Below are 57,671 nucleotides of genomic sequence, written 5' to 3'. Positions count from 1 at the left end.
ATTCCCTTGCATGGGGCTTGAATAATTTTAATTCCGCATGAAAATCCCATATCCCGCTTGATTAATCCCATAAGTGGCATGATTCCTAAATTAACCGTAAGAAGGATCTGAATAAGTCCAAGCTCTATGGAAGAATTACCTTTCTTAATCTCCAAAAGTGATCACCTAAACAAAAAAACCTCTCCGAACCACCCGGAAAGGTCACTTTAATCGCTCAATATCTTCAATCAATTCCTCATAAGGCGGATTCGACACCCCTTCATACTGCTTCAACATTACGCCGTTCTCGCTCACCAGATAAAAAGAGGTCCCGTGCACAAACTGATTCGACCCCTCGACCTTTGCTGCAGGAGTTTTAAACGACACATTAGCGAAGTGTTCAATCTCATCCCGGGAGTATCCCGTCAGGAAGCTCCAGTTCCCGTCATCGAATTCATACCGGCTGCTGTATTCCTTCAGCACATCCGGCGTGTCATGCTCCGGGTCGACGCTGATTGAAACCAATTGGACTTCATTTTCAAGTCCTTCCTCCGCAATCTTCTTCTGAAGCTTCGCCATATTCGCCGTCATCGGCAGGCAGACCGTATCACAATTCGTGAAAATAAAATCGGCTACGAGGATCTTCTCTTTGTTGAGAGCGGCCAATGACGTCTTCTCCCCGTCCTGGTCAACCGCGGTCAAGTCCCCGACCTCGACCTTCATCGGAAACGACTCCTCCACATCCTGACCCTGACATCCACCTAGCAGTAGAAAACCTAGAGCGACAATAGATAACATAGACTTCACACCCACTGCGCTACCTCCTTCTATAATAGAGGTCCGTCCCTCTAGCGTGGAGGGACGGACCTTGCTCGTTAGTCGATGAATTGTTTGTCGATGAGATCGGTGAATTCCGGTTTTTCTTTCAGGAATTTGAGTTCGTAGGATGAGTCCGCGAATGCCTGGACTGCGTCTGAATCCACTTTGTAGGTGAATCCGATTCGTTCCCATGCCTGGTCGACAACTTCTTTACTCAGTTCCTGACCGGTGACTTCTTTTACGTCTTTGATCGTGATTTCTTTGGCTTCTTGAGGATTTTCTTCTATATATGAAGTCGCTTCTTTATGGGCATCAACGATCTTTTGGATGGTGTCCGGATTTTCTTTTACCGATTTTCCTGAGGCCACGAGTACGGAAGCAGGTAGTGTTTCCCCGAAGGAAATTTCATCATGATCGATGATGATGTTGGCGCCGGTTTCCTGCTGGATCACGGCTGCCCAAGGTTCAGGTGCGACGGCAATGTCGACTTTACCTGACTTTAGCATATTCGCATACTGAGCTGGGTTCCCGGTTACATGTTTCATCGTGCCCCCGATACGCTGGGACTCAATTCCGTGCTCGCCGAGGAACGTTTCCACCTGGACATCATGGGTACAACCGACTGCCGGAGTGATGAAGGACTTGCCAGCAAAATCCTCTACAGACTTCACTCTGCTTTCCTTACTTGCAAGAACCACGGTTCCGCCCGTCGATCCGCCGCCGATGATTTTCACGTCGGCACCAGTCATATAGTTATTCATAGCTGGACCAGGTCCCACAAGACCCGCATCGATGTCACCGGTTTTTAAGGCAGTCATGAACGAAGAACCATCCGGGAACGTTTTGTATTCCACCTTCGTGCCGTCTCCCAGTTCTTTTTCATAAAACCCTTTGTCTTTCGCCACCATGGCCGGTACGTGGTTAATATTTGGGAAATAGCCGATGACGACTTTTTTGCTGACGTCTCCCGAGCTCTTTTCAGTCCCGCAGCCGGCGAGAACCCCAAGGAATGTGAAGAAAATGGTGAGTAGTAAAAACGCTTTTTTCATTATTTATCCTCCTAAGTGCGGGTGAACCCGCAAATTTGTTTATGATTCCAATCCCCAGCGTTTGATGACGGATTTCTCGATGCGCTGGAAAAGCAATTGATCGACGATGGCCCCGATGACACCGATGATGATCATGACGGCGATCACAAGGCTCATGTCACCGAAATCCGATGCGTAGCGGAGCGTGTATCCAAGCCCCGGACCGGTACTGAGGAGTTCGCCTGCCATCAGTGCCCGCCAGGCAAATGCCCAGGCAAGGCGCGATCCGGTGACCACATAGGGGATCGACGCCGGGAAGATGACCCGGATGAATAAGTCCAATCCTCTTGAGCCCATCGTTTGTGCGGCTTTCAAAAAGAGCGGGGAGACGTTTTTGATCCCCATCCGGATGTTCAGGGCCATGACGAATGTTCCCCCGAGGATGACGACGAATATGACGGCTTTTTCATTGAGCCCGAACCACATGATGGCCAGTGGCAACCAGACGATGCTTGGTACACTTTGGAAAGCGAGAAGCAAAGATCCGAGCGTATCGTCGGCGGTTTTTGATTTTGCCAGAAGTACGCCGATGCTTGTGCCGATGACTAATGAAATCCCAAGACCGATGAAAAGCCGCTTGAAGCTCGCGATCAGATCAATGATCAGGGTCTGATCGGCAATGCCTGTGTAGAGTGCATGGAAAACGGATGTAGGCGATGGAAGGATGATTTCCGTCCAGAATCCCAATCGTGACCCGGATTCCCAAAGGCCGATGATGAGGGCAAAGAAGATGATGCGTTTAAGAGCTGTGTTCATAGGCCAATTCCTCACTTATCACTTTGTCGATTTCCTTCTTTAAATAGCTCATGATATGTTCTTCGATTTTTACCATTTCTTCCTTATGAGCATCCCGTGGACGAGGGAGATCCACTTGGATATCCGCTAAAATCGTTCCGGGACGGGTCCCCATGACGATGATCCGGTCTGATAGCTTGATAGACTCCGAGATACTGTGAGTGACGAAGAGGACGGTCTTCTTCGTTTCCATCCAGATTGTTTCGAGCTGATGGTGGAGACGGGAGCGGGTCTGTTCATCCAGGGCGCCGAATGGTTCATCCATGAGCAGGATCTCCGGATTCATGGAGAGGGCACGGGCGATGGCCACCCGCTGCTGCATCCCTCCGGACAGCTCATGAGGATAATGATCCTGATAGTTTCCGAGCTGGACCATATGTAAGTATTTGGCGGCCTGGGCCCTGGCTTCTTTCTTGGACATTTCTTTTTTCAGTGGGAAAGTGACGTTGTCCCGGACATTCAGCCACGGAAACAGGGCAGCCTGCTGAAAGACCATGCCCCGGTCTTTTCCGGGTTTCTTTATCGGATTTCCGTCGACAAGGACTTCTCCTGATGTAGAGTCGGTCAATCCCGCCACGATCGAAAGGAGGGTGGATTTCCCGCAACCCGATGGTCCCAGGATGGATACGAATTCGCCCTTATCAATCTCAAGGTTAATTTCTTTTAGCACTTCAGTGGGCTTCCCCGTTTTATCAAGATATTGTTTATTTAAATGGTTGATCTCGATGAACATCTCATCACCCCTTATCTTATAATTCTTATTAGTTTAGTCGGAATATAAATAATACAATTATAGTATATTGGGGGAGGTTGTCAAGGTTTCCTTTATTTTGGTAAAAGGAAAAAAGGAGGGCTTGTCAACCTAATCAAGATATTTGTAAATAAAATGAAAAAATATCCAAATAAATGAAATATCCATAGGGTCAGCATCGTCTAATGTATATAAAGGAAAAAACGGGGAGAATGGGATGATTCGATCTACACGTTTCTCGTACCATGCGTTAAAAAATGGCCATTTATGACAGGAGGAAAAAAATGAAAAATTCAAACAAAGAAAACCCTTCACGAACTTCAAAAAACAGGATCTGGAAAGGTGATAAACGGGGTAGTCTCATTGCAGCAGCACTTGGTATTTTCGTATTTTCATTGCTTACCATTTACATCATTTCAGGGACAGAGAAAGAATCGGAACATGAACGATACGTTCAGGCAGAAGAGGAAACCCAAGCAGTTTATGAAGAGGTGGATGGGAACCTGTATCAAACGGAAGAAGACCAAATGTTGAATTCTATAAAAGAGTACAAAGTGAAGTCGGCTCAGAATCTTAAAAAAATGGCAGTGGAACCAATGGTGGAGGCCGAGGAAGTTGATCAAAAGACAGAGAAGGTAACGGACCAGGTAAACCGTTTAGAAAACCAAAAAAAGTCTGTCATAGTGGAGGACGAAACCAATAAGCCGAAAGCAGAAGCTGAAGAGAATAAGCGTAAGGAAGAAGAGAGAGTGGCACAAAAGCGCAGAGAAGAGCAAGCTTCGAAACCGAAAGAAGTGAATTCAAGCGTTCCGGTGACGAAAGAAAAAGAAGAAAGCGTAGATGAGAGCAGTCCGGAAGATGAGCTGTACCCGATGGAATTTACGATGACAGATCCTAACGGCCATACATTTAAACTAAGTCGGGATTTCAGTATCTATAAAATCGGAAAAGGATATGACGACATTGCGAGAAGATATGGAGCGCGCTTTTATTATACTCCAAGCTCGGATATGTCGTATGTCATCATCGGAAGGAAAATCATCGCCACCGTTTCACTTGTATCAGCAACCAATGTGGAGTATAAGGACCTTTTTATCGACCTGATGACCTTTCAGTCTAAGCAGTACACAAGGGAAGAGTTCGCTGCATTGGTTGATACTGTCATCCAGAGCGGAGAACCTTATATTGTCGAGGAAGGGGACTCGGGGGAATTATTGAAAGTGGAAAATGGAACAATTGTTTATCATAGTTGGTAGATGGAAGGTACAAGAGACAAGAGACATCCTGATTTTCGGGGATGTCTCTTTATTGTTGTTCAGGGACAACGTGACCTGACAACAACCTCCACTCCGTTCCATATGTGACGTTTATCATGCTTGAATTTTCAAGCTGAATAAGAAATTAGTCGTTTTTAACCACCCCAAAGAGGGTAACCCTATACTAAATACCAGTATTTTCTTAAAAACAATAGGAGGGACCCGATTTGATCAGCCAAACAAGAGATATCGTTCAGAAATCATTGGATGCGTTACTAGAGGATCAGTCATTTTTACCGGAAGTGAAAGGTGAGAACAGAAAGAAAGCGTTTACGTCATTGACGTCGATCTTGTCGACGCCGAATCACGTACATAAATCGTATTTAAGGATTCCACTGGATGATGAGAAGGTCGTCCGGATCCCGGCGTTCCGGGTTCAGCATAATAATGCCCTCGGGCCTTATAAGGGAGGGATCCGTTTCCATGAGTCGGTGAATGAGGAAGAGGTTGTGAACCTGGCGTCGTTGATGACGTTGAAGAATGCCCTTCATGACGTACCGTTTGGAGGTGGGAAAGGCGGAATCATCCTGAATCCCCGCGAGTATTCCGAGAAGGAGCTTCATTTGATCGCGAGGAAATATGTGCAGTACTTCAGTGATATCCTCGGACCTGATAAGGATATCCCGGCTCCTGATATGGGATCTGGTGAACGGGAAATGGACTGGATGATGGCCGAATACAAGAGCATTCGGCCAGGGATGCCCTATAGAGGCAGCTTTACCGGGAAAAGCGTCGTGAATGGTGGGTCCCTTGGCCGACGGGAAGCGACGGGGAAAGGCGTATTCTTTACATTCCGTTATCTCGTTCATAATTTTGTGAAGGAGCAGAAGAGCCTGCTGACGAAGACGGATAATGTGTTTGCGAAAACGGCCCTTGATTACGAGGACAGACCCCTGACGATCGCCGTCCAGGGATTCGGGAACGTCGGATCGGTTGCAGCCCTTGAAGCCCATCAGTCCACCCATCTGCAAAATAAAGTAGTGGCGGTGAGTGACCGGAATGTGACATTGTTCAATGCAGATGGCCTTGATATTCCGGCGCTGGTCGAGTTCACGATGAAGAATAAGGGTGACCTGCCTACAGAGAATGGGCAGTTGAAGGAAATAGGCGTGAAGGCGGAAATTCAAGAGCGAGATGAGGTCCTTTATCTGGACGTTGACGTCCTGATGCTTGCTGCCCTTGAAGATCAGGTGCATAAGGATAATGTAGGGAAAGTGAAAGCTAGGATAATTGTCGAAGGAGCAAATGCCCCGATCACCACCGAAGCGGATTCAGTCTTAAGCGAGAAGGGCGTCATCATCATCCCGGACATCCTCGCCAATGCCGGAGGGGTGATCGTCTCCTACTTCGAATGGCTGCAGGGCAGGGAGACCCAGTTCTACACAGAGGAAGAAGTCTTCAACCTCCTCTACGACAAAATGAAATCCACCCTCGACACCGTCCTGCCACTCTTCTTCGGAGACCCATTCCCTCTCCGGCAGAACTGCTACATCCACTCCGTCATGAAACTCTCGACGGTCCTATATCGACAGGGAAAACTGTATTAACATTTGAGGGACGGACCTTTATTCCTAGGTGCTGGTGCTAGGAGTGGAGGTCCGTCCCTCTCATCTTTGAATCTATTCCGGGAAGATGTTATAGTGGGTTTTAGAATGGGTTTGAACGAAACACTGATTTGGTCAGGGGGTTTATGAAAAGGGATGTCTATTGATCGAAGAGAGTTGATTGTGGAAGCGGCGACGAAGTCTTTTTCGCTGTTCGGATATAAGGCGACAACGATGGATCAGGTAGCGAAGCTTGCGAATGTCGGGAAAGGGACGATTTACACGTTCTTTAAGAATAAGGATGAACTGTTCCAGGAAATCGTGTATAGCATGGTAAGGGAAATGAAATCGTCAGCAGATCTTGCCATCCAACCTGACAACAGCTTTTATGAAAATGTCCACGAGGCATTGATTACGCTTCTTGAGTACCGGACAGATCATCAGTTGATGCTGAAGCTGATCGAGGAAGAGAAACAGATCGGTACCCGTGCTGTAGAGGAAATGCTTCATCATATTGAAAATGAATTGATCGCCTATGTGAAGAGCAAGATTGATCGGGCTATGGAGAGTGGGCAGATCAAACCTTGTGATACGGAAATCATTTCATTTATTTTGTTGAAGGTATACATTTCCCTTGTGTCCGATTGGGAACGGAATCACCCGCCCCTATCGTCTGAAAAAATTGCCGCAATCATGGAGGATTATTTACTGAAAGGATTATCCACGTAAATGGTCCTTTCTTTTTTAGAGTCCTTTTGACCAAATGGTGAAGATAGTCATATATTCGAAAGGGTTGGTAAAATGAAAGGATTGCATTCACTGAAGGGTGAATTTCGTAACATCTTTACGAATAAGACCCTGTTGATTGCCGTCTTAGCCGTATTGTTTATTCCTGTGTTATACAGCGGGACATTCTTATGGGCATTCTGGGATCCGTACGGACAGGTGGATCAGCTCCCTGTTGCCGTCGTCAATAATGATAAGGGTGCCGAGTTTAACGGTGAAGAACTGACAATAGGAAAAGATTTTGTAGAAGACCTGAAAGAGAACGACACATTTGATTGGAGATTCGTAGATGAAGAGAAAGCAGATAAGGGCCTTGAGAACCGGGACTATTATTTAAAAATCGAAATCCCCGAGAATTTCTCTGAGCATGCGACGACCCTCGAGGACGTCCATCCCGAGAAACTGGAGTTGGTCTATACGGCCAATCAAGGCTCAAACTATCTTTCTTCTAAAATAGGAGACTCGGCGATCGAGAAGATCAAGGAAGAAGTATCGGGTGCGGTCACGAAAACCTACGCAGAATCGATGTTTGACCAAATCAAGGAGGTCGGGGACGGACTGACTGAAGCAAGTGACGGCGCCGGGGAACTAAGTGATAAGCTTGGCGATGCCACATCGGGTTCCGATGACCTTCATGACGGGATCGATTCGGCCCATGAAGGCGCCAATAAACTGTCGGACGGACTGGGAGATGCCGAATCGGGAGCAAATAAACTCGATGACGGGGTCGGATCCGTTGCGTCGGGTGCGAATAAACTTGAAAATGGCGTCAACTCAGCCCAAAGCGGGGCAGGTGCACTGAAAGAAAATATCGGCAAAGCACAAAGCGGCGCCAAAGACCTGAACGGCGGGATCAACAGCGTGAATAGCGGAGCTCAAACGTTAAATGAAAAGCTTCAGGAACTCGCAGGGAAGTCCACTGCTTTTTCAACAGGTGTCGATTCAGCTTATACGGGCTCTAAAAAAGTGTCGGACGGACTACAATCCTTTGATACAGCCCTTACACAAATGACAGAAGGGAATCAAGAACTTCTGACCGGGGCGAAGGATTCACAGAAAGGCGCACAGGATCTTGCAGGGGGCCTTCAGGAGTCACTGGCCGGCTTAAATAAAATGAATGGACACTTGCCCGCTTTGGCAGAAGGGTCAAAAAAGGTGGCAGATGGTGCAGAATTATTATCTGGCAAAGCCACTGATTTCAAAAACGGTGCCAGCGAGACAAAAGCAGGATCAGATCAGGTCAGTCAGGGGCTTCAGGAAGCAACGGCCAATGTCGACGCCCTGATTGAACAGGAACAGGATCCTGCTCAAAAACAAAGGCTGCAAGAACTTAAATCATCTCTTAGTCAATTGACGGGAGGCAGTGAGAAGGTAAGTGGAGGATTGCAGCAGCTGTCAGATAATGCCACTGTGCTGCAGTCCAAATCGGAAGACCTCTCATCGGGTGCTAAAGAGGTTTCTGATGGCCAATCAGGAATCTTGAACGGATTTAATCAAATTACAGATGGTCAGCAAAAGCTTGCAGATGGGGCAGGTCGACTGGCTGATGGTCAAAATCAACTCGTTGCCGGTCTTTCCACATTTGGAGAGAAGCTGGCAGATGCACAAAAAGGGGTTCAGCAACTCGTAAACGGAAGCACCGCCTTAACAACCGGCCTTGGGAAACTCGATGATGGAACCGATGCCCTCCAAGAAGGATCCGCGAAACTCGCCAAAGGATCATCTGATCTCGCAGATGGAACGAGCCAATTATCTTCAGGCTCCGATCAGCTCGTCAACGGTCTCGGCGGCTTATATGACGGATCCGGGAAACTGTATAACGGACTTGGAGAGCTCTCAAAAGGATCTAATGACCTGTCGGAAGGACTAGGGATGTTCTCAACTAAATTCAAGGACCTCATGAGCGGATTGGGAGAACTGAGGAACGGATCCACGGACTTATCATCCGGTCTCGGCGAACTTTCAAACGGTTCAACCGATCTGACAGACGGCCTGAATAAACTGACGGATGGATCATCCGAGCTAAAAAATGAGCTTGCGGACGGCGCAGATGATGTGAATGACGTCAACGCCAATGATGACATCTATGATATGTTTGCAAAACCTGTCACCTTGACTGACAAACCGATCCACGATGTACCGAACTATGGAACGGGCTTCACCCCGTACTTCCTGTCACTTAGCTTGTTTGTCGGAGCGCTCGTAATTTCGATCATCTTCCCGATGAGGGAACCGGCTGTCACACCGAGAAGCGGATTCGGATGGTTCATCGGAAAATTCGGCGTACTCATATTCGCCGGGGTGTTCCAGGCACTACTCGCAGATACGATCTTATTATGGGGACTCGGCCTTGAAGTGACCAGTATCCCGCTCTTTATCATGATGAGTATCCTTGCGAGTTGGACGTTCTTATCCATCGTCCAATTCCTGGTGACATCCCTTGATAATCCAGGGCGATTCATCGGGATTCTTATCCTGATTTTACAATTGACGAGCAGTGCAGGAACTTATCCAATCGAATTGGTACCTGAATTCCTGCAGCATTTTTCAAACTTCTTACCGATGACGTATACGATCAATGCGTTCAGGGCCATCATCTCCACAGGGGATTATGCGTTCATGTGGCATAATGTGATGTTCACCCTCATCTTCTTATTCGTTGCCATGGGAGGAACCATCCTTTATCTCACATTCAGATTTCGTATCCTTCGCAGGAAGCACTATCGGGAAATAGAAGCATAAAACATTTGAGGGACGGACCTTCATTCCTAGGAGCTGGTGCTAGGAGTGGAGGTCCGTCCCTCTGTTTTGGCGAGAGCGGATTGCTTGGGAAACCGGAGACATTGATCTCCGTTTTTTTGTCAAAGGGTATCCTATCATCTCCCCATTCCCTATATAAAGGGTGAAAGGAGGTGAGGCACATGGCAACAGCGGATCTGAAGTCGACGAGAATTCGTCTAGCTTACAATGATGGCCTGGATGAGAAAGGCAAGCCTAAGTTCGCGTACAAATCGTACAGCTACATCAATGCCCTGGCATCAGCCGATGAGATGAACAGTGCGGCATTATCCATCGCAAGTCTTTCATCCAAAGCGCTTTTCAACATTGAGAAGCTCCAGAGTTTTGACATTAATGAGTAAGAGAAAGTGAGTGATATCACATGGGGAGGAGGTATAAACAATGGCAAAAGTATTGGAACTGGAATTTAAAACGGAAACGGGCAAATCAGCGAAGTTATCCATCAATGACCCGGTCGATCCGATCGATACCGTGGCAGTGAAAGCCGCGATGGACAACCTGATTGCGACCAATGTGTTTGCAAGTGCGACGGGCGCATTTGTGAGTGTGGAAGGAGCCCGGGTGGTGGAACGTAATGTGACGGATTATGATGTGATGTAGTGAGTGGAAGTGTCCTCTTTTATGGGGGCGCTTTTTTCGTGAAAAAAGAGTAACCCATGGAGGGTCACTCTCACTATGATTTTTTATTTCTCCAATAATCCTTCTGCCTGCTCCAACACCTTCGCCCCATTCATCATTCCATAATGCATCCCATCGATGACATCGACTTTAATCCCATAGGGCTCAGCTTTTTCAATGATTTTAGAAGATAGATAGCGTACTTGAGGGCCGATCAGGATCACGTGCAGTTTATCTAGATGATTGCTTAAGTCCGCTTCGGATGTGGCATTGATCGTGACCTTAAGATCCTTTTCTTCAGCGGCTTTCCGCATTTTTTGTACGAGCATACTTGTCGACATTCCTGCTGAACAGACGAGCATGATATTCATATGAAGCACTCCTTACCTGTTTTGATGGATTTCAATGATTTCCTGGGCCAGCTCTTTGACGGTGATGGCGTTCATGAGATGATCCTGAGCGTGAATCAATAGAATCGTAGGATTCTCTCCGTCGCCACTCGCTTCTTTTTGTAGTAATTGAGTTTGATAGTGATGGGCCTTGTGAACTTCATCCGCTGCCTCGGCCATTTTTTCCTCTGCTATGTCAAATTGTTTTTTCTTGGCAGCCTGCAACGCTTCCATGGCGGAAGATCGGGCGTTGCCGGCATGCAAGATGATATGAAATGAGATTTCTTCCAGTGTTAAAGTCATGCGATTTTATCACTCGTTTCGGTTGTTTTCTTTAATTGAGAACGTTCAGATGCGAGAAGGAATGGGATGTACATAAGTGTAGCGATGGTAAGATTCACCAGTTGAAGTGCAATTCCCGTCCAGGATCCCCCTGTCACCAAATATCCACTGATGATTGGCGGTGTCGTCCACGGAACGATCGCCACGGTTTTTGGTACGATCCCCAGGCTTAAAGCCAGATAAGACGTAACCGTCAGGACAACAGGAGCCAGTAAAAATGGAATGAACATAAGTGGGTTCAATACGATTGGTAACCCAAAGATGACCGGTTCGTTGATATTGAAGATCCCGGGTGCGGCAGAAAGTTTTCCGACAGTACGGTAATGTTTCGTTTTTACCACAAGGAAGATGGCGATGATCAGGGCGATGGTCGTTCCTGAACCACCCATGTACACATACGCGTCAAAGAATGGCTTGGTGACGATGTACGGAACGTCGAATGCACTGGTGCCGGCTGCGAAAAGCTGCTGATTTTTTTCAATTAATGGTAGGTAGATCGGTTCGATGATCGGACCTAAAATATTTGTGCCGTGTAAGCCGAAGAACCATAAGAAATGATTTAGGAATGCGACGACGATGGCTGATGGCAGTGAGTTCGAAACAGCTTGTAACGGCTCTTGGATCAACGTAAAAACGATTTCAAATAAACTTTTTTCTGCAAAAGAAGTTAAGAGAGCTTGAATGAGACCAATAAGAATCAGGATGATCGTGGCCGGAATCAGGGCTTTGAATGATTTCATGACCCCTTCAGGGACCCCGTCCGGCATACTGATCGTAAACTTCGAACGAATCAACACTTTGAATAATTCTGTGACAAGGATAGACGTGATGACGGCGACGAAGATTCCTTGGGCGCCGGTCCATGCATAGGATATTCCCCAATCCTCTGTGACCGGTGTGAGGATGATGAGTGACGCAATCGACACCAATGCCGCGGACAGCCCGTCAATATCATAGGATTTCGCTAAGTGATAGCTGATGGAGGCGGCGACGAGCAGTCCGAGGATCGCGAAGGACCCATTCCACATGTTCCCACCGACGGATTTCCAGCTTTCCCCGAATACAGACACCATGAAGTTCTGAAAGGCGTCGATCGGCAGGTTATTCAATAACACGGCAAGGGATCCGACGATAATTAATGGCATGATCGAAACGAATCCATCACGGATGGCGACCAGGTGCCTTTGTGACCCGATCCGGCCTGCAACAGGCATAAATTTACTTTCCATAAACCCCATTACTTTACTCATTTTTCTTTCCCCCATTTGCTAGATTAATTGAATTGCGGCAGAAACTCTTTGTGAGCTTCCAATAATTCATCGACCAGCTGTCTTGCTACCCCTTCGTTCTGTACTAATGGATTCATCACCATGGCCTGATAGACATGAGTGTACTCACCGGATCTTGCAGCTCGGATGACGAGCTCTTCGAACGCTTTCATCTGCTGGATGATTCCTTTGACAGCTAGAGGAAGCGGTCCGACCGTCATCGGTTGAGGTCCGTCCCTCGTAATGACGGCGTTCACTTCGATGACGGCGTCGCTTGGAAGGTCCGGGATACATCCGTTGTTCATCGTGTTGACGGTTTGGATGTCGCCGGTGTTATTGTAGATGCTCTCCATCAGGCTGCAGGCAGCATCACTGTAATAGGCACCTCCCCGATTTTCCAGTTCTTTTGGCTTTTCGTTCAACTCTTCTTTCCTATATTGTATGAAAAGTTCTTTTTCAACTTTTCGAACAACCTCTGCCCGTGTACCATTTTCGCGATAGGCTTGAAGATCCTTCTCCAATACCTTTGCCCCTTGGAAGTAGTATTGGTGATAAGGATTGGGAAGCATACCGAGGGCTTGCAGAAATTCCTTTGACCACCCGAGTGAGACGATGTTGGCGGGAGAATAATCTCCTTCTTGATGGATCAGTTTTTGTAAAACCTGACCGGTGACCTCCTTGCCACTCATCCAAACCCTTTTTCCAAACACAAAATGATTCATCCCAACGAATTCGATTTGTATGTCATTAGCCGGGCAATTCATCATTTCAGCCACGCTGTTTTTCATGTTGAAGGGGATATTGCATACCCCGATGACCTTTTTATGAGGGCTGTATTTCAGTAATGCTTCCGTGACGATGCCTGCTGGATTGGTAAAATTAATGAGCCATGCGTTGGGACAAATCTTCTGGATGTCATGACAAATTTCCATCAGGACCGGTATGGTACGGAGGGCTTTGAAAATCCCGCCTGCTCCATTGGTTTCCTGACCGATGACTCCGTGGCTTAACGGAATCCGTTCATCCTTTTCTCTGGCAGAGAGGCCTCCCACCCTGATCTGTGTCGTCACAAAGTCAGCATCGATAAGGGCTTCCTGACGGTCGAGAGTCCACTCCAACTCAATGGGTGCACCTGACTTCCTGATCATTCGACGAGCAAATTGCCCAACGATTTCAAGCTTTTCTTTTCCGGCTTCAATATCCACCAGGGTGATCGCAGAGACTGGGAAATGCCGATGTCTCTTGATGAACCCTTCGATGATTTCGGGGGTATAGCTTGATCCGCCTCCGATAATGACTACCTTTAATGACATTCTGTCGAACTCCTTTCACCATGAAAGCGATTTCTATTTTTTATAATGTATCATACAAATTTTCGATCGTCTATATATTGTAGTAACAAATTTAAAAATTATGACTATTATTTCTTTATTTGTAATAACAAATTGATTTGTATGATAAAATGAATAGGAATAGAGAAATGAACGTGAATGTGTTATAACAAATGTAGGAAGAAAGTGGAAGGGAGAAACAGAATGAAAGAGACACAAGAACCGAAAGCCTTGCATTCACATGTGAAGGAAGAAATCATTGAAATGATTAAAAATAAAGAATACGAGCCGAATACAAAATTGCCGACAGAGGCAGAGTTTTGTGACAAGTTCAATGTCAGCCGGACGACAATCCGGACTGCTCTCCAGCAGCTGACCCTTGAAGGCTACGTGTATCGGGAACAGGGGAGGGGAACCTTTGTCGCTGAACAAAAAGTCAGTCAAATTCTTTCCTCGACGATCGACAACTATACTGAACAATTGCGATTACAGGGGAAAAGGCCGAAGATCAAAGTCGTCAGTTTGAATGTGATTCCGGCTGAATCCACCGTGGAAAAGGCACTGGAGCTGAAAAATGGAGACCCGGTCAATCGATTGGAAAGAATCCGTTATTCCGACGGACTTCCCCTGCAATATGAGGTTGCGTACCTTCCTTGGTACAAAACACCGGGACTTGATAAAGAAGAGTGTGAGAAATCCCTCTACAAATTACTCGAAACACAGTTTGAGTTGACCATAAAAAAAACAGTCGAAACGATTGAGTTGTTTTTAGCGGATGAACGAGTGGCTGAGAAGCTTGAATTACCAGAAGGGACACCGTGCTTTATGATTGAAACGACAGCTTATGTTGAAGACGGGTCCGTCATTGAATTTTCCAAAGCAGTCTTTAGAGGAGATAAAGCGAGTTTTCTTGTCGAAAGAACCTATTAGAGAAAAAGGGGATGGGGGCTTATGAGAAACGTAATCATCAATGCCGATGATTTTGGATTATGTCGAGGGGTGAACTATGGGATACTTGATAGTCACCGATTTGGAATCGTCAACTCTACGACGATGCTTGTGAATATGCCTGGGACGGGGCATGCCGTGGAATTGGCGCGGCTTTATCCGAAATTACGTGTGGGCATCCATTTGACGTTGACCTGTGGGAGGCCGGTTTCTAGTGGTATTTCGTCTTTAATAGATGAGAAAGGATACTTCCGTTACACGAGTCGGATTTTTGAAGAAAGTGAAATCGATGTGGAAGAGGTAGAACTGGAATGGACGTCGCAGATTGATCGGTTTTTATCATTCGGCCTGCCCCTTTCCCATATCGATAGTCATCACCATGTACATAGCTTCCAACCTTTGATTCCCTTGGTGAAGAGGTTGTCGGAGGGGTACGGGGTGCCGGTCAGGAATGCATTTGGAAGTGACGTTAAAGAAATGAATCTGTTGACTGATCGATTTTCCATGGATTTTTATGGAGAAGGGGTGTCGGTGGAAGGATTGAAGCGGATCTTGGACAGCCGGAATCATGGGGAGACTCTTGAGATTATGTGTCATCCGGCATATGTTGATTCATTTTTGAAAGAGAATTCCTCTTATTGTGAGCAGCGGTTGAGGGAGTTGGATGCGTTGACAAGTGACGATTTGTTATAACAAATAAGAAGAGCGAGGGGAGAATCCCCTCGCTCTATTAGTGACTAGATGAATAGCTCAATGATATTGGATTCCTTATGAAGCCATTTTTTAAGCTCCTGCTTTTCCAATTTAACCCCGCCTTGACGATAACGGTTGGTCACTGGTTCAAAAGGAACTTCCTCTCCGTTTACCACAATCCGTTTTGTATCAGATTTCCCAAGGTGATAAACAAACGTAACAGGGTTGTTCATAATCTCGAAGTCCATTCTCAATCCAACTAGATGGTCTGGCAGCACGGGATCGATGATCAAATCTTCCCCTTCCTGACGAACACCCAAACAATTTGAAATCAGCTGGTTCATATAGATTCCCGGTCCGCTGGAGTAGATTCTCCATCCGCCTTTCACGGGTACGCTTCCGTCACGGAGTTCGTTGAAACGTTCCTGTGCTTCATAACGGGTATCGAATTTACCGTCCGAGCTGCTGAAGTATGCATTGCTTTGTCTTCTTTCCGCGTTCGGGACGATGTCTTTCAGACCGATCGGGTTGATGATTTGTAATCCTTGCCACACTTCATCGGTTTTCCCGAGCTTCGCCATGGCTTCTACATACCTGATATGAGCGTGGACGTATTGAAGTCCGATTTCACGGCCGAAATTGGAAGCCTGTTCGGCACGTTTAAAGTGTGTACTTACTCCACCTTCATACTTGGCGGGACGATTCATCAAGCGCACGCCGTCGGGACAGTACAGATGCTCTTTGACCAACTGATAATGAGAGTCTGCCTGCTCAGGTGTGAATAATTCTGAAATGATGCTCCGGTTCATGGGCAGCAGGCGGTAATGAATACCGGTCTTTGTATCTGTTGGGTGGACCATGAACTCTGGGCTACCCGGCTCTTCCATATAAACAAACCCAGGGATGACCTCATCCTTTAGAATGTAGGTGTTGAAATCCTTCTGTATCCCACGTGCCAATGCACCGATTTCCTGTGCTTCCTCCTCGAATGTACCTTCAAGGACCGTTTCCAATTTCACAAGTACCTGATACGTAAGGGCCACGGTCCAGCTGCTTGCCATGTATTTCTTCAATTGAGCGTTGGCAGGCTGCAAGGTATCGTCCCAATCTCCATCACCATAGGAAGATAAGAAGGTGTCGTGGAGGAAATTCTCCTTGATGTAGGAGATTTCTTTTTGAATATGGTGAAGCAGTGTTTCTTTTTCCTCAGTAAAACCAAATCCGTTCCGTTCTGTATATGGGATTCTTTCGTTCAGAATGCTGTAATCGTTCGTAGCTGCAATGTAGTCGCCGACGACTTTCAGCGGCCAGACGATGATATCCCCGTGGCTGTCGTCCTGCTGGAATTTGTAGTACCGGTCAAACATGAACCACTGCGGCCAGTTTCCGTCATCTTCATACTGATGGGAGTAGACGGTTTGAATGATTTCTTTGACCGATTGATAATTTTGAGTCGCCATGAAGTATTCCGTCGGCCCCTGGCATACGTCGCGGGTTCCCCAAGCTGCTCCGCCGTATTGTTCCAGTCCGTGGGGGACGGAATAATGCACGAGCATATTATGGGTGTACCACCATGCGAGTGCATTCACTTTTTCCAATTCCGCGGGTACTTGCTCCCCTAATGAGAGTTTGAATCCGTTCATGACCTGATGATAATAGGCGCGATACGTTTCGATTTCGCCTTGCATATCCCGTTTTGTAAACGATCGTTCTTCCCCGTGGATCAACCCTTGGATCGTCATCTTCCACACGGCTGTTTCACTTACATCCATCACGATCAGTGATGCGGAATTTTGTTCGACATTCTGTGCGATTCTTTCTTCATTTCCGACCTCGATGAAGGCACCATCGACTTTCATTCGATAGCTTAATCCCGGGAAAATCCCGCTGCTCTCAGATTGACGGTCTGCCGTTATTTTCAACCCATTTTCCTCTTCTTCCACATGAAACCCGACTTCATATTCGTGGTTGTTCATCGTTACCTGGTTCGTGACAAGGTAGCGGTAGTGACGGTTGTTTTTTGATTCCACATGAAGCGTGATTTCCGGTGAATCGACGACGGTGTAGTTAGTGACGATGATCGTATCATCAGCCGTTTTATAGTACCAGCGGGCATAGTTGAATCCAAGCTCAAACATGGACGGCATGGCAAGTAATCGATACGATCCGCCCGACTCGATGTAAATTCGCTGACCGGACGTTTTCATCACGTTCAGATGATTTCGTTGATTCGTCATCATCTTGTTGAAGGACGTGTTGCCGACAACGAGCTGTGAATTGAATAATCCATACATGAATGAAGTGGTGGTGATGGTATCTTCTTTCAGTTGATGGTTCTGGCCTGACATCAGAATATGCCCATGGGGTCTTTCCGTCATCAATTCTTTTTCTTTCAATACGACATGTTCATGGGTTTCTGTGAAGAAGGAGAGGAGTGAATCTCCTTCGCGCTCTTCATTATGTCTGGCAGGGAAATAGGCGCCGACTTCTTCCTCGGTCATGGATAGAGAAGGAAGTGGATCACCGAATTCCGGGTTCAAACGTACTTGCTCTTTTAATGGAGCGAATTCAGAATGAACCTGTTCCGCTTCTTGCCAAGCGGCTTCTATTTCTTCCTGAAACTCCAGTGAAGAAATGGCGGTTTCATGATTTTCTTTGAAGGCGCCGTAGAAAACAATGTGCGTCGACCCGTTCAGTGGTATTTTTTCTGATTGTAGCGCTGAATAAGCAAACTCATATTGATAGACTTCATTTGCAAGGGTTGCACTTTTTAACGCTTCAGGTTCGTTCGTCTCTTTATATGTCAGTCCATAAAATTGAAATCCGTCAGTGGAGTAGCCGATTGTCCTTCCGAGGGATCCCTGTTGAACATATGGGAATCCGCTTGATTGGGGCTGGTTTTGCCGGGAGCAAAGGACGTAGCCTTTCTTTTCATCCTGGAACACTTTATGGTCGATGTACTGTGACATATAGGCTTCGTTGGAACGAACGGCCCCAATGTCTGCAAGACCGAGGTCCTGTCCGTAAATGACGTCCACGTCAGCATCCGTCCCATCCAGCCTCACATCCCAGAACCATATGCCTTTACCTGTTAAGGTGAATGTGACTTCATAGGAAATCGTTTCATATGATCCCGTCCATTTGACCTGTGATTCAGCGAACTGAACGTTGCTTGATGACTTCACCCCGATCAGAGGGGTGGAGTGGATTCCTGCAGCCTCATGAATACGCAGATAGAGATTATTGAGTGAGCCGTCGATCGGGTTTGTCATTAACTGATTGATCATATTTTGTTTATGTGTGACGGTGAAAAGGTCACCGGTTTTTAAAAATTCAAATTGAAGATCCCCTGATGTTACTTGAACATGTGAATGCATCGTTTTCGCCTCGATTCTTCTATTTTGTCAGTGTGAATGTTTTCTCCGTGACGTCTTTGCTGTTTCTTCCGATAAAAGCGGTAAACGTACCTGGGTCGCTCGTATATTGAAGGTCAGAATGATGATATCTTAATTGCTCTTCCGAAATCGTAAACGTGACGATTGTCGTTTCTCCCGGCTTCAGGCTGATTTTTTTGAAAGCTTTCAATTCCTTTACTGGGCGAATCACTTCTCCGCTGTGATCGCGGATATAGAGCTGTACGACTTCTTCCCCTGCAACGGACCCATCATTTGTGACCTGAATGGAAACATCCACGGACTGTGTATCACTCATCGTTTCACGGGATAACGTCATGCCGGAATAGGTGAAAGTGGTGTAGCTTAAGCCGAACCCGAATGGCAGCATCGGGTCGTTCGGGATGTCGAGGTATTGCGAGACATACCGTTCCTGTGCATCGGGTGCCCCTTGAGGTCTGCCTGTATTGAAATGGTTATAATAAACAGGCACCTGTCCCACATGATAAGGGAAGGACATGGTTAAACGTCCTGAAGGATTCACGTCTCCATATAACAAATCGGCTATGGCATTTCCTCCTTCCGTACCTGGATACCAGGCTTCCAACACTGCGTCGGTTTCATCCAAAACGCCGTGTAAGTCAAGGGGGCGTCCGTTGAACAGAACGGCCACCATCGGCTTATCCAATGATTTCAGAAGCCCGATAAGTTGTAACTGAGCAGAAGGGAGCTGGATGTTCGCTCTGCATCCGGCTTCACCGCTCATTTCCGAATCTTCTCCTAATGCCAATACGATCACATCCGCGTCACTGGCGGCTTTCATCGCTTCTTCCACTTGCAGGTCAGTGATACTTTCGATATCACAGCCTTTGGAGACGGTCACGGAGCTCGTTTTCGAAAGGAATCCTTCCTTTACCGTGACGGCTTCATCTCTGGATCCGAGCCACGACCATGGCCCCAATATGTCCCCGCTCTCTGCAAACGGTCCGATGAGGGTCACTTTTTGTTCCTTATGAAGGGGGAGGATCTGTTCATTTTTCAATAAGACGGAGGATTTGGCTGCGAGTTCCCGAGCGGCGTTTCGGTGTTCTACGCTCATGACGACTTCCGCTTCACGCTCCACGTTTGCTCCGCGATACGGATTTTCAAACAAGCCCAGTTTTTGTTTCAGTTGTAAGATTCGGAGAACGGCTTCATCAATAAGTGATTCTTCCACCATTTTTTCCTCTACAAGCTCTTTTAAGTGGCTCACATAAGCGGTGGTCATCATTTCAATGTCCACCCCTGCCGTGATCGCCTTATAAGCTGCTTCCTTTTCGTTCTCTGCGACACCGTGGGGGATCATTTCCTTTACGGCTCCCCAATCGGAAATAAGCACGCCGTCAAATCCCATCTCTTTCCGGAGAAGATCCCGCATCAACCGTTTGTTTCCGGTTGCCGGGATACCGAAGACGGTGTTAAAGGCTGTCATCACGATTTCGCAGCCTTCTTCCAGGGCAGCCTGGTAGGCAGGCAGATAATTCTCGCGAAGCTCTCTTTCAGACATATCGACGGTATTATAATCACGTCCGCCTTCAGGTGCGCCGTAAGCAGCAAAGTGCTTCACGCACGCCGCCACCCGTTCGACATCAGTAGTCAATTCCTGTCCTTGGAAACCGCGGACGAAGGCCCGTGCGAATTCACTATTAAGGAATGGATCTTCTCCCGTTGATTCCATCACTCTTCCCCAACGAGGATCGCGGACAAGATCGACCATTGGGGCAAACGTGACATGAACACCTGAAACGGAAGCTTCCTTTGCTGCAATCTTCGCGCTCTTCTCGGTTAATTCCAGATCCCAGGAACAGCCGATGGCGAGTGGGACAGGGAAAATCGTTTTAAAACCATGGACGATATCGGACATGAATAATAAAGGGATCCCCAGCCGGTTTTCTTCCAAGTGCGTGCGCTGGATGTTGATGATTTCCTTCGCTCCCGATGCCCCGAGGACGGAACCGCTGTTTTGAACGACTTCTCCGGTCACACCCATTTCAGCCATCGGTCCTGTGATTTGCCCTTGTTCTTTCGCTCCTTTGAAAAAAGGGGTGGCCAACTGCATAAGCTGGGCGATTTTTTCATCCAATGTCATTTGCTTCAATAGTGAAAGCAGCTTGTTTTCCCTCATTGACAGACCCTCCGTATGACGATTCATTCGTTTATTTTTTTACCTTTAGTGAAACGTTTCGATTAACAATTGAGTTGAATTATAAGCGGGTTTCAGTGGATAGTCAACCCGTTTATTCTTATCCATAAACTCCCTTTTATTGCTACATACCATTGTTTTACTGGTGTTATAGCTACCTTTGTCAGCCTGAAGATATGTTGAATCAAGTAATTTCTAAAAAAGTGTTGAAAGCGTATTCACGTTTGATTATAATATAGTCATCGAAACGTTTCAATGACTTGAATGATTTTTCACAACAGATGAATTCATTCAATGCGCTTTACCATTTTTAAAGGTGTCAAAACAAATGGAAATGGAGATGGGGAAATGAAAAAGAAGATGTGGTCCTTACTACTAATCGGTATTCTGGCTTTATCCACGATTCTTACAGCCTGCGGAGGCAATGGTGAGTCGAAGGATGGTAAGAAAGAAATCACCGTGTGGGCGATGGGGGAAGAAGGTAAGAAGCTGAAGGAAATGGCTTCGAAGTTTGAAGAGGAAAACAAAGATATTTCTGTCAAGATCCAAGCGATCCCTTGGGGGAATGCTCATGATAAGCTGCTTACGGCAGTCGCTTCAGGAAATGGCCCGGACGTCCTTCAATTAGGGACAACTTGGGTACCGGAATTCGCAGATGCAGGTGCACTGCTTGACCTGACTCCATACTTGGATGATTACCCGGAATTCAAACCTGAAAATTACTTCGAAGGGTCCGTTACTTCTATGAAGTATGACGACAAAGTCATCGGTGTTCCTTGGTATATCGATACACGCGTACTGTACTACCGCACAGATCTATTGAAAGAAGTCGGATACGACAAAGCTCCTGCTACTTGGGATGAACTGAAGGATGCGGCCGGTAAGCTGAACGACCGGGGCGACGATGTGTATGGATTGGATATCGACCGCAATGACCAGATTACACCATTCATCTTTGCATGGCAGAATGGGTACGAATTTGAAGGCAAAGATAAGATGAACTTTGATTCTCCTGAATTCAAGGAAGCAATGGAGTATTACACAGACTTCTTTAAAGAGGGCATCAGTCCTACGACAGAAGGAATCGATATCGTACAGGCATTCAAAGATGGAGTGAAACCAATGTTCTTCAGCGGCCCGTGGATGATCAACATCATCAACGATCAGGCACCTGACTTGAAGGATAAATGGGCTGTAGCCGTGATGCCGAAGAAAGAAACAAACACATCAAGCATGGGTGGATCCAATCTTTCTGTCTTCCATAATTCTGAGAATGTGGACGAATCACTGAAATTCATCTCTTATATGAATAAAGTGGACACGCAAATGGAATGGCTGGATGTATCCAATACCCTTCCTTCACGCGTCGATGCATGGGAAGAGCCTAAGTTAAAAGAAGATCCAATGCTGTCTGTCTTCGGTAAACAACTGGAAGATACAAAAGCATCACCGCAAATCAAGGAATTTGAAGTGATTGCCCAGGAGTTCCTTTCTACTATTGAAAAAGTCACGGTAGGCGGAGCGGATGTAGACAAAGAGCTTGAGAAATTCAACAAAAAAGCAAATGAAATCGTTGAGAAGTAAGAGAGACTAAATAAAACTGACGCTGGCATAAGAATAAAATGGAGTTACAGGTGTACAGCCTGAACTCCATTTTTAACATCATTTTGCGTACGTTTAGATAGGTGGGATATCATGAGCAATGGATGGAGAAACAGTATGAGCAAAAATAAGCATCCCTATGTGTTTATCGCTCCTGCAGTGATCATTTTAACTGTTTTCAGTATTGTTCCTATTATTGTAGCTTTTTTGATCAGTTTCACAGACCTTGATTTAAAAGGGCTGGCTGACTGGTCGAATGTCAGCTTTATCGGCCTGGACAATTACTCGGCGTTAGTGTCGGATGAGTTGTTTCACAAGGCGATATTCAACACATTGTTCTATGTGATTATCGGTGTTCCTCTTGTGATCATCTTCTCATTGGGGATTGCCTTGCTGTTGAATTATGGGACAAGCAAGCTGTTTACCGTATTCCGCGGAGTATACTACATGCCTTCCATCACCAATATCATTGCCGTTGCCGTGATATGGGGGTTCTTATACAATACCGAATACGGATTATTTAACTACGTACTATCATTACTGGATGTCGAGAAGATTCCTTGGTTAGGAGAGCCAACGATCGCCAAGCTATCGTTGATTGTGTTAGCCGTATGGAAAGGGGTCGGGATCAATATGATCATATTCCTTGCTGCCCTCCAGGGAATTCCAAAATCCTATTATGAAGCAGCGGAAATGGATGGCGCCAACAGATGGCAGGTACTGAGGAATGTGACGATCCCGTTACTGCGCTACGCCACTTTCTTCGTCACGGTCACGACACTGATCGGGTGGCTGCAATTCTTCGAGGAACCATTCGTCATGACGAACGGAGGTCCCCTTGATGGAACGATTTCCATGGCGTTATTTATCTATCAACGAGGATTCCAGTTCAGTGAATTCGGATATGCAGCAGCGGGCTCATTCATCCTGTTCATCATCATCATTATCATCACGCTTCTTCAATTTAAATTGAGAAAATCTGATACAGAATATTAAGAATGAAACTATACAGTATCGGGGCTGAATAATATGAAAACCAAAACAACGAAATCGAAGGCAGAGAAGCTCTTTATCATCCTTTTGCTTGCTTTAGGTGGAATCATTGTATCCGTGCCTTTTATTTGGATGATTTCAAGCTCGTTCAAGCCTGAAAGTGAAGTGCTTCAAATACCTCCAAGCTTGATACCAGAAAATCCGACGCTTGAAAACTACGTGAATTTATTTGAAAGCATGAATTTTGGAGTGTATCTACGGAACACGCTCATCATTGTACTATTTTCCTTTGTCGGTCTATTCTTTAATGCCATGGCCGGTTATGGATTTGCCAAATATCAATTTAAAGGCAGGGAGAAAATCTTCTATATCGTGCTTGCCACGATGATGATTCCTGCACAGGTTACGATGATCCCTGTCTATTTGATCCTGAATGAAATGGGACTGACGAATACAATGACGGGGATTGTGCTGCCGGGACTGGCCGCTGCCTTCAGTATTTTCTTATTCAGGCAGTTCATGACGACGATCCCGACTGACCTGATTGAAGCAGCCAGACTTGACGGAGCAGGGGAATTCTATATTTTCTTCCGATTGATCGTACCGATTGCGAAGCCGATCTTCGCCGTACAGGGAATCCTCACCTTCATCGGAGCCTGGAACAGCTTCCTGTGGCCGTTGATCATCGCCAACGATGAAAGTCTTTACACCTTATCGGTCGGACTTTCATTGCTGCAGGGTCAATATGCCAATAACTTTGGTCTGCAGATGGCCGGAGCAGCCTTCATGGTCGTGCCGATCATCATCATCTTCTCCTTCTTCCAGAAATACATCGTCGAAGGATTTACGATGTCAGGCATCAAGTAATCAATGTGTACCAGGTACAGGGCTTCATACATGTACCTGGTACATTTCTTTAAATGAATAGAATCATGAATGAGGTGTAACGATGGAAAAAGCATGGTGGCACAAATCCACTATTTATCAAATATACCCCCGAAGCTTCAATGATTCCAACGGGGACGGAATCGGGGACATTCCCGGCATCATCGAAAAGCTTGATTATCTCGAACTTCTCGGCATCGATATCATTTGGCTGAGCCCGGTCTATCAATCCCCGAATGACGATAACGGCTACGACATCAGCAATTATTATGAGATCATGCCTGATTTCGGTACCATGGAAGATATGGAAAAACTCATAGAAGAAGCAAAGAAACGGGACATCCACATCATGATGGACCTCGTCATCAACCATACATCTGATGAGCACGCATGGTTTGAGGAATCGAGGAAATCGAAGGATAATCCTTATCGGGATTACTATATTTGGCGGGAGAGCGGGGACGGACCTCCAAGTGATATTCAATCCGTCTTCAGTGGACCCGCATGGGAATGGGATGAACAGACTGGTGAGTATTACTTTCATCTCTTCAGTAAAAAACAGCCTGACCTCAACCTTCATAACCCGGAAGTACGGGAACATTTATACAAAATGATGAATTACTGGCTCGATAAAGGGGTCAGCGGTTTCCGTATGGATGTGATCGATCTGATCGGAAAAGAGATCGATGAAAAAGTACTGACCGATGGACCAAGGCTCCATGAGTATTTACAGGAAATGAATGAAAAGGTTCTTTCTCATTATCCGACTGTGACGGTCGGTGAGACCCCATCTGCCACACCTGAGACGGCTAAGCTTTATACAGGGAAAGGGCGGAATGAATTGGACATGGTGTTCACCTTCCAGCATATGTCCCTGGACGAGCGGGCAGGGGAAGGGAAATGGGCTTTAAAGGATCTGGATTTCCCAGAATTGAAAAGAGTGCTGAGCGAGTGGCAGACCTCCCTGTTTCAGAAGGGCTGGAACAGTTTATACTGGAATAATCACGATCAGCCCCGTATCGTATCCAGGTGGGGGAACGATCAGGAGTACCGGATCGTTTCCGCCAAGATGCTCGCAACCGTTCTTCACATGATGCAGGGGACGCCTTTCGTCTATCAAGGAGAAGAAATCGGGATGACGAATAGTAATTGGGACGATATCACCCAATACCGTGACATTGAAACGATTAACTACTTTCATGCAAAGAAAACAGAAGGCGTCGCAGAGGGTGAGATTATGAAATCGATCCGGACGAAGGGCAGGGACAATGCCAGGACACCGTTTCAATGGAATGACGATACTTATGGCGGTTTTACCGAAGGGAATCCGTGGATTGAAGTAAATTCAAATTACAAAAAAATCAACGCAAAACAGGCAATAAAGGATCAGGACTCGATCTTCCATCATTATCAAAAGCTCATTGCACTGAGGAAGCGATTGGATATCCTGGTTTATGGGGAGTATGAGTTACTATTGGGGGATCATCCAGAAATCATGGCGTACACACGGAAATGGGAAGACCAAACCTTGTTGGTCGTGGCGAACTTCTACGGAGGCAATCCTGAATTCCATTTGCCTGAAGCAGCGGATGATTCTCATGCCAAAAAGCTCATCAGCAACTATTCCGATACCAGTGAAAGACCATCAGACATCAACAGCCTTCGTCCCTACGAAGCGATCGTATACTTATTAGGAAAATAACCCAATACTTGAAGCGCTTTCATGTATAATGAACAGAAGAAATCAGTCAAGAAGGACGCCTTCATTTATTTAGCAATTAGGATGTGAACTTATGGCAACCATCAAAGATGTGGCTAAACTGTCCGGAGTCGCCGTTTCGACCGCTTCTTATGCATTAAACAACAGTAAGAAAGTCAGTGAAGAAACACGACAGAAAGTTTTAGCGGCAGCCAAACAATTGAATTACCAAAAAAACGGGCTTGCCTCCGATTTGAAGCGGACAAGCACGAATACCATCGCCTTGATTCTGAGCGATCTATCAGGGCCTTACTATTCCGAACTGATCAAGGGCGTACAAGATGTGACCTCCACGAACGGATATGATTTGATCGCCTGCAGTTCCATCGGTGGGGCACAGTCCACCGCCGTGAAATTTTTAAAAGAGAAAAGGGTCGACGGCGTCATCATCCTTGCCCATAATATCGATGATGGGACCATCCTGGAATCGGCAAGGGAAGGCTTTCCGATCGTGGTCCTCGACCGGAGCATCAAAAGCGATTACGTCACCCAGATCGAAGTCGATAATGTTCACGGAGCGTTCGTGGCCACTGAACACTTGATTGAGAGGGGGAGCCATGACATAGCGTTTATCAGCGGACCTTACAACTCCCATGACAACGAGCTTCGTTTCCAGGGTTTCCGGGAAGCATTGGACAAACACGGGATCGACTATAAGTCGAAGTGGAAAGTATCCGGGGGCTTCACTCGAGAAGGGGGCTATCAGGCGACCAAAATGCTGATCGCCCAACGGGATGTCCCACAGGCCATTTTCTATGCAAACGATGAAATGGCCATCGGCGGCCTGCAGGCACTGAACGAAAAAAACATTTCCGTACCGAGGGATATCTCCATCATCGGTTTCGATGATATCCAACTGTCGGAATACGTGTCCCCGCCATTGACGACCATGCGTCAGCCGAAATATGAAGCGGGTGCATTGGCCGTTCATCTCATCTTTCAAATGCTTATGAAAGAAGAGGTCGATTCGTATTACAAACTGACAACGGAGCTGATAGAGAGAGATTCGGTGAAAAGTCGTTGACTGAGTGGAAGAGCCTGACCTTTCCTGCATGGGAGAGGTCGTTTTTTTATATATACAAAAATCTTTCGTTGCCAGGACAACGAAGATAACGCTTACATGAAATCCTCCCCGAAATCCCCTATTGACTTCCCATCCCATAACCAGTATTATCCTCTATAAGATAAATTTTTGAAAATTACATACATTCAATTATCCAGAGTGACCGAGGGATCAGGCCCTATGACGTCCGGCAACCTCCAGTAATGGAACGGTGCTAATTCCTGCAGAATGATTTCATTCTGAGAGATAAGTCGAGATAAACAGGCGATGCTTCTTTCAGTTGAAAGAGGCATTTTTTATTGGAGAAAAAGGGGTGTGCACATTGATCGAGATTCGGAATCTAGTAAAAACGTACAAAACGAAAAAGCAAACGGTGGTCGGTGTCGACAACGTCTCTGTCACCATTAAAAAAGGTGAGATCTTCGGGATCGTCGGGTACAGCGGAGCAGGGAAGAGCTCGCTCATTCGCTGCCTGAATCTATTAGAGACCCCGACAGCTGGGGAAATCATCATCGATGGACAGGATTTCACGAAGCTCACATCCAAGGAGTTAAGACTTGCCCGGCAAAAAACGAGCATGATCTTCCAGCACTTTCATCTCATCAAATCGAAGACGGTGTTTGATAATCTCGCCTTTGCCTTGAAAGCGGCACATGTACCGAAAGCGAAAATCAAACCAAGGGTCGTCGAGCTCCTGGAGATGGTCGGTCTTTCAGACAAATCCGATGCCTACCCGGCCCAGCTCAGCGGGGGACAGAAGCAGAGAGTCGGTATCGCAAGGGCACTTGCCAACAATCCATCGGTATTACTTTGCGATGAAGCGACATCCGCCCTCGATCCGAATACGACGAAATCGATCTTAAAGCTGTTGAAAAAGATCAACAAGGAACTGGGCTTGACGATTGTGCTCATCACTCACGAAATGGAAGTGGTGAAGGAAATCTGCGACCGGATGGCTGTGATGCAGGACGGGAAGATCGTGGAGGAAGGTCCTGTGTATGACCTGTTTGCCGAACCGAAGCAACCTTTGACGAAGCAGTTCATCGAAACGATTCTCCAATTCGACCTGCCACAGCACCTGGTGGAATCGAGAAAAGGAAAACTCATTAAGATCCAGTTCAAAGGGTCGATCGCCGAGGAAAGCGTCGTATCAGAGGTGTTTCAGCGCTATAAAGTTCGTGGGAATATCCTTCATGGGAAAATCGAATATATCCAAGACGTCCCACTGGGGATTTTCATTATGGAGCTGATTGGCTCCCCTGATGAAATAGAATCCGCGATCCGATATATCACGGCGAAGACACAGAGCCTGGAGGTGCTTGAGGATGCTGCCTGATTCATTGACTTCTATTTTGCCTGAGTTGAATAAAGCGTTTTTTGAAACGGTGTATATGGTGGGGATTTCGCTGGCGGTCGCGATCGTAGTGGGATTACCATTGGGGATTCTCCTTTTCGTCACAGACAAGGGATTGTTCCTGCAAAATAGTTTCATCAAAAAAGTGGTTGGATTCGTCGTGAATATGGTCCGTTCGGTGCCGTTCATTATATTATTAGTAGCACTCTTACCATTAACCAAACTATTAACCGGGACGACAATCGGACCGACGGCGGCATCGGTATCACTCTCGGTTGCGGGTATTCCGTTTTTTGCGAGAATGGTAGAAACGTCTTTAAGGGAAATTGATAAGGGAGTCATTGAAGCATCGGTTTCAGTGGGGGCAAGTCCATGGATGATCATCAAGGACGTGCTGTTACCGGAAGCACGGCCTGCCGTCATTCAGGCGATCACGATTACAACGATCAGTTTAGTCGCCTATTCCGCCATGGCCGGCATCGTCGGCGGAGGCGGAGTCGGGGACCTGGCGATTCGCTTCGGGTACTACCGTTATGACAATACCGTGATGATCACGACCGTGGTCATTCTAATTTGTCTGGTTCAACTCATCCAATATACGGGTGATGTATTTGCACGATTAGTCGATAAACGATAACTACTATAGGGGGAACAACAAGTGAAAAAGTGGATATTATTTGTAGCATTAGCGGTAACAGTGAGCTTACTGGCTGCCTGTGGCGGAGAAGAGGCAAGTTCGGAAAATAAAAAAGAAGTGACCATCGGGGCCACATCCGGTCCTTACAGTGATATGGTGACAAAAGCGATCAAGCCGGGTCTCGAGGAAAAAGGATACACGGTGGAAGTGAAGGAATTCAGTGACTACATACAGCCAAACAACGCACTGGCCCAAGGAGACCTGGATGCGAACCTTTTCCAGCATAAGATCTATATGGAAACCTTCGCGAAACAGCATAATATGGACCTTTCCGAAGTGATTGTCGTACCGACGGCGCCGATGGGAATTTACTCACAGAAGTACGATTCCATCAAGGACATCAAAGAAGGCAGTGCCATCGCGATCCCGAATGATCCGACAAACGCGGCACGTGCATTTCAAATCCTCGAAGATGCCAAGTTGATCACGTTGAAGCCTGACACGGATCCATTGACCGTATCCGAAAAAGACATTGATGAAAACGTGAAAAACCTGCAGTTCAAACCGATCGAAGCGGCACAGCTTCCAAGGGCGGTAGACAGTGTCGATTTATCAGCAGTGCCTGGGAACTATGCACTGGCAGCAGACATGGACCTTCTCGATGCCCTGCAACTGGAGGATATGCCTGACCAATACCGAAACCGCGTAGTCATGAACACAAAAGACGTTGACTCACAACTCGCCAAAGACATCAAAGCCGTCGTCGAAGCCGACCAATTCGAAAAAACCATCGACCAAAAATTCAAAGGCTTCGGCAAACCAGAGTGGATGGAGTAGAGGGACGGACCTCAATTTTCACCATAATTCAATAGTGAAACGTGATAGGGACGGGCTTCCGCGTGAAAATGCGGAGGTCCGTCCCTCATCTATTATAGGCAGCACTTCTTATATTTCTTCCCGCTTCCGCACGGGCAGGGGTCGTTGCGTCCGATCTTGTCGCCTGTTTGGACCGGTTGAGTAGCGAGGAGTGGTTGTTCATCCAATGAATGCTTTTCCACTTCTTCGATGAGACTCTTCCATTGTGTAAGTTTCGGATGGTCCATTCCGTTCATGACGCAGTTCACGTACAGGGACTCTTCCGGACAAAGCATATTTTCATCATAGCCTTCTTCGATGAGTGCTTCGATTTTGGGAATCGAGTCAGCTGATAACTGCTGACATAAATAATCTGCTATCAGTGTTTTAGCGGTAAGGTCATCTGTTTGATCAAACAATCGTAACAGTGCTTGTTCCGCCTCCGCGCTCTTTATTCTGCCTAATACATCCAGTGTATAGAAATAGGTGTTGCCATAGAGAGCTACTTTTTCAACCTCACGCGCTACCTGATCTGTTCCTATCTTCACCAGGGCATTGGCCACTTCCTCCAACAGCAAATCTTCTGCTTCCTCGTTTTTGAAAAGGTTCACCAATTGCGGGATCACGCTCTCTTCGCGGATTTCCCCGGCCATATATACTGTGTATACCTGATTGAAGCCGACCAGCCCGTCTTCCTCAATCTGTACCTCCCAGCTTTTCATTTCCCCTTTCTTGACAAACTCTTGAACAATCCTTTTCCCATGGTCAAAATACACCTGGTCATACTCATTCGTATCCAAGTAATGCATAACACCAGCAAGCTCCATAAACAATTCCTCATCTTTTAAAGCAGGAAGCTTGGCAATTTTATTCAGTTGCCCTTCATCTAGAAAAGGTTTTACTTCATCTCTGTATGAAATCAGTAAATCTGTATCGGCATTCGCTATTAATTGAATGTAGAAGAGTACGTCTACATCCTTTTTACTAAGGCTATTCAACCGCTTGACTACCTCCCTCAGCCCTTCCTCATTCAACGGCATGTACATCAAATAAGGAAGTATAGGGGAAGAGTATTCGGAAACCTGTCCACGGTCATGGGCCTTTAACCCGGTTAAAAATGTATCACCATCAACCAAATAAGAACCTTCCAACATTTCAATTGCATACCTCTGCACAAACGGATCCTCACTCAAAAAATAAGGCTCGACCCTCTCAACAAAACGGTTCATCCAACCATCCTTTATCATCTTATTTCCTTCAGTGTAATGGGTGGGAGAGGAAAAGGGAAGAGGGACGGACCTCGACATACAAGCAGCTTGGATTCTAATGCAACCAATACATGAAGAGGCTGACCGAGAGAGAACGTTACCGCTCACTTTTATACGAGTTCCCTAATGGAAATAATGGTAACGAAGGAGAGGATCACTGATGAAAATAGCGGTTGTTGCAACATACATGGGGATACTATTTTGTTTAACCTGTACCGAAAGTTTCCACGATTTACTCAACTATCACGACTTGAAATTTCAATGGATAAATCAACCTGATCTTAAACCATTTTTTAACCTTACAGACTATCCGTTTAGCAGTCCGGGATATTTACAACAAAAAGCAGGTCATGCTTTTTGTTTCTTTGTGCTGGCTGTATCTTTTTATTGGCTTTTCAAAAGGCTGAATAGAGTATTTTTATTTTCTATTGCGTACGCGACTTTTACTGAAATTGCACAATTATATTTTTCCAGGACCGGTTGTTTATTAGACGTGTGTTATGACAGTGCAGGAATACTTTTGTTTATTTTTATAAGAAGAAGTCTTACATATATAGACAGGTCAACATTCAAATCTCATACGAATTCCACTTCTGATTGAAGGTGCCTCTTTAGTAATCCTAGAGGGGCAGGTGGATTTCTTTTTCGACTTTATTTTTAATATAATATGAATCTATTGTCCCATTTTTGTAAATTTTTATATAATTCAATAATCCTCGACAAAAAAATGATATATTTAAAGAGTACTTGGTTTACATTATTCAACAAAATAGGAACTAAGTGAAATAAACATGCGGAGGTGTTTCGAAATAGGTAGATTGTAATCAATATCATTCTTAATCTACGTATTTTTTGGCATGGATCGATGCTTTCCGGGGGAAACGAATGTACTATAAAGAAAGCGCTTACAAAACCTTAGAAGGTATTTATGCCATAGACAAAGGAACCGGGGGATATAGCTTGAATTTGTAGATGAACAGATACATAGGCTTATCTCACTATTCGAAAACATTTTGAGGAGGAACCAGATTGAAGATTTTGAAGAAACAGTTGTTCATCGTAACAACGATCCTGGCCATGCTGGTAAGCTATATTGTGCCAATCGGTTCGATTGCTTCTGCAGCAGACTATTTAACGGTCCAGGAAGCGATTGAAAACAACAGCGGTACAGGAACCGTTACGGGTTATATAGTAGCTCACACTACAGCTACTAATAGTTATAATTTTGAAGCTCCTTTTGGAAATGATTACAATTTAGCCATTGCAGATAGTGCAGATGAGAAGGACGCTTCCAAGATGCTTCCGGTCCAGCTGCCAACTGCTTTCAGAGCGGACTTTGGATTGAAAACAAACCCTGACATCATAGGGAAAAAAGTCATCATTACAGGAAACCTCGAAGCTTACTTTAACGTACCGGGATTAAGATCTCCTACGGCTCTCTCCTTTGAAGGTGAAAATCCGGACGAGCCTACACCGTACGATGGTATCGAAGGTTTAAGAATCCACGATATACAAGGTGAAACACATTCTTCACCATATAATTCAGAAAAAGTTAAAGGCGTTGAAGGGATTGTCACTCACGTAGTGGATGCCAGCAACTTCTATATGCAGGATGACCAGACAGATGATAATGCCAAAACATCTGAAGCTGTACTTGTCTACAAGCCGGCACATGGAGTGAAGGTTGGAGACAAAGTGGCGGTCGATGGTCAGGTGAAAGAATGGGTGCTTGACGGTTATTCCGATAAATTGCAAACCGATCTTGCCATGACGGAGCTGAACGCACAATACGGAAATGTGATTGTTGGTTCTAGTTCTAATGAACTTCCTGAAGCTTTGGTAATGGGAGAAGATGTAATCCCTCCTACAGAAGTGGTTGATAACGATCAATTCGGTGAATTCGACCCTGAACAGGATGGGATCGATTTTTACGAAAGTCTGGAAGGTATGCGTGTTTCCCTTGATCACCCAACGGTGACAGGTCCACAGAAGTACGGAGAAGTCCCTGTCATCACTGAGAAAGTAGAAGACAAAGCGTATACCAAAGAAGGCTCACCACTATTAACAAAAGAAAACCAAAACCCTGAAAGGATGCTCCTTTTACTTGATAACCGTGATTTCGTTACGAAAACAGGTGACCAATTTGATGGAACGGTTACAGGGGTTGTCAGTTACAGCTTCAGTAACTTTAAACTACTCGTAAAAGAAGAGAGTCTGCCGGAATTAACAGAGCGTGACTACACTCCGGAAGTGACAACAATCGAAAAAGCAGATGATAAATTAACGGTTGCAGGCTACAACATTGAAAACTTTGCAGCATCTGATACAGCGAAGCGGGATAAGCTTGCAAAATCAATGGTTGAAAATCTGAAATCTCCTGACATCATCGGTTTAGTGGAAGTATTGGATGAAAGTGGGACGACGGATGATGGTGTCGTAAAGGCGGATGCAAACTACAAAGCATTAAGTGACGCCATTGCAGGTTTCGGCGGACCTACCTATTCATGGACAGAAATCGCTCCTCAAGATAAAGAAGATGGCGGAGTGCCTGGAGGGAATATCCGAGTAGGATTCCTCTATAATCCAGATCGTGTGTCATTGGCTGAAGGCACAAAAGGGGATGCTACAACAGCTGTTGCATATGAAAACGGCTCCTTGACATTGAATCCGGGAAGAATCGATCCGACGAACCCAGCATTCGATGACAGCCGCAAGCCGTTGGCTGCACAGTTCAACTTTAAAGGCGAAGACGTTATCGTCGTGAACAATCACTTTAACTCTAAAGGTGGAGATCAACCCATCTTCGGTAAAAATCAGCCACCTGTACTGAAAAGTGAAGAGCAACGTCTACAAATCGCTGAAATTGTGAATTCATTCGTATCTGATATTGAGGAAAAGAATGAAGACGCTAACGTGGTCGTAATGGGAGACTTAAACGACTTTGAATTCTCCGCTCCTTTACAAAAGCTTAAAGGAGAAGAATTGACAAACCTTGTTGAAACCCTTCCTGCAAGCGAGCGATACACGTATACGTACCAAGGAAATGCACAGGTATTGGATCATATGCTGGTTTCCAATCGCCTTGCTGCAGGTGCAGAATATGATATCGTCAATATCAACTCACCATATATGGAAGAACATGGACGGGCGAGCGATCATGATGCCTATATCGGGCAATTTGACTTATCAACTGACAGTCAAGACGGGTTTAACCTTTCCATTATGCATACGAACGATACGCACGCACACGTGGAGGGTTATCCTAAACTCTTTACAGCGGTGAACGAAGTCCGCTCTGAAAAGGAAAACGCTCTATTATTAGACGCGGGTGATGTCTTCTCCGGAACACTTTACTTCCGTCAATATAAGGGTCTTGCAGATCTGTGGTTCATGAACGAGCTTGGCTATGATGCCATGACCTTTGGTAATCACGAATTTGACAAAGACTCCAAGACGCTTGCAGACTTCATTAAAGAAATGAACTTCCCAATGGTATCTTCCAATGTATCGGTTGGTGGCGATACAGATTTAGAGCCACTTGTGAAGGATGAAATCGGTACTCCGGGTGAAGGTGGAAACATCTACCCTGCCATGATCAAAGAAGTAGACGGTGAAAAAGTAGGAATTTTTGGATTGACCACTCCTGATACAGCATTCATCTCAAATCCAGGAGAGCATATTTCTTTTGAAAATCCTGCTGATAAAGCAGCATCAACAATTGATATGCTGAAGAATGAAGGAGTCAATAAGATCATTGCCCTGTCTCATCTGGGCTATGCTCAAGATTTGGAACTGGCTGAAGCGGTCAATGGTATTGACGTAATTGTCGGAGGACATTCCCATACCGTATTAGAAGAGCCGGTTGTCATCGATAAAGAAGAGCCGACTGTAATCGTACAGGCTGGGGAATACTTGAACTTGCTTGGTTTATTGGATGTCACATTCAATGATGACGGTGTTGTCACGAATCAGTCAGGTGAAGTGCTTGACCTTGGAAATTATGAAGCAGATGCGGATGCTCTTGCAAAAGTGGAAGAATTCAAAGCTCCTCTGGAAGAATTAAAGAGTGAAGTAGTCGGCCGCTCAGAAGTAGCTCTGAATGGCGAACGTGCCGATGTCCGCAGAAAAGAAACGAACCTGGGTAATTTAATTGCTGATGGAATGGTTGCAAGAGCCAATGAGTCAGTAGCAACGTATATTGGACTTCAAAATGGCGGCGGAATCCGTGCCTCGATCGATGCAGGGGACATCACGCTTGGAGAAGTATTAACAACAATGCCTTTCGGAAATCAACTTGTGACCCTTGATTTGACTGGTCAAGAAATTAAAGATGCACTTGAACACAGTGTATCAAGAGTGGAAGGCCAGGATGCACCTGGTGAATTCCTACAAGTATCAGGAATCAAATACAAGTATGACGTCAACAAGCCTGCCGGGGAACGGGTATGGTATCTGGAAGTGAAAACAAGCAATGGGTATGAAAAAATCGACCCTGAAAAAATGTACTCTGTTGCCACTAACGCATTCACTGCAAATGGTGGAGACGGATATACGATGTTCAAAGAAGCGAAAGAAGAAGGCCGCCAAACGGAATTGTTTGTAGCTGACTTTGAAGTATTCACTTCATATCTTGAAAAGAATAATCCGGTTTCACCTGAAGTGGAAGGGCGTATCGTTCAAGAAGCAGCTCCTGAAGAAAATACAGATTTCAATTTATCCATCATGCACACGAACGATACCCATGCCCACGTGGAAGGTTATCCGCGCTTATTCACAGCAGTTAAGGAAGTTCGTGCAGAGAAAGAAAATTCTCTTTTATTGGACGCAGGGGATGTGTTCTCTGGAACACTTTACTTCCGTCAATACTCTGGTCTGGCAGATTTATGGTTCATGAATCAGTTGGGTTATGATGCTATGACTCTAGGGAACCATGAATTTGATAAAGACTCTAAGACATTGGCAAATTTCATTAAAGAAATGAACTTCCCGATGGTTTCTTCAAATGTTCAGATGACAGGTGACTCTGACCTGGAGCCGTTGAAGAAAGAGGAGGTGGGGACGCCAGGTGAAGGCGGAAACATCTATCCAGCCATCATTAAAGAAGTGGACGGAGAAAAAGTAGGGATCTTCGGATTGACAACTCCTGAAACTGAGTTTCTCTCAAGTCCTGGAGAAAATATCGAATTTGGAGATGCTGCAGAAAAATCAGCTGCTACAATCGACATGCTTAAAGGGGAGGGTGTAAACAAGATCATCGTCCTTTCTCATCTTGGTTACTCACATGACCTGGAACTTGCCGAAGCGGTTGATGGCATTGACGTCATTGTCGGAGGTCATTCCCATACTGTATTGGATGAGCCTGTAGTCATTGATAAAGAAGAACCTACTATCATCGTTCAAGCCGGTGAGTATTTAAACCTTCTTGGTTTGTTGGACGTCACTTTTGATGCTGAAGGTGTTGTAACCAGCCATGACGGTAAGGTACTTGATCTTGAGCAATATGATGAAGACGCTGAAGCGCTTGCGAAAGTAAATGAATTCAAGGCACCTTTGGAAGAAATTAAAAACGAAGTCGTAGGTAAGACGAAGGTAGCCCTTAACGGTGAACGTGCAGACGTTCGTACGAAAGAAACGAATTTAGGGAATCTGATCGCAGACGCCATGGTAGAAAAGGCGAATGAATCGGTTAAGACCCATATCGGACTCCAAAACGGCGGCGGTATCCGTGCTTCCATCGATAAAGGGAAAATTACGTTAGGTGAAGTGTTAACGACGATGCCGTTCGGTAATAATCTCGTGACACTGGACTTAACTGGACAAGAACTTCTGGATGCTCTCGAGCACAGTGTAAGTGGCGTTGAAACCGGTGAAGGACGTTTCCTTCAAGTATCTGGAATCAACTTCAAGTACGACATCAACAAACCGGTTGGAGAGCGTGTATGGTCTGTTGAAGTGAAAACGGATAAAGGGTTCAAAGAAATTGACCCTGAAAAGATGTACACAGTTGCCACCAATGCCTTTACAGCAGATGGCGGAGACGGTTACAGCATGTTTAAAACGGCTAAAGACGAAGGTCGGATGACAGAGTTATTCCAAGTGGATTATGAAGTATTCACTGACTATTTAGCTAAACATAAAAATGTCTCTCCAAAAGTTGAAGGCAGAATCATTCAAGAGGAACAACAAGATGAACCGGGTGATGGTGACTGGCAAGATGATTTCTTCGACTTTATCAAGAAATTGAAAAACTGGTTATGTACATTATTCGGATTATGCGGTAGACCGTAATTAGGTAAAAAGACAAAAAAGCACTGGCTGAGTCCTCAGCCAGTGCTTTTTCACTATTTAGATTGTTGCCGTTTCCTTCTCACGCTCAATCACTGCCAAACGCTCTGCCACTTCTTCCTCCGTCAAACCATGTTCCATGACATAGCGGTTCTCAGGGCTCGTGCGGCACTCATGTGAGCAGCTTCTCATATATTTATGCTCATTTTCTTCAGAGCAAAGGATCTTTCGGTTACAAGGTGGGTGGGCACAGTTTACGTAGCGCTCACAAGGTTCGCCAGTGTAGAAATCTTTCCCTACGACAACGTGCTCGGTCTGGTTGACAGGAACACCGATGCGCTCATCGAATACGTAAAGCTGACCGTCCCAAAGTTGACCTTTTACTTCAGGGTCTTTACCGTAGGTTGCAATTCCACCGTGCAGCTGTGCCACATTCTCAAAGCCTTCTTTCACTAACCAGCCTGAGAATTTTTCGCAGCGGATCCCACCTGTACAATATGTGATGATCTTTTTGCCTTCCAATTTATCTTTATTATCGCGGACCCAGTTCGGAAGATCGCGGAAGTTTTTGATATCCGGCTTCACAGCTCCTCTGAAGTGTCCAAGCTCATATTCATAGTCATTACGTGCATCAAGAAGGATCGTATCTTCCTGCTGAATTTGTTCAAAGAAGTCCTTTGGATCAAGGTATTCACCTGTAAGCTCATTTGGATTCACGTCATCTTCAAGACGAAGTGTCACAAGCTCTGGACGGTGCTTCACTTTTAATTTCTTGAACGCATGCTCGTCTGCTTCGTCGATCTTGAATACAGTATCTTTAAAGTGAGGATCCTGTCTCATCGCTTCCATATACGCATCCGTCTGCTCGATCGTACCGGAACATGTTCCGTTGATTCCTTCAGACGAAATCAGGATGCGCCCCATAAGGCCGATGTCCGCACATAGTTGTTTATGCTGGGCAGTGACTTCCTCGGGGTTCTCAATGTCTACATAGTTGTAATACAGTAGTACTCGGTAATCTTTCATGTTTATTTCCACCTATCGATATATATTTGCAAGATATAATCTTAGGATTCAGTTCCTTATTACTCTTACGATGTACTATTATAACAAATTTTTACGAAATTGCACCATGTGTGGGGAAGAAATGCTGGGGATTGTGAGGAAAAGGTGGTGAAAATTGGGTTTAGAATATAAAATATAAATACATTAAATTTGTAAATATGGATACGATTTGAAACAATGAATATAAGAATAAATAAGGGGTTGTCACTACATATGATCAAAAAAATCATGCTGCTTTGTACCTTCGTCGCGCTCAGTCTCATGTTCGCAGGTTGTCAGGAAAAGGCCCAGCCGGATGATCGCCTGCAGGAATACGTGGATCTATGGAATAAAGGGAAGTTTGATAGTATGTTCTCAGACTACGCAAACACTTCAACCAAAGATACATACAAAAAAGAAGATTTCGTTACAAGATATAAAGACATCTATAAAGATCTGGAAGTGAAGGATGTAAAAGTATCCTTCAAAAAGCCTGATAAAGAGGTGGACTGGGATAAAGAAACAAAAGCCAAATTCCCCATGACCATTTCGTTTAAAACTCTCGCCGGTGAGGTTTCGTATAAAAAAGATGTCACGCTGACAAAAGAAAAAAAGGACGACGAGGAGAACTGGTTCGTGAAATGGGACCCTTCGTTCATCCTGCCGGAAATGGAAAAGGACGACAAGGTTGGAGTGGAAAGCATTTCTGCCAAACGCGGAGAGATCCTCGACCGGAATCAACAGCCCCTTGCTGTCAACGGGGAAGCATTTGAACTCGGGATTGTCCCGAAAGAATTCAATGAGAATGACTTGAGCAAGCTGTCATCCTTACTGGATATAACACCAGAGCAAATAAAGGGTAAGTTGGAGGCAAGCTGGGTGAAGCCCGACTATTTTGTCCCCATTAAAAAAATTGCCTTAACTGAGCGTCCTCTCGCACTGGACGTCATTGAACTGGACGGGCTTTACTCCAAGCGGGTACCTGCAAGGGAATACCCGTACGGAGAAGCCACTGCCCATCTCACCGGTTATATCGGAAAGTTGACAGCAGAAAAATTGGAAAAGATGAAGGACAAAGGCTATACTGCTCAATCCTTGATGGGTTTAAGCGGAGCAGAGGAAGTCTATGAGGATCAGCTGCGGGGCAAAGACGGACAGCGTATCTATCTGAAGCAACCAGATTCAGAAGACACCTTCACCGTAGCCGAGCAACCGGTTGAAGACGGGAAGAACATCACCTTAACCATTGATGCCGAGATGCAAAAGAAGATATACGCACAAATGAAGGATGAGGCGGGAACGGCAGCCGCCATCAATCCACAAACGGGAGAAGCGCTCGCCCTTGTGAGCACCCCTGCCTATGATCCGAATGAATTCGTATTGGGAATGTCTTCAGAGAAATATAAGAAGCTTGCGGATAATCCGAAAAAACCGCTCCGGAACCGATTCCCGCTTACTTATTCACCGGGATCCACAATGAAGGGCATCACAGCATCCGTCGGTCTGAAATCCGGTAAGCTGGATCCTTCAAAAATCTATGATATCCCGGGGAAGAAGTGGCAAAAGGATGAGTCATGGGGGAATTATAAAGTGGTCCGTGTTTTCGACAATGAGAGCAAAGTGGATCTCGAAAGCGCCCTTAAATTCTCGGATAATATCTATTTTGCACGGGTCGGGCTAGATATGGGTGCCGAGACGTTTATTGCAGGTTTGAAGGATTTCGGCTTTGGCGAAGAGATTCCTATGTCTTACCCGATCTATCAATCACAGGTTTCAAACGACGGAAAAATCTCCAAAGAAGTCCAGCTGGCCGATTCTGCTTTCGGTCAAGGGGAAGTGCTGATGAGTATCGTTCACATCGCAAGTGCATATGGCGGGATCATCAACGATGGCACGATGATGGAACCAAAACTCCTGAAGGATGAAGAACCAAAAGTGTGGAAGAAAGATCTGCTTTCGAAAGAACAGGCAGATATGATGAAAACGAATTTTCGAAAAGTGGTCACAGAAGGCATCGCCGGAAAAGCGAGTGTAGAAGGTAAAGCGATCGCCGGTAAGACCGGAACGGCAGAAATCAAAGCGGAGCAGGGAACGAAAGGCAAGGAAAATGGAGTGTTCGTTTCCTATGATCAGAATGATCCGTCCATGGTCCTCGCCATGCTCCTTGAAGATGTTCAGGATGCCGGGGGAAGTACCCATACCGTCCAAGTGGCAAAGAAGTTTTATGATAGTTGGAAATAGTGAAAGAGGGGCGGATGCCCCTCTTTTTTTTGTCATCATGTTCCATCTTTCATCCCACTGCGATTCCGCTTTCAATCTGTGCTATGATAAACGGAATGACCAACGAGGTTGAAAATCAACAGGGGTGATCAATGTGAACGTGTTTTTAACAGGATCGACAGGATTTCTTGGTGGGAAACTGATCAAGAACCTTTTACAAGATAAACAAAATGAAGTCTATATTTTAGTGAGAAATGTAGAAAAAGCTGAGAGGTTGCGAGATTCTTTGCCAGCCGCTGACCAAGGGAGGATTCATGTTTTTCAGGGAGATATCACTTTCCCACATGCCGGTTTGAGTGGGGAAGACCTGGAGTGGTTGACAGGTAAAATAGATGCTGTCTACCATCTTGCAGCCCTTGTGAAGTTTGATCTGGATCTGCGAGATGAGCTGTTTGCCGCAAACTACGATGGCACAAAGCATATCCTTGAACTGGTTGAATACCTTGGGGTGAAGAAGTTTTACTACGTGAGTACGGCTTACACAGTTGGAAAGATGACGAAAGGTGTAGAGAAGCTTTACCCGACAGACGGAGAGTTTCATAACCCATATGAAGAAAGTAAAGTGAAGTCTGAACATCTTGTGTATTCGTACCGTGACAAAATGGACGTATCCATCTTCCGGCCGGCCATCATTGTGGGCGACTCCAAGACGGGTGAAGCGGATTCGCAGTTTACACTGTATGGGTTCATGCGTGCTCTCGCAGTATTTAAGCGTAAGACAGAGAGACGAAATGGAGGTCGTACCTACAGACTGGTTGCTGCTAAGAACGGAACATCGAATCTGGTTCCCGTCGATTACGTAGCGGATATTCTAAGTCTTGCTCCACTCAAAGCACGACCGGACAAAATCTATCATATTACCAATCCCAATCCACCGGAAAATAATGAACTGCTCAGGAAGCTAAAAGAAGCCCTTCAATTTGAAAACTTATCGGTAGTGGAAAACGCAGATCAATATGAATTGGATGAAGAAGAGATGAAGTTAAACAGCTTGATTGACGTGTTCAAGGTGTACCTGGCAGGGGCATTGACGTTTGAGGACCACAATACTCAAGAGCTGATTGCAGGGACGGATATCGCACACCTGGAAATGTCGGACGAGACGATCGAGATGATCATCCGTGCTGGATCTGGGGAGAATAGTGGGAAACTCATCGTATAAATGAAGAAGAGGCTGGGACAAATGTGTTTTGTCCCAGCCTCTTCTTACTATAATGCAGTGACCATTCCACCATCCACGACCAATGATTGTCCGGTTAAATAGGTATTGGCATCTGAAACGAGGAAGGCGATCACTTTGGCAAATTCATCCGGTTCACCATAGCGTCCTATAGGAATCGCTTTCTCACTCATACTTCTCAGCTCGTCCACGGTCATATTCCGTTTCTCAGCGTTGAGTTGATCCAGCTCCGCCACCCGGTCCGTTGCAATTCTTCCGGGACCGACCGTATTGATGAGGATGTGATCCTGGGCGAGTTCCCTTGATAAGCTTTTGGATAACCCGACCATTCCGGTCCTGAATGTGTTGGAAAGAATCAGGCCGTCGATCGCTTGCTTCGTGGAAGAAGAGGCGATATTCACGATCCGCCCACCATTGTTGCTTTTCATATGGGGGATAACCTCCCTGATCGTACGAATATAGCTGAGGAGGTTCAGTTCAAAGGCATACTGCCAATCGTCATCCTCGAACTTCTGAAATCCTCCCGCCGGTGGGCCGCCCGTATTATTGACGAGAATATCCACTCCACCCAGTTTCGATATCGCTGTTTCAACGAGGGACCGGATATCTTCTGACTTCGTCATATCACATGTCGTGTAATGAATGTGCTGATTCCCGGTTAAGTCAATGATCTCATCTGCGGTCTTTTGAAGCTCTTCTTCATTTCTGCTGGAAATAAGCACTCGGGCTCCTTCTTTTGCCAGTTCCAGTGCCGTGGCTTTTCCTAAACCTTTACTTGATGCGGTCACGATGACTGCTTTATCTTTTAATCCGAAATCCATTTTCATCCACCTCATTTAATTGGGAATATTGATCTCCTTGTTCATCGGTTTACCCTTTCCCTGGTAATTCCAAAACAGAACAAAGACGAATACGACTAAGCCGATGATGTCTGTCACCCAGCCTGGATAAATCAGGAGAAAGGCTGCAACGGCACTGATAAGCCGCAAATTGATAGGGAATTTCTTTTTGAAATAACCTTCAATGGCCACGGATAACAGGAATACGCCGATCACAGATGTAAGGGTGAGCGTGATAATGCTTGTAACCGTAGCGTCCACCATGAGCATTTCATGGGAGAACACAAACATAAATGGAACGATGAATCCGGCTATGGCGAGCCTCATCGCCTGGAATCCGGTCTTCGTCGGGTCACCGCCGCTGATTCCCGCTCCGGCAAAGGCAGCCAGTGCGACAGGAGGCGTGATGTTCGCGAAGATCCCAAAGTAGAACACAAACATATGGGCGACAAACACGGCCGTTTCCGTCGAACCGGCCAATTCACGGAACAGGGGCAGTTGTAAAAGAATCGGTGCTGCCATCGTACTCGTGATGATATAGGTCGGGATACTCGGCAGTCCCATTCCTAATACGATGGACGTCACCATGGTCAATAATAATGTGATGACGAGTTGTAGAAGGGGGCTGTCAATCATTTCACCGATTCCTACGATACTGTTGGCGAGTTCCAGGGCCACTCCTGTCAGTGAAGCCACTCCTACGACAATCCCTACGGCACCGCAGGCAACGGCGACAGGGATTGTTGTTTTCGCTCCTTCTTCCAATGCTTGAACGCAATCCTTCAATCCGATTTCTTCAGCTTCAAGCTTTTTGGTTTTTCTATACAGGTTGATCAGTAAAGGAATCACCACAACCAACAGGAGTTCCCACCATCCGTTTTTCAAAGGAGGCATCCCTTCACCGGATAGGAGACCGCTTACTTGTGGCTGGAACACAAAGAATATCCCGAGCAGAGTCGATAAGGTGAGAACCTGCTTTGATCCCGATATGATGATCGTGGCTAAAATGGACCAGAAGGCGGCGTAGAATGGCGTTTTTCCTGAGAATAATAAGTACAGGAGAATCACCATCGGGATGATTAAGTGTCCGCGCTCTGCCAAAACGGCTTTCACGGATGGAAGTTCCGATTTCGGAACTCCATTCAGCCCGCGCTTGGATGCTCTGAAGTGCACTTGAAGCAGGATCCCGATGTAGAATAAGAGGGCAGGGATGATACCTGCCAGAATCACCTTCGTATAAGGGATATTAAGATTCTCAGCCATTATGAAGGCAGCGGCACCCATGATCGGCGGGAGGATCTGTCCACCCACACTGGCTGCTGATTCGACGGCTCCTGCAAATTCTTTCTTGTAGCCGATCTTTTTCATCAAGGGAATCGTAAAGGCACCTGTCGTCACGACATTGGCAACGGCTGATCCGTTAATGGAACCGAGAAACCCGCTGGCAATGACGGCAACTTTAGCGGGACCGCCTTTCGTATGACCGGCAACGGCCAAGGCCAGATCGTTAAATAATTTTCCCATTCCGGACCGGCTTAAAAATGCGCCGAACAGGATAAAGAGAATGATGTAACTGGCAGATACACCAATCGCCGTACCGAGGATCCCTTCCGTAATATAGACAAGCTGTGAAATCATCTTTTTGGTAACGGTCAGCGTGATCTGCGAATTCAATTCAGGATAGATCGACAGTTTTACGTAGAGGCCGTAAAGCAAGAACCCGAGAGCCAGGAGGGTCAATCCCCAGCCGGTCACACGTCTTGTCAATTCCAGAAGCAGGACGATGACAAGGATCCCGACGTAGAAATCCATATCGTTGATCTGCCCGCCTGTACGGATGATACGTTCTGCACTGAATAACATATAAATGCCGACAATCAATGATAAGCCACTTAAGATATAATCATAAAACGGAACCGATTGATCTTTCTTTTTACTCACAAAGGGGTATAGGATGAAGCCGATCGCCATCAGTCCATATAAGTGAATGCTTCGCTGTTTCACATCGACCAGTGCCCCGGCGTAGGACGTGTAAAGATGGAAGAGGGCAATCCCGGCGGCCAATACTAATAGGAATAGACCGATCACCTTTGGGTACTTGCTCCTCGTATTGCCTTCCCGGTCCAACTCTTCCACAGATGTATTCTTCTCGTTTTTCATCATGAGTCACCTCGCTTAATCTTTAACAATCATATAAATCAATTTATACAGAGGGACGGACCTCACCGATAATTGGTAGGACACTTGGGGATCAAGGGAAATGGTCCGTCCGTTCAATTGAATCCGGTGATTCGTCCCCTTGCCTGTTTGAAAACGCAATGAGCTCCCGATCGATTGATGGATGCCGGTCATATACACCCAGCCATCTTTGATATACGTATCGTCTCCTGCGTGATCAGGGACGCCTGCTCCGAACGTTTTGAAACGGGTCGAAGTCAGCAGGATGGTTTCCTTTTGAATATGAAAGAATTCTTCCCAATCTTCTTTTTCAACCGAATGGGTCCAGCGTATGGATACATCTTTCTCTTCTAAAAATGGCTGGACGATTATGTTTTGATTTTCATAGGATAAGAGCAATGTGTTCATCGGGACGAAGGTGGAAAGGGTGAGAAGGAAAAGAATAACGATAACCAGTATTCTTTTTTTCATAGATTGAAAGAAAAGGGCACCAGGATTGATGCCCTTTGTCCATTATTCCAGTAATCCTTTTTCTTCATAAAACTTTTTCGCCCCTGGGTGAAGGGGAGCTATGAGGCCCTTCGCCATCTCGTCCCGGTCGACTTCCTTAAGGGGAGCGACTGCCACTGCATCCGTCCCTAAGTAATCATAGTAGCGCTTTGTCAGATCGTATACGGTGTCTTCGCTTAAATCTTTTGATACGATCAGCATATTTTGAATCCCGACGGTTTCCACTTTAGAATCCAGGTTGTATTTCGCTTCGTCACCTGAATCAATGGTGAAGGTTTTGTAGAAAGGATATTTCTCCATCAGCTTATCAGCAAGATCACCTTTGATTTCAACAAACGATACATCATTTTGCTGCATCAGGTCTGTAATATTACTGTTTGGTACTCCCGAGGTGAAGAAGGCAGCATCCAGCGTGCCGTTCTTCATTTCCTGCACCGAATCCGCATAGCCGGTGTGAGTCACTTTTTCAAGGTCGTCATACGTAAGGCCGGCAGCTTCCAATACCTTCTTTGCGCTCTGTTCCACACCCGAACCTACCTGTCCGACACCGACTTTCTTACCCTTTAAATCTTCAATACTCTTAATTCCGCTATCAGACATCGCGACTACCTGCACCACGTTCTGGTACATGCCTGCCATTGCTTGAACGTCTACTTTATTGCCTTCGAACTGTCCTTTTCCTTCAACGGCATCATAGGCCACGTCACTCATCACGATGGCCATTTGATTTAAGCCGTCCGTGATGTTCTGGATGTTGGCAACAGATGCGCCAGTCGATTCTACCGTTACATTTCCGATAGAATCACTTTCTTCAAAAATAGGTTTTAATGATCCACCGATGGCATAATAAGCACCGGACGTCCCACCTGTCCCAAATACCACCGATTGGCTGGAAGAATCTCCGCCACTTGAATCGTCTCCACTTGCCCCGTCACTGCCGCATGCAGCCAGTAGAATGGAGACGACGGCTATCAATGAAATCCATTTTAATTTTTTCATCGTTACGTCCTCCTTTTAGTTACCTATTTAGTATGGTAACGCTTACATAGTAAAATTTGAATATTTAGAACTTAAAGGACGTTTTGGTCTTTTTGGTCTTTTTATTTGAACATAAAAACGGATAAGGTGGGCCTTATCCGTTTTTCCACTGATATCGATTGACCGGTCTTCCAATCCCGCCATATTCGATCAAGATCTGAACCTGGTCTGATTTCAGGAGGTAATCTAAGTATCTACGGGCTGTCACCCTCGCAATCCCAATTCCTTCCGCCGTCTCTTCAGCGGAAAGGGGGCTTGATTGACCGGAAAGATATTGAACGATTTGCTGAAGGGTTTGCGCGTTCAGCCCTTTCGGCAGATCCACATGATGGTTGTCAGCCGCAGAAGGAGAAGGTCCTCCTTGGAGCTGATCGATCTCATGCTGTCCAATCACTCCTTCCCCTGATATCTGTTGTTTAAATGCACGGTATTTTTCGAGAGCCTGCTTCAACCGCTCGAACTTGAAAGGTTTGATGATGTAATCAACGACTCCCAACCTCATCATGTCCCGGATGGTTTCTTTATCCTGTGCGGCAGATATGACAATGACATCCACGTCCGTGCCCTGCTGGCGAAAAGCCTGTAAGGTTTGGATCCCGGTTTGTCGTGGCATGAAATTATCAAGTAGAACAAGGTCGGGTTGGTAGGAAGAGACCTTTTCTGCGCCTTCCTGTCCGTTTCCGGCAATGGCGCACACGGTAAATCCCGGCACCCGTTCAATGAACATCCGATTCACCTCTTGAACCATCGGGTCATCTTCAATGAGCAGGACGTTAATTGGTTTCGTCATACGTGTTCCCTCCATTCATGGGAAAGGTAAGCTGAAATAGCGTCCCTTCCCCAGGGGTTGATGTTACGTGTATATGGCCGTTCGATTTTTCTATGATTCTGTGAATCAAGTAGAGCCCGATCCCTGATCCGTCTTTTCCTTTGGTTGTGTAACCCTGATGAAATAACTGCGGCATCTGGTCTTCTGATATCCCGATTCCATTGTCTTCTATCTCAATATGGAACGTATCCGGATCTTCTTTCAAATAAATATGCACGGACTTCGATTCTTCCGATGTGTCCTTTAACGCGTATAAACTATTTTCGATCAGATTTCCCAATAGTATGACAAAATCATGTTCATCCAGTAGGGAAGGGAGGGAGGTCAGATAACTATCGGGATCGAGCTGGACCTCAATTCCGAGTTCCCGTCCACGCCTGATTTTACCCAACAGCAGCCCGTTCAACCGATCAAGCTTGATTCGCTCGGTTAAGAAGGCGGAGAGATCCTCCTCTTCCCTGGAAGAGTGGAAGATATAATCGAGGGCTTTCTCATTTTCTTCAAGTTGAATCAGTCCGGCGACGGTATGTAATGCATTCAGATGTTCATGGTTTTGTACCCGCAATGCCTCGACGAATTCCTTGACTCCCGTCAGCTCTTCTGCAAGCCTGGTTATCTCTGTTCGATCCTGGAACACGGCAACCGCCCCTGCAATCTTTCCATCTATTAAAATCGGAACCCTTGAATGAAGGATGATCCTGTTGTTTAATGTCATCTCTTCATGATAGACAGGTTCCCTGGTTCTCAGAACGTCCGGCAGCTTAAAAGAAGGGAGGACCTCATGAATGGACTTTCCGGTCGGATTCCCCTTAATGAATACTATTTCTTTCGCCTTTTCATTAAAAACGGTTAGTCTCTGTTGGTTATCAATGGCGATGATTCCTTCATTCATGGCCTGGAATGTTGCCGTACGTTCCACCAGGAGCCTGCCGATTTCATGGGGCTCAAGCTGAAAGGTGTCTTTCTTGATTTGTACCGCTAACAACCAGGAACCCATCATGCCGAATAAAAGGGTGATGGCCCCGATGATGATCAATTCATTCTTTAGATTGCTCATAATATCAAAGGTGGAAGGGAGAAGGATGCCTACAACGACTACACCGATTTGTTGATGTTCAGGGTTCATGACTGGCACGAATCCCCTCACTGCCACCCCAAGCTCTCCTTTTGCCGTCGAGACATAACTATGTTCCGCAAAGGCCGGGCCTTCATCCTTCCCTGCGGATATGGTGCCGAGCTGCTCTTCTGATGGATGGGAATAGCGGATGCGATTCATATTGAGTACGACAATATAGTCCGAACCATTCACGGTACGGATGTTTTCGACGACCGGCTGAATGTCCTTCCATCCGAGGGAGTCTTCCAGGTGATTTTGTACGGTTGGGAGGTTGGCTACGGTCCTCGCCGTAATAAGGGCCTGATTCCCTAATTCCTCTTTCTTCATCTCGATTGCTTTTCCGACAAAAATAATAAAACCGATGATCAGGGCGAATAAGACAACCCCGAAGGATAATATCGTCATTTTCCAGCGAATGGGCATTTGTTTTCGGTTCATTCTGAATATTCCTTCCTCTTTGTTCAAAGTTATTGTACCATTTTTAATAGAATCTGAAAGAGGAGGGTTCCGCTGATGAGAACCTTTTTGTTCATTGGCCTCTTTATCCTGACAGGGATGGTGACCGCCTATGTGGTTGGATTTCAAACACGGGATGAATTTTCTGCAGAATATGATGATGATCAGGAAAAGATGAGGGATCAAATCGTGATCAAGGTGAGTCATGTCGTGTCGGAAAACACCCCTAAAGGAAAGGCAGTCAGGCGATTTCAAGCGCTTGTAGAAGAAACTACAAAGGGAAAGGTGAAGGTGGAAATCTACCCGAACGGCTCACTGTATTCAGATATCAGTGAGTGGGAGGCCCTTAAGAATAATAATGTTCAGATGATCATTCCGGCCACATCGAAAGTAACTCAGTATGTTCCTGAGTTCGGCCTATTTGATTTACCTTTTGCCTTCGATAGCTACAGCCAGGTTCAGCAAGCTTTTGAAGGAAGGATTGGAGAGATACTACTGGAAAAAGCAGAAAAGCGTGAACATGTAAAAGGTGTCACCTTTTGGTATAACGGGTTTAAACAAATAACAAATAATAAGCGTCCGTTACTGACCCCCGCTGATTTTAATCGATTGCATTTTCGAACAATGCCAAGTGAAGTCATAAAGAAACAATATCAAATGATGGGGGCGGCTGTGAGTGAACTACCCTTTAATAAAACCTATGAAAATCTGGAGGTCGGCTTCATCGATGGGCAGGAAAATACGATCTCCAATATATACTCCAAGAAGCTCTATGATCATCAATCCTACCTCACTGTCAGCAATCATTCGTACCTGGGATATGCTGTATTGATGAATGAAGAGTTTTGGAATGAGTTACCCGAAGAGTACCAGATGAAAATCAATGAGGCCATGATCCAAACCACAGACTGGATCCGACGGCATTCCATTGAAATGAACGATGAGCAAATGCGGGAGTTGAAGAGAAACACCGATTTGGATATTCATATTCTGCTGAATTCAGAGAAAGAAGAGTGGAGAGAGAAACTGGCTCCTTTGTATGAGGAATATGAAGATGTTTTTGGAAAGGAATTGATGGGGGAGATTGGTGAAATAAACGGGAGACGTCGGTGAACACAGAATCTGGGAATATTACCTTCACAATCACTGGAAAAAATCTTATCCGGACATACGGTTTTGCTTTTATATATGGTAATATAAGAAAATGTAAAGAGAGATAACAAACGAATCACATTACATAGAGTTAGGAGAATGATCAATGAGTAAAACACTAATTTTCGGACACAAAAACCCGGACACAGATACGATCACATCAGCACTGGTTTATGCTGACTTGAAATCAAAAATCGGGATGGACGTGGAGCCTGTTCGTCTAGGTGAAGTCAACGGTGAAACGCAATATGCCCTTGATTACTTTAAAGTCGAAGCACCACGTTTGGTAGAAAAGGTTGCCGCTGAGACGGATACAGTCATCCTGGTTGACCATAACGAACGCCAGCAAAGTGCCGAGGACATCGAAGAAGTACGCGTTCTTGAAGTCATCGACCACCACCGCATCGCGAACTTTGAAACGGCAGATCCCCTGTACTACCGTGCGGAGCCGGTTGGATGTACGGCAACGATCTTAAACAAGATCTACAAGGAAAAAGGAGTAGAGGTCACGAAGGAAATGGCTGGACTGATGCTTTCAGCGATCATCTCTGATTCCCTATTATTCAAATCTCCTACATGCACGGAAGAAGATGTAGCGGCAGCAAATGAACTCGCTGAAATCGCTGACGTTGATCCGCAAGTGTACGGTTTGGAAATGCTGAAGGCAGGCGCCAACATGAGCACGAAATCAGTCGCTGAACTTGTGACCCTTGATGCGAAAGAATTCTCCATGGGTAACGCGAAAGTGGAAGTCGCTCAAATCAACGTTGTCGATACGAATGACGTATTCGGACGCCAAGCAGAAGTCGAAGCGGCCATGGAAACGATGATCAAGGAAAAAGGATTGGATCTATTCCTCCTTGTCGTGACAGACATCCTGGAAAACGACTCGACGGCTCTTGCCCTTGGAAGCAAAGCGGCTGAAGTGGAAAAGGCGTTCAACGTCACACTTCAAAACAACACGGCCCTATTAAAAGGCGTCGTATCCCGCAAGAAGCAAATCGTACCTGTGTTGACGGATGCGATGAAATAAGGAAAAATTGGAAGGGGCAGTCTTTTGGCTGCTTCTTTTTTTATACCAACAAAGGGAGAGGTCCAACATGAAATTCAAAAAAATCCACCACATCGCCATCATCTGCTCAGATTACACCACATCGAAAGACTTTTACGTCAATAAACTGGGTTTGGATATAAAGCAGGAGATATACAGGGAAGAAAGGGATTCATTCAAGCTCGACCTCGCGTTGAATGGTGAATATATCATCGAACTGTTCTCCTTCCCTGAAGCCCCGGCGCGGCCGAGTTATCCGGAAGCTCAAGGTTTGCGCCATTTAGCCTTTGAAGTAGAGGATATAGAGGGTGAGGTAGAGGCACTGAATCAAAAAGGTATTAAAACAGAGGAAATAAGAATAGATCCTTATACGGATAAAAAATTCGCGTTTTTCGAAGATCCGGATGGACTGCCGTTGGAGCTCTATGAAATCTGATGGAGGTATGTCCCTCAAAAAAAGAGCACTTCCCATAAAGAGAAGTGCTGTCCAAAGGTATTGTAATTTGTCGTTAGATTCATTTAAACATAAATAGATTTTGCAAGGATTGGGGATATAGCACGATTATCATTGGAAAACAGTGGGGTTCCTGGGGAATTTCAGTTGTTTTCTACATAAATATTAAAATATTAATATTTATGGTTGTGTAAAAAAAGAGCACTTCCCACAAGGAGAAGCGCCATCAAAAGGTATTGTAATTTGTCGTTAAGACTATTAAAACATAGATTCAAAATGTGTGAATTGGCGGCATACGTTCCTGAGGGAGAATGCATGACGATTATCCTAAAAAAACTGCCTGTTTTCTGATAAAATATTAAAATATTAATATTTTGAAGGAGGTGGACTTGTGGACTATTCAGTTATAGGGAAAAAGATAAAGGAATTGAGAAAAGTCGTCGGTTTGACTCAGGGAGAACTGGCAGACGGAATATGTACCCAGGCTCTGATCAGCCGGATAGAGAAGGGGGATATCTACCCAAGCGCCACGGCGCTCTATCAAATTTCAAAGAAGCTTGGTGTCGATGTGAACTACTTCTTTGAGATTGGGCTGACTCCCCGTCTGGATTATGTGAGAGAGGTTGAGCGACAACTCAAGAAGCTGAGGGTGAAATTGAAATATGATGAAATTCGTGAGATTGTCAAAACCGAAGAGAAGAATCCATTATTTCTAAAAGACGAAACCAATCTTCAACTTCTTTACTGGCATAAAGGAATCTATGTGAATGAGGTCGAAAAAAATAAAGACGAAGCTCTGATTATATTAGAGGAGGCCCTCTCACTGACGTATAACAAGAAAAAGGCCATGTCAGAGCGTGAAATGAATATTATGATCAGTATGGGAATACTGGAATTCAGCCGGCGCAACCATGAACGGGCATTGGAGATTTACGAATACGTCAATGCTGCTTTGACTTACAATGACCAACTTAGCGATAAGTCCATCAAAACCAGACTCTTTTATAATATCGCCAGGGTACTCACGAGACTTGGGAAATATCACGAATCCATCAAGTACTGCCAAGAGGGCATTCGCTGGATCATCGAAGAAGAAAATTTATATGGCTTCGCCCAATTGAATTATCATATCGGGTATAACCTGGAAATGGAAGAGAAGTACGAAGAGGCATTACCTTATCTCGTTAAAGCTGCCATGTTGTTTGACATTCAACATAATACAACGTTATCCACTTTTATCGAAGGGAAGATAGAAGAACTTAAAGCAAAAATAAATTGAAACAAATAATCGGACGGGATCGTATTCTTTAATAAAGAGGGGGCGGAGGCATGAATTATTCCATCATCGGTAATAAGATAAAGGAGTTACGTCAGGTGGTAGATATTACTCAAGGTGAATTAGCTGATGGTATCTGTACTCAGGCTTTGATTAGTAGAATGGAAAAGGGAGATATATACCCCAATGCTACTACTCTTTATCAGATTTCCAAAAAACTTGGAGTGGATGTGAACTATTTCTTTGAAATCGGAATGACTCCCCGTCTCGATTACATTCAAGAAGTAGAAAAACAACTTCGTAAATTGCGGATTGATCATCAATATATCGAAATGATGGAAGTGGTCAAAACCGAAGAGAAGAATCCATTATTCAAGGCCAATGTAAATGCTCAACTTCTTTGCTGGCATAAGGGGATTTATCAATTTGAAGTTGTAAAAGATCAGGATACTGCTTTTGACCTTTTACACAAGGCATTTCAACTGACAGCCGACAGTAAAAAAGTATTGTCAGAAAGAGAAATGGAAATCCTTCTCAGCCTCGGCGCTTTTCATTTCAGTAATGAAAATTATCCAAAGTCCCTCTGTCACTATTCCGAAGTGAAAGCTGCATTATCTTCATCACAGTGGTTACAGGATAAGTCAATCAAAACGAGGCTCCTCTATAACATGGCAAGAGTTTACACAAGACTTGGAGATTATCAGGAATCCATTCAATATTGTAAAAAAGCAATCAAGTGGATCATTGAAGAAGAGCATATGTATGGGTTTGCCCAACTTCATTATCATTTAGGATATAACCTTGAGCTTCAAGGTGAATATGAACAAGCTTTTCCCTATTTTGAGAAGGCAGCCACTTTCTTTGAAATTCAGCATAATATAGAATTTGTTCGGTTTATCAGAGGAAAACTAGAAAAGCTTAGGAAGGAATCAGGAAAGATATCTTCACAAAAAAAGAGCACTTCCCTCTAGGAGAAGCACTATCAAAAGGTATTGTAATTTGTCGTTAGGTTTATTAAACCATAAGGAAGAAATTCATGTATTTGTGTTCTCGGCTATTGAGGCTAATTTGAATCTCATTTCTCTGCTAAAATAGCATGTTTTCATTGGAAATATAAAGATATTAATATTTTGAGGAGGTGGGTTTTTGGATTACTCAATCATTGGTAAAAAGATAAGGGAATTGAGAAAGGCCGTTGGGTTAACGCAAGGGGACCTAGCGGAAGGAATTTGTACCCAGGCGCTAGTCAGCCGAATAGAAAAAGGAGATATTTACCCAAGTGCTACGGCTCTTTATCAAATTTCCGAAAAACTCGGGGTGGACGTCAACTACTTCTTCGAAATCGGAACAACCCCACGACTGGACTATGTGAAAGAAGTCGAGCGTCAATTAAGAAACTTCAGAGTAAGATTACAGTATGATGAAATGATTGAGATGGTAAAGGCAGAAGAAAAAAATCCCCTCTTCTTTAGAAGTCCAACTAATCTGCAATTGCTGTATTGGCATAAAAGTATTTATCTATTTGAAATCGAGAAAGACCAGGAGAAAGGGCTGACTCTTTTGAAAGAGGCGCTTTCATTAACACTGAATAAAAAGAGGGCCATGACAGAACGCGAAATCGAAATACATATGACATTAGGGGCTTTTGAACACGGACAAGGAAATTTGAAGGATTCTTTGGCTATTTATGAAGAAGTTCAATCTGCTTTACAATCCAGTACCCAGCTCAATGATAAATCGATTAAAACGAGATTGCTTTATAATATTGCCAGGACTTTAACCAGATTAGGTAAGTATAAAGAATCCAATTCCTACTGTGACCAGGCCATTAAATGGTGTTTAGAAGAGGAACATTTATTTGGTTTAGGAGAGCTTTATTATCACACGGGGTACAATTATGAGCTGGAGGGAGAACTCGAAATAGCCCTATCAAATATTAATAAATCCATTTTAATATTTGATATGTATGAAGATAACCGCTATCATCAGTACCTTCAAAAAAAGCGGGAGGACATATCTCGTAAAATGGGAATCTTATAAAAATGAATGTGTACCCTCCTTTCATGAATCATCATGGGAGCTTCATGACACATTGAATGGTTCGTGAAGCTTTTTATTTTTCATACATCTTGCATGTCCCTCATAAGATGGGTGGTAGGTGAGGGGTGTGGATGTATGAGAAGGAAAAGCCCGGTTCCCCTGATGATCGGTGCAGTCGGGGCAATCATCCTATTGGTCGCTCTGTTCACGTTTATCGGAAAAACCCAGGAACCAGATACACCTGAAGAAGTGATCAAGGAATTTTATGACTTTGAAAAAGATGGTGACTTCGGCAATGCGTGGGAGCTATTTCACTCAGAAATGAAAAACAAGTTTCCCAAATCCTCCTATATCCAAACGAAGAATCATGTATTCATGGGGCATATGGGGGTAGATGAGTTCGATGTAGAAATCGGGAGCATAGAAAAGGTGAAGGAGTTTACGTTTAACGAGGAAGGGCTTCAGTTCAAAAATGTGAGGAAAGCGGAAGTGAACATGTACTTCGATAGCCAATTCGGAGAGCTGATGATTACTCAAACGTGTTATGTAGCGATTGAAGAAGACGATTGGAGGATCCTGTGGAATTATAATTTCTGAGCGGAGAAAATTTTTTTAATGGAATTGGTTTTATCCCGTGTGTTCCGGGTAAAGAGAAACTAATTATTTACAAAGGAGGGCATTAGCTTTGTCACTGCTCTATTTTAAGGCTCGTGAAGCCTTTGAACTGGATGCGAAAGTATCTCAATCCCAGATTACAAGATTGAGGGAATACCGCAGAACCAAGCCCGCCCCTGTTGCTAAAAAGAATAGCTAATGGACCTTTTGACAAGAGACCCTGCTCAGTCTAAATTCGTTTAGGCTGTTTTTTTATGTGAAAAAGTGAAAAAGCCGGAAATCCACTGATTCCCGACTTTTCATTATTCCAGGTCTTCCCCGATGATGCGGACTTCCCGCTCAAGCTCGACATCAAATTTTTCTTTCACCGTCTTCTGGACATGTTCAATCAGTGAGATATAATCCGACGCTGTTGCGTTGTCTTTATTCACAATGAAACCGGCATGTTTGGTGGACACTTCTGCCCCTCCGAAATTCGTACCTTGAAGCTCACTATCCTGAATCAACTTACCTGCGAAATATCCAGGGGGACGTTTAAAGACACTTCCACATGATGGGTATTCAAGTGGCTGCTTCGACTCCCGTTTGTCCGTCAAATCGTCCATAATCGCCTTGATGTCTTCATAGACCCCGGGTTGCAGACTGAACGTCGCCTCCAGGACGATATCCCCTTTTTCAGAGATATTACTGTGACGGTAATCAAGCTCAAGTTCTGCTGCTGTCCGTTTCACAAGGTTGCCTTCACGATCGACGACATGGCAGTAATCAAGGACATCCTTGATCTCTCCACCGTACGCCCCTGCGTTCATGAACAGGGCGCCGCCTACCGTACCCGGAATTCCGCATGCGAACTCCAGTCCCGATAACTTCTCAGCTAAGGCACGCCTCGACACATCGATGATGGCCGCACCGCTTTGAGCGACAATCAGCTGATCGGTTGCTTTAATGTCCTTGAAGTTCTTTAAGTGAAGGACGATGCCGCGGATCCCGCCGTCTTTCACGATCAAATTCGAGCCGTTTCCAAGTAGCGTAAAAGGCACATCGACTTTATTCGAAAGCTTCACGATGTTTTGAACTTCTTCATAAGTCGTCGGGGTAAGGAAGAAGTCTGCTCTTCCCCCGAGCTTTGTATACAAATGATCTCTTAACAGTTCGTCACGCTTAATATTGTCAGAGTGCATGACCTTCGTTAATTCTTCAAATACTTTTTCTTTATTGTACATTCTATATCAGTCCTATAAAGTAATTTTCATCTCTTCACTATTCAATCCTACCCCACCATTATATGACGAAAACCCATGAAAGTTAAATGGTTTCAGTTGGGAGTGGGTAATATCAGCCTATTGGAGGAAGATTTTACTCCATACATAAGAAAAAGAACCCCCGAATTGGAGGTTCTTGGGACTTCCAGTTATTTTAAGAAATGAAATGACTTAGCCACATTCGAGATGAGGTTTGTCATGAAGCCGCGGTTTTCTTTCTTTTCCTGTCCAGGATTTGTTCCATCGCTTTCTTTCAGTTTGATCGAATACTTACCAAACCCGCTTTCCTGTTCTCCGAGGAACTTATACTTTCTCGCGTCATGGATATAATTCTGTGCTTTCATAGATGTTTCGAAAACGATATTCGCATTTCCTTTCACAGGGGTGAAGGACCAGTTCCCATCTGCCTGAGGATCGATGGTCTTTTTATCCATGATGTAATCAATGATCACATTACGGTTTTCATCAGGTGATTTGACGATGATTTCTGAGTTTTTCACGCCTGGGAATTTACCGCTTGCACGATAGTTATTGGTTGCCACGATGAATTTCTGGTTCGGATCGATGGCTTTTCCATTAAACTTCAGGTTTTTGATGCGGCTTGAGTCC

General features: G+C 45.2%; 48 protein-coding genes and 1 riboswitch (1 of these 49 cut by a window edge). Of the genes, 28 read left to right on the top strand and 20 right to left on the bottom strand.

Translation table 11 applies throughout. From position 1 onward, the window contains the following. Window positions 1-201: 201 nt before the first annotated feature. The 4 genes from P8596_RS21535 to P8596_RS21520 form a co-directional block, all read right to left on the bottom strand. Window positions 202-792, bottom strand: a complete 591-nt coding sequence (locus P8596_RS21535) for an SCO family protein (RefSeq protein ID WP_279725056.1) — start codon at window positions 790-792, stop codon at window positions 202-204. A 62-nt stretch (window positions 793-854) separates the two neighbouring features. Beyond that, window positions 855-1,847 carry an aliphatic sulfonate ABC transporter substrate-binding protein gene (locus P8596_RS21530; protein ID WP_279725055.1) on the bottom strand — a complete coding sequence of 331 codons (993 nt, stop codon included), beginning with the start codon at window positions 1,845-1,847 and terminating at the stop codon, window positions 855-857. A 39-nt stretch (window positions 1,848-1,886) separates the two neighbouring features. Further along, window positions 1,887-2,642, bottom strand: a complete 756-nt coding sequence (locus P8596_RS21525; RefSeq protein WP_079534701.1) for an ABC transporter permease — start codon at window positions 2,640-2,642, stop codon at window positions 1,887-1,889. Next, window positions 2,626-3,414, bottom strand: a complete 789-nt coding sequence (locus P8596_RS21520; protein ID WP_279725053.1) for an ABC transporter ATP-binding protein — start codon at window positions 3,412-3,414, stop codon at window positions 2,626-2,628. The genes P8596_RS21525 and P8596_RS21520 overlap by 17 nt, the downstream gene beginning before the upstream one ends. A 302-nt stretch (window positions 3,415-3,716) precedes the next feature. Here P8596_RS21520 and P8596_RS21515 point away from each other — a divergent pair, with 302 nt between their 5' ends. The 6 genes from P8596_RS21515 to P8596_RS21490 all read left to right on the top strand — a co-directional run bounded on the left by P8596_RS21515 (window position 3,717) and on the right by P8596_RS21490 (window position 10,477). Then, entirely contained in the window at window positions 3,717-4,688 is a 972-nt protein-coding gene (locus tag P8596_RS21515) for a hypothetical protein (RefSeq protein ID WP_279725052.1), read from the top strand. A gap of 227 nt (window positions 4,689-4,915) precedes the next feature. Then, a complete protein-coding gene (locus P8596_RS21510) occupies window positions 4,916-6,295 on the top strand; it encodes a Glu/Leu/Phe/Val family dehydrogenase (RefSeq protein ID WP_279725051.1) in 1,380 nt (459 codons plus the stop codon). Between the two features lie 153 nt (window positions 6,296-6,448). Continuing rightward, the gene (locus P8596_RS21505) at window positions 6,449-7,021 is read left to right on the top strand and encodes a TetR/AcrR family transcriptional regulator (RefSeq protein WP_159362924.1); all 573 of its coding nucleotides are present in this window, start codon (window positions 6,449-6,451) and stop codon (window positions 7,019-7,021) included. A 72-nt stretch (window positions 7,022-7,093) separates the two neighbouring features. Beyond that, window positions 7,094-9,820, top strand: coding sequence for a YhgE/Pip domain-containing protein (locus P8596_RS21500; protein ID WP_279725050.1), 2,727 nt, complete (start codon window positions 7,094-7,096; stop codon window positions 9,818-9,820). Window positions 9,821-9,999: 179 nt separating this feature from the next. Then, entirely contained in the window at window positions 10,000-10,218 is a 219-nt protein-coding gene (locus P8596_RS21495) for a DUF1659 domain-containing protein (protein WP_224521839.1), read from the top strand. 40 nt (window positions 10,219-10,258) lie between these two features. After that, window positions 10,259-10,477 (top strand): DUF2922 domain-containing protein, encoded by a 219-nt coding sequence (locus P8596_RS21490; protein WP_224521840.1) that lies wholly within the window; start codon window positions 10,259-10,261, stop codon window positions 10,475-10,477. Window positions 10,478-10,560: 83 nt separating this feature from the next. On the opposite strand, the gene P8596_RS21485 is transcribed toward P8596_RS21490, so the two are convergent. Genes P8596_RS21485 through P8596_RS21470 form a run of 4 tightly spaced genes read right to left on the bottom strand, consistent with a single transcriptional unit; the run spans window position 10,561 to window position 13,807 of the window. Beyond that, entirely contained in the window at window positions 10,561-10,866 is a 306-nt protein-coding gene (locus P8596_RS21485; protein WP_159362920.1) for a PTS sugar transporter subunit IIB, read from the bottom strand. Window positions 10,867-10,878: 12 nt separating this feature from the next. Then, the gene (locus tag P8596_RS21480; RefSeq protein ID WP_159362919.1) at window positions 10,879-11,187 is read right to left on the bottom strand and encodes a PTS sugar transporter subunit IIA; all 309 of its coding nucleotides are present in this window, start codon (window positions 11,185-11,187) and stop codon (window positions 10,879-10,881) included. Further along, a complete protein-coding gene (gene celB, locus P8596_RS21475) occupies window positions 11,184-12,476 on the bottom strand; it encodes a PTS cellobiose transporter subunit IIC (RefSeq protein WP_224521841.1) in 1,293 nt (430 codons plus the stop codon). Before celB ends, P8596_RS21480 begins: the two co-directional genes overlap by 4 nt. Before the next feature lie 23 nt (window positions 12,477-12,499). Further along, window positions 12,500-13,807 carry a 6-phospho-beta-glucosidase gene (locus P8596_RS21470; RefSeq protein ID WP_279725049.1) on the bottom strand — a complete coding sequence of 436 codons (1,308 nt, stop codon included), beginning with the start codon at window positions 13,805-13,807 and terminating at the stop codon, window positions 12,500-12,502. Window positions 13,808-14,029: 222 nt separating this feature from the next. Between P8596_RS21470 and P8596_RS21465 the strand changes: the two genes are divergently transcribed. After that, complete coding sequence (locus P8596_RS21465) at window positions 14,030-14,755, top strand: GntR family transcriptional regulator (protein WP_279725047.1); 726 nt, start codon at window positions 14,030-14,032, stop codon at window positions 14,753-14,755. 21 nt (window positions 14,756-14,776) lie between these two features. After that, window positions 14,777-15,466, top strand: coding sequence for a chitin disaccharide deacetylase (chbG, locus tag P8596_RS21460; RefSeq protein WP_279725045.1), 690 nt, complete (start codon window positions 14,777-14,779; stop codon window positions 15,464-15,466). 44 nt (window positions 15,467-15,510) lie between these two features. Here the strand turns inward: chbG and P8596_RS21455 are convergent, their stop codons facing one another. Together P8596_RS21455 and P8596_RS21450 are read right to left on the bottom strand one after the other, a co-directional pair. Continuing rightward, window positions 15,511-18,843 (bottom strand): GH36-type glycosyl hydrolase domain-containing protein, encoded by a 3,333-nt coding sequence (locus P8596_RS21455; protein WP_279725044.1) that lies wholly within the window; start codon window positions 18,841-18,843, stop codon window positions 15,511-15,513. Between the two features lie 19 nt (window positions 18,844-18,862). Next, window positions 18,863-21,022: a glycoside hydrolase family 3 N-terminal domain-containing protein gene (locus tag P8596_RS21450; RefSeq protein WP_279725043.1), complete on the bottom strand. Its 2,160-nt coding sequence runs from the start codon at window positions 21,020-21,022 to the stop codon at window positions 18,863-18,865. 366 nt (window positions 21,023-21,388) lie between these two features. Between P8596_RS21450 and P8596_RS21445 the strand changes: the two genes are divergently transcribed. From P8596_RS21445 to P8596_RS21410, 8 genes are all read left to right on the top strand, one after another. Beyond that, the gene (locus tag P8596_RS21445; RefSeq protein WP_261749544.1) at window positions 21,389-22,624 is read left to right on the top strand and encodes a sugar ABC transporter substrate-binding protein; all 1,236 of its coding nucleotides are present in this window, start codon (window positions 21,389-21,391) and stop codon (window positions 22,622-22,624) included. Window positions 22,625-22,735: 111 nt separating this feature from the next. Beyond that, window positions 22,736-23,638 (top strand): carbohydrate ABC transporter permease, encoded by a 903-nt coding sequence (locus P8596_RS21440; protein WP_279725041.1) that lies wholly within the window; start codon window positions 22,736-22,738, stop codon window positions 23,636-23,638. 33 nt (window positions 23,639-23,671) lie between these two features. Then, entirely contained in the window at window positions 23,672-24,502 is an 831-nt protein-coding gene (locus P8596_RS21435; RefSeq protein ID WP_159362913.1) for a carbohydrate ABC transporter permease, read from the top strand. An 82-nt stretch (window positions 24,503-24,584) separates the two neighbouring features. Further along, window positions 24,585-26,222, top strand: coding sequence for an alpha,alpha-phosphotrehalase (locus P8596_RS21430; protein ID WP_279725040.1), 1,638 nt, complete (start codon window positions 24,585-24,587; stop codon window positions 26,220-26,222). Window positions 26,223-26,313: 91 nt separating this feature from the next. After that, entirely contained in the window at window positions 26,314-27,303 is a 990-nt protein-coding gene (locus P8596_RS21425) for a LacI family DNA-binding transcriptional regulator (protein WP_159362911.1), read from the top strand. Between the two features lie 186 nt (window positions 27,304-27,489). Continuing rightward, window positions 27,490-27,595: riboswitch (SAM riboswitch) on the top strand. 69 nt (window positions 27,596-27,664) lie between these two features. Beyond that, entirely contained in the window at window positions 27,665-28,678 is a 1,014-nt protein-coding gene (locus tag P8596_RS21420) for a methionine ABC transporter ATP-binding protein (RefSeq protein ID WP_279725039.1), read from the top strand. Continuing rightward, window positions 28,668-29,333: a methionine ABC transporter permease gene (locus tag P8596_RS21415; RefSeq protein WP_279725038.1), complete on the top strand. Its 666-nt coding sequence runs from the start codon at window positions 28,668-28,670 to the stop codon at window positions 29,331-29,333. The genes P8596_RS21420 and P8596_RS21415 overlap by 11 nt, the downstream gene beginning before the upstream one ends. Before the next feature lie 21 nt (window positions 29,334-29,354). Continuing rightward, window positions 29,355-30,170 carry a MetQ/NlpA family ABC transporter substrate-binding protein gene (locus tag P8596_RS21410; RefSeq protein ID WP_279725036.1) on the top strand — a complete coding sequence of 272 codons (816 nt, stop codon included), beginning with the start codon at window positions 29,355-29,357 and terminating at the stop codon, window positions 30,168-30,170. 92 nt (window positions 30,171-30,262) lie between these two features. Here P8596_RS21410 and P8596_RS21405 read toward each other — a convergent pair whose 3' ends face one another. Continuing rightward, window positions 30,263-31,417 (bottom strand): SEC-C metal-binding domain-containing protein, encoded by a 1,155-nt coding sequence (locus P8596_RS21405; protein WP_279725035.1) that lies wholly within the window; start codon window positions 31,415-31,417, stop codon window positions 30,263-30,265. A gap of 199 nt (window positions 31,418-31,616) precedes the next feature. Here P8596_RS21405 and P8596_RS23935 point away from each other — a divergent pair, with 199 nt between their 5' ends. After that, on the top strand, window positions 31,617-32,057 hold the full coding sequence (locus P8596_RS23935) for a VanZ family protein (RefSeq protein ID WP_481900308.1): 441 nt from the start codon (window positions 31,617-31,619) through the stop codon (window positions 32,055-32,057). A 428-nt stretch (window positions 32,058-32,485) separates the two neighbouring features. Continuing rightward, window positions 32,486-37,744, top strand: coding sequence for a 5'-nucleotidase C-terminal domain-containing protein (locus P8596_RS21400; protein ID WP_279725034.1), 5,259 nt, complete (start codon window positions 32,486-32,488; stop codon window positions 37,742-37,744). Window positions 37,745-37,801: 57 nt separating this feature from the next. Here P8596_RS21400 and trhO read toward each other — a convergent pair whose 3' ends face one another. Beyond that, window positions 37,802-38,767 (bottom strand): oxygen-dependent tRNA uridine(34) hydroxylase TrhO, encoded by a 966-nt coding sequence (gene trhO, locus P8596_RS21395; protein WP_279725033.1) that lies wholly within the window; start codon window positions 38,765-38,767, stop codon window positions 37,802-37,804. 252 nt (window positions 38,768-39,019) lie between these two features. On the opposite strand from trhO, the gene P8596_RS21390 reads away from it, so the two are divergent. After that, on the top strand, window positions 39,020-41,026 hold the full coding sequence (locus P8596_RS21390) for a penicillin-binding transpeptidase domain-containing protein (RefSeq protein WP_279725031.1): 2,007 nt from the start codon (window positions 39,020-39,022) through the stop codon (window positions 41,024-41,026). A 133-nt stretch (window positions 41,027-41,159) separates the two neighbouring features. After that, entirely contained in the window at window positions 41,160-42,227 is a 1,068-nt protein-coding gene (locus P8596_RS21385) for an SDR family oxidoreductase (protein ID WP_279725029.1), read from the top strand. Window positions 42,228-42,274: 47 nt separating this feature from the next. Here P8596_RS21385 and P8596_RS21380 read toward each other — a convergent pair whose 3' ends face one another. From P8596_RS21380 to P8596_RS21355, 6 genes are all read right to left on the bottom strand, one after another. After that, window positions 42,275-43,066 (bottom strand): SDR family oxidoreductase, encoded by a 792-nt coding sequence (locus tag P8596_RS21380; RefSeq protein WP_279725028.1) that lies wholly within the window; start codon window positions 43,064-43,066, stop codon window positions 42,275-42,277. Window positions 43,067-43,081: 15 nt separating this feature from the next. Next, window positions 43,082-45,247: a TRAP transporter permease gene (locus P8596_RS21375; protein ID WP_279725027.1), complete on the bottom strand. Its 2,166-nt coding sequence runs from the start codon at window positions 45,245-45,247 to the stop codon at window positions 43,082-43,084. A gap of 12 nt (window positions 45,248-45,259) precedes the next feature. After that, entirely contained in the window at window positions 45,260-45,733 is a 474-nt protein-coding gene (locus P8596_RS21370) for a DUF1850 domain-containing protein (protein WP_279725025.1), read from the bottom strand. A 42-nt stretch (window positions 45,734-45,775) separates the two neighbouring features. Then, window positions 45,776-46,771, bottom strand: a complete 996-nt coding sequence (locus P8596_RS21365; protein WP_279725024.1) for a TAXI family TRAP transporter solute-binding subunit — start codon at window positions 46,769-46,771, stop codon at window positions 45,776-45,778. Between the two features lie 133 nt (window positions 46,772-46,904). Beyond that, a complete protein-coding gene (locus tag P8596_RS21360) occupies window positions 46,905-47,600 on the bottom strand; it encodes a response regulator (protein WP_279725023.1) in 696 nt (231 codons plus the stop codon). After that, a complete protein-coding gene (locus P8596_RS21355) occupies window positions 47,584-49,194 on the bottom strand; it encodes an ATP-binding protein (RefSeq protein ID WP_279725022.1) in 1,611 nt (536 codons plus the stop codon). Before P8596_RS21355 ends, P8596_RS21360 begins: the two co-directional genes overlap by 17 nt. 75 nt (window positions 49,195-49,269) lie before the next feature. Here P8596_RS21355 and P8596_RS21350 point away from each other — a divergent pair, with 75 nt between their 5' ends. The 8 genes from P8596_RS21350 to P8596_RS21315 all read left to right on the top strand — a co-directional run bounded on the left by P8596_RS21350 (window position 49,270) and on the right by P8596_RS21315 (window position 55,999). Beyond that, a complete protein-coding gene (locus P8596_RS21350) occupies window positions 49,270-50,325 on the top strand; it encodes a DctP family TRAP transporter solute-binding subunit (RefSeq protein WP_279725021.1) in 1,056 nt (351 codons plus the stop codon). A gap of 145 nt (window positions 50,326-50,470) precedes the next feature. Then, window positions 50,471-51,397, top strand: a complete 927-nt coding sequence (locus P8596_RS21345) for a manganese-dependent inorganic pyrophosphatase (RefSeq protein ID WP_279725020.1) — start codon at window positions 50,471-50,473, stop codon at window positions 51,395-51,397. 67 nt (window positions 51,398-51,464) lie between these two features. Continuing rightward, complete coding sequence (gloA2, locus tag P8596_RS21340; protein WP_279725019.1) at window positions 51,465-51,851, top strand: SMU1112c/YaeR family gloxylase I-like metalloprotein; 387 nt, start codon at window positions 51,465-51,467, stop codon at window positions 51,849-51,851. Between the two features lie 409 nt (window positions 51,852-52,260). Further along, window positions 52,261-53,148, top strand: coding sequence for a helix-turn-helix domain-containing protein (locus P8596_RS21335; RefSeq protein ID WP_279725018.1), 888 nt, complete (start codon window positions 52,261-52,263; stop codon window positions 53,146-53,148). A gap of 50 nt (window positions 53,149-53,198) precedes the next feature. Next, window positions 53,199-54,116, top strand: coding sequence for a tetratricopeptide repeat protein (locus P8596_RS21330; protein ID WP_279725017.1), 918 nt, complete (start codon window positions 53,199-53,201; stop codon window positions 54,114-54,116). 175 nt (window positions 54,117-54,291) lie between these two features. Continuing rightward, window positions 54,292-55,185 carry a helix-turn-helix domain-containing protein gene (locus tag P8596_RS21325; protein WP_279725015.1) on the top strand — a complete coding sequence of 298 codons (894 nt, stop codon included), beginning with the start codon at window positions 54,292-54,294 and terminating at the stop codon, window positions 55,183-55,185. A 135-nt stretch (window positions 55,186-55,320) separates the two neighbouring features. Then, entirely contained in the window at window positions 55,321-55,782 is a 462-nt protein-coding gene (locus tag P8596_RS21320) for a hypothetical protein (RefSeq protein WP_279725014.1), read from the top strand. Window positions 55,783-55,870: 88 nt separating this feature from the next. Beyond that, window positions 55,871-55,999: a hypothetical protein gene (locus tag P8596_RS21315; RefSeq protein WP_279725013.1), complete on the top strand. Its 129-nt coding sequence runs from the start codon at window positions 55,871-55,873 to the stop codon at window positions 55,997-55,999. A 103-nt stretch (window positions 56,000-56,102) separates the two neighbouring features. Here the strand turns inward: P8596_RS21315 and murB are convergent, their stop codons facing one another. Together murB and P8596_RS21305 are read right to left on the bottom strand one after the other, a co-directional pair. After that, a complete protein-coding gene (murB, locus tag P8596_RS21310; protein ID WP_034764454.1) occupies window positions 56,103-57,023 on the bottom strand; it encodes a UDP-N-acetylmuramate dehydrogenase in 921 nt (306 codons plus the stop codon). A gap of 188 nt (window positions 57,024-57,211) precedes the next feature. Next, window positions 57,212-57,671 carry the 3' portion of a bifunctional 2',3'-cyclic-nucleotide 2'-phosphodiesterase/3'-nucleotidase gene (locus tag P8596_RS21305; protein ID WP_481900307.1) on the bottom strand. 1,610 nt of this gene lie beyond the right edge of the window, so only the last 460 of its 2,070 coding nucleotides appear in the window; the start codon falls outside the window, past its right edge; it ends in the stop codon at window positions 57,212-57,214.

It is taken from the genome of Rossellomorea sp. DA94, assembly GCF_029834455.1.
GTDB classification, from domain to species: Bacteria; Bacillota; Bacilli; order Bacillales; family Bacillaceae_B; genus Rossellomorea; species Rossellomorea vietnamensis.
This window is presented reverse-complemented; position numbering and strand designations above follow the sequence as displayed.

Excerpts from the sequence above, each read along its gene's own strand:
- P8596_RS21450 (WP_279725043.1), bottom strand. The coding sequence starts at position 21,022 with ATGAGGGAAAACAAGCTGCTTTCACTATTGAAGCAAATGACATTGGAT.
- P8596_RS21500 (WP_279725050.1), top strand. The coding sequence starts at position 7,094 with ATGAAAGGATTGCATTCACTGAAGGGTGAATTTCGTAACATCTTTACG.
- P8596_RS21440 (WP_279725041.1), top strand. The coding sequence starts at position 22,736 with ATGAGCAATGGATGGAGAAACAGTATGAGCAAAAATAAGCATCCCTAT.
- P8596_RS21455 (WP_279725044.1), bottom strand. The coding sequence starts at position 18,843 with ATGCATTCACATGTTCAAGTAACATCAGGGGATCTTCAATTTGAATTT.
- P8596_RS21405 (WP_279725035.1), bottom strand. The coding sequence starts at position 31,417 with ATGAACCGTTTTGTTGAGAGGGTCGAGCCTTATTTTTTGAGTGAGGAT.
- celB (WP_224521841.1), bottom strand. The coding sequence starts at position 12,476 with ATGAGTAAAGTAATGGGGTTTATGGAAAGTAAATTTATGCCTGTTGCA.
- P8596_RS21345 (WP_279725020.1), top strand. The coding sequence starts at position 50,471 with ATGAGTAAAACACTAATTTTCGGACACAAAAACCCGGACACAGATACG.
- P8596_RS21435 (WP_159362913.1), top strand. The coding sequence starts at position 23,672 with ATGAAAACCAAAACAACGAAATCGAAGGCAGAGAAGCTCTTTATCATC.
- P8596_RS21350 (WP_279725021.1), top strand. The coding sequence starts at position 49,270 with ATGAGAACCTTTTTGTTCATTGGCCTCTTTATCCTGACAGGGATGGTG.
- P8596_RS21390 (WP_279725031.1), top strand. The coding sequence starts at position 39,020 with ATGATCAAAAAAATCATGCTGCTTTGTACCTTCGTCGCGCTCAGTCTC.
- P8596_RS21330 (WP_279725017.1), top strand. The coding sequence starts at position 53,199 with ATGAATTATTCCATCATCGGTAATAAGATAAAGGAGTTACGTCAGGTG.
- gloA2 (WP_279725019.1), top strand. The coding sequence starts at position 51,465 with ATGAAATTCAAAAAAATCCACCACATCGCCATCATCTGCTCAGATTAC.
- P8596_RS21375 (WP_279725027.1), bottom strand. The coding sequence starts at position 45,247 with ATGATGAAAAACGAGAAGAATACATCTGTGGAAGAGTTGGACCGGGAA.
- P8596_RS21470 (WP_279725049.1), bottom strand. The coding sequence starts at position 13,807 with ATGTCATTAAAGGTAGTCATTATCGGAGGCGGATCAAGCTATACCCCC.
- P8596_RS21355 (WP_279725022.1), bottom strand. The coding sequence starts at position 49,194 with ATGAACCGAAAACAAATGCCCATTCGCTGGAAAATGACGATATTATCC.
- P8596_RS21485 (WP_159362920.1), bottom strand. The coding sequence starts at position 10,866 with ATGAATATCATGCTCGTCTGTTCAGCAGGAATGTCGACAAGTATGCTC.
- P8596_RS21490 (WP_224521840.1), top strand. The coding sequence starts at position 10,259 with ATGGCAAAAGTATTGGAACTGGAATTTAAAACGGAAACGGGCAAATCA.
- murB (WP_034764454.1), bottom strand. The coding sequence starts at position 57,023 with ATGTACAATAAAGAAAAAGTATTTGAAGAATTAACGAAGGTCATGCAC.
- P8596_RS21380 (WP_279725028.1), bottom strand. The coding sequence starts at position 43,066 with ATGGATTTCGGATTAAAAGATAAAGCAGTCATCGTGACCGCATCAAGT.
- P8596_RS21445 (WP_261749544.1), top strand. The coding sequence starts at position 21,389 with ATGAAAAAGAAGATGTGGTCCTTACTACTAATCGGTATTCTGGCTTTA.
- P8596_RS21525 (WP_079534701.1), bottom strand. The coding sequence starts at position 2,642 with ATGAACACAGCTCTTAAACGCATCATCTTCTTTGCCCTCATCATCGGC.
- P8596_RS21430 (WP_279725040.1), top strand. The coding sequence starts at position 24,585 with ATGGAAAAAGCATGGTGGCACAAATCCACTATTTATCAAATATACCCC.
- P8596_RS21495 (WP_224521839.1), top strand. The coding sequence starts at position 10,000 with ATGGCAACAGCGGATCTGAAGTCGACGAGAATTCGTCTAGCTTACAAT.
- trhO (WP_279725033.1), bottom strand. The coding sequence starts at position 38,767 with ATGAAAGATTACCGAGTACTACTGTATTACAACTATGTAGACATTGAG.
- P8596_RS23935 (WP_481900308.1), top strand. The coding sequence starts at position 31,617 with ATGAAAATAGCGGTTGTTGCAACATACATGGGGATACTATTTTGTTTA.
- P8596_RS21515 (WP_279725052.1), top strand. The coding sequence starts at position 3,717 with ATGAAAAATTCAAACAAAGAAAACCCTTCACGAACTTCAAAAAACAGG.
- P8596_RS21465 (WP_279725047.1), top strand. The coding sequence starts at position 14,030 with ATGAAAGAGACACAAGAACCGAAAGCCTTGCATTCACATGTGAAGGAA.
- P8596_RS21360 (WP_279725023.1), bottom strand. The coding sequence starts at position 47,600 with ATGACGAAACCAATTAACGTCCTGCTCATTGAAGATGACCCGATGGTT.
- P8596_RS21505 (WP_159362924.1), top strand. The coding sequence starts at position 6,449 with ATGTCTATTGATCGAAGAGAGTTGATTGTGGAAGCGGCGACGAAGTCT.
- P8596_RS21520 (WP_279725053.1), bottom strand. The coding sequence starts at position 3,414 with ATGTTCATCGAGATCAACCATTTAAATAAACAATATCTTGATAAAACG.
- P8596_RS21530 (WP_279725055.1), bottom strand. The coding sequence starts at position 1,847 with ATGAAAAAAGCGTTTTTACTACTCACCATTTTCTTCACATTCCTTGGG.
- P8596_RS21480 (WP_159362919.1), bottom strand. The coding sequence starts at position 11,187 with ATGACTTTAACACTGGAAGAAATCTCATTTCATATCATCTTGCATGCC.
- P8596_RS21320 (WP_279725014.1), top strand. The coding sequence starts at position 55,321 with ATGAGAAGGAAAAGCCCGGTTCCCCTGATGATCGGTGCAGTCGGGGCA.
- P8596_RS21365 (WP_279725024.1), bottom strand. The coding sequence starts at position 46,771 with ATGAAAAAATTAAAATGGATTTCATTGATAGCCGTCGTCTCCATTCTA.
- chbG (WP_279725045.1), top strand. The coding sequence starts at position 14,777 with ATGAGAAACGTAATCATCAATGCCGATGATTTTGGATTATGTCGAGGG.
- P8596_RS21425 (WP_159362911.1), top strand. The coding sequence starts at position 26,314 with ATGGCAACCATCAAAGATGTGGCTAAACTGTCCGGAGTCGCCGTTTCG.
- P8596_RS21415 (WP_279725038.1), top strand. The coding sequence starts at position 28,668 with ATGCTGCCTGATTCATTGACTTCTATTTTGCCTGAGTTGAATAAAGCG.
- P8596_RS21370 (WP_279725025.1), bottom strand. The coding sequence starts at position 45,733 with ATGAAAAAAAGAATACTGGTTATCGTTATTCTTTTCCTTCTCACCCTT.